This window comes from Pseudobutyrivibrio sp. UC1225 (assembly GCF_900115215.1).
Classification (GTDB): Bacteria; Bacillota; Clostridia; order Lachnospirales; family Lachnospiraceae; genus Pseudobutyrivibrio.
This window is the reverse complement of the sequence record NZ_FOVQ01000014.1, coordinates 1-57,671: the sequence shown is the minus strand read 5'-3', so window position 1 is coordinate 57,671 and position 57,671 is coordinate 1. Positions and strand designations below refer to the sequence as shown.

At 38.1% G+C, this 57,671-nt stretch carries 54 protein-coding genes and 1 riboswitch (1 of these 55 running past the window's edge); of the genes, 10 read left to right on the top strand and 44 right to left on the bottom strand.

Annotation, left to right across the window (positions count from 1 at the left end; translation table 11 throughout):
* From BMZ41_RS13605 to hflX, 4 genes are all read right to left on the bottom strand, one after another.
* Positions 1 to 256, bottom strand: partial view of a hypothetical protein gene (locus BMZ41_RS13605; protein WP_090530562.1) — the 5' end (the start) only. The gene continues 446 nt to the left of window position 1, outside the view; the window shows 256 of its 702 coding nt (coding positions 1-256); its start codon is at positions 254 to 256; its stop codon lies beyond the left edge, outside the window.
* Positions 257 to 370: 114 nt separating this feature from the next.
* The gene (locus BMZ41_RS13600; protein WP_090168536.1) at positions 371 to 589 is read right to left on the bottom strand and encodes a hypothetical protein; all 219 of its coding nucleotides are present in this window, start codon (positions 587 to 589) and stop codon (positions 371 to 373) included.
* Positions 590 to 720: 131 nt separating this feature from the next.
* Positions 721 to 2,343 carry a Na/Pi cotransporter family protein gene (locus BMZ41_RS13595; RefSeq protein WP_090168533.1) on the bottom strand — a complete coding sequence of 541 codons (1,623 nt, stop codon included), beginning with the start codon at positions 2,341 to 2,343 and terminating at the stop codon, positions 721 to 723.
* 147 nt (positions 2,344 to 2,490) lie between these two features.
* Complete coding sequence (hflX, locus tag BMZ41_RS13590; RefSeq protein WP_090530601.1) at positions 2,491 to 3,723, bottom strand: GTPase HflX; 1,233 nt, start codon at positions 3,721 to 3,723, stop codon at positions 2,491 to 2,493.
* Positions 3,724 to 3,831: 108 nt separating this feature from the next.
* A riboswitch (TPP riboswitch) is annotated at positions 3,832 to 3,927 on the top strand.
* 35 nt (positions 3,928 to 3,962) lie between these two features.
* On the opposite strand from hflX, the gene thiT reads away from it, so the two are divergent.
* Entirely contained in the window at positions 3,963 to 4,535 is a 573-nt protein-coding gene (gene thiT, locus BMZ41_RS13585) for an energy-coupled thiamine transporter ThiT (protein WP_090530559.1), read from the top strand.
* 42 nt (positions 4,536 to 4,577) lie between these two features.
* Here the strand turns inward: thiT and BMZ41_RS13580 are convergent, their stop codons facing one another.
* Genes BMZ41_RS13580 through ispE form a run of 3 tightly spaced genes read right to left on the bottom strand, consistent with a single transcriptional unit; the run spans position 4,578 to position 6,576 of the window.
* Positions 4,578 to 4,988, bottom strand: coding sequence for a YwiB family protein (locus BMZ41_RS13580; RefSeq protein ID WP_090530556.1), 411 nt, complete (start codon positions 4,986 to 4,988; stop codon positions 4,578 to 4,580).
* Between the two features lie 3 nt (positions 4,989 to 4,991).
* Entirely contained in the window at positions 4,992 to 5,666 is a 675-nt protein-coding gene (locus BMZ41_RS13575; protein WP_090168528.1) for a GntR family transcriptional regulator, read from the bottom strand.
* A gap of 37 nt (positions 5,667 to 5,703) precedes the next feature.
* A complete protein-coding gene (gene ispE, locus BMZ41_RS13570; protein ID WP_090168736.1) occupies positions 5,704 to 6,576 on the bottom strand; it encodes a 4-(cytidine 5'-diphospho)-2-C-methyl-D-erythritol kinase in 873 nt (290 codons plus the stop codon).
* Positions 6,577 to 6,807: 231 nt separating this feature from the next.
* On the opposite strand from ispE, the gene BMZ41_RS13565 reads away from it, so the two are divergent.
* Positions 6,808 to 7,482 (top strand): hypothetical protein, encoded by a 675-nt coding sequence (locus BMZ41_RS13565; RefSeq protein WP_090530553.1) that lies wholly within the window; start codon positions 6,808 to 6,810, stop codon positions 7,480 to 7,482.
* Between the two features lie 54 nt (positions 7,483 to 7,536).
* Here the strand turns inward: BMZ41_RS13565 and BMZ41_RS13560 are convergent, their stop codons facing one another.
* The 13 genes from BMZ41_RS13560 to BMZ41_RS13505 all read right to left on the bottom strand — a co-directional run bounded on the left by BMZ41_RS13560 (position 7,537) and on the right by BMZ41_RS13505 (position 22,349).
* Positions 7,537 to 7,767, bottom strand: a complete 231-nt coding sequence (locus BMZ41_RS13560; RefSeq protein ID WP_242942070.1) for an acyl carrier protein — start codon at positions 7,765 to 7,767, stop codon at positions 7,537 to 7,539.
* The gene (locus BMZ41_RS13555) at positions 7,740 to 8,894 is read right to left on the bottom strand and encodes an acyltransferase family protein (protein ID WP_090530550.1); all 1,155 of its coding nucleotides are present in this window, start codon (positions 8,892 to 8,894) and stop codon (positions 7,740 to 7,742) included. Before BMZ41_RS13555 ends, BMZ41_RS13560 begins: the two co-directional genes overlap by 28 nt.
* A 244-nt stretch (positions 8,895 to 9,138) precedes the next feature.
* On the bottom strand, positions 9,139 to 10,236 hold the full coding sequence (locus tag BMZ41_RS13550; RefSeq protein WP_090168515.1) for an HD-GYP domain-containing protein: 1,098 nt from the start codon (positions 10,234 to 10,236) through the stop codon (positions 9,139 to 9,141).
* A gap of 24 nt (positions 10,237 to 10,260) precedes the next feature.
* Entirely contained in the window at positions 10,261 to 11,205 is a 945-nt protein-coding gene (locus BMZ41_RS13545) for an ABC transporter permease (protein WP_090168512.1), read from the bottom strand.
* A gap of 3 nt (positions 11,206 to 11,208) precedes the next feature.
* Entirely contained in the window at positions 11,209 to 12,354 is a 1,146-nt protein-coding gene (locus BMZ41_RS13540; protein WP_090530547.1) for an ABC transporter permease, read from the bottom strand.
* Complete coding sequence (locus BMZ41_RS13535; RefSeq protein WP_090168505.1) at positions 12,354 to 13,892, bottom strand: ABC transporter ATP-binding protein; 1,539 nt, start codon at positions 13,890 to 13,892, stop codon at positions 12,354 to 12,356. The genes BMZ41_RS13540 and BMZ41_RS13535 overlap by 1 nt, the downstream gene beginning before the upstream one ends.
* Positions 13,893 to 14,092: 200 nt before the next feature.
* Positions 14,093 to 15,268 (bottom strand): BMP family lipoprotein, encoded by a 1,176-nt coding sequence (locus BMZ41_RS13530; protein WP_090530544.1) that lies wholly within the window; start codon positions 15,266 to 15,268, stop codon positions 14,093 to 14,095.
* A 98-nt stretch (positions 15,269 to 15,366) separates the two neighbouring features.
* Positions 15,367 to 15,819, bottom strand: coding sequence for a cytidine deaminase (locus BMZ41_RS13525; RefSeq protein ID WP_090530541.1), 453 nt, complete (start codon positions 15,817 to 15,819; stop codon positions 15,367 to 15,369).
* Position 15,820: 1 nt separating this feature from the next.
* On the bottom strand, positions 15,821 to 17,218 hold the full coding sequence (locus tag BMZ41_RS13520) for a tetratricopeptide repeat protein (RefSeq protein ID WP_090530537.1): 1,398 nt from the start codon (positions 17,216 to 17,218) through the stop codon (positions 15,821 to 15,823).
* Positions 17,219 to 17,259: 41 nt separating this feature from the next.
* Complete coding sequence (locus BMZ41_RS15715; RefSeq protein WP_176754510.1) at positions 17,260 to 17,412, bottom strand: hypothetical protein; 153 nt, start codon at positions 17,410 to 17,412, stop codon at positions 17,260 to 17,262.
* Position 17,413: 1 nt separating this feature from the next.
* A complete protein-coding gene (locus BMZ41_RS13515; protein ID WP_090530534.1) occupies positions 17,414 to 18,826 on the bottom strand; it encodes a flagellar assembly protein A in 1,413 nt (470 codons plus the stop codon).
* 184 nt (positions 18,827 to 19,010) lie between these two features.
* Complete coding sequence (gene deoC, locus BMZ41_RS13510; protein WP_090168492.1) at positions 19,011 to 19,688, bottom strand: deoxyribose-phosphate aldolase; 678 nt, start codon at positions 19,686 to 19,688, stop codon at positions 19,011 to 19,013.
* A gap of 12 nt (positions 19,689 to 19,700) precedes the next feature.
* Positions 19,701 to 22,349, bottom strand: a complete 2,649-nt coding sequence (locus BMZ41_RS13505; protein WP_090530595.1) for a valine--tRNA ligase — start codon at positions 22,347 to 22,349, stop codon at positions 19,701 to 19,703.
* Positions 22,350 to 22,854: 505 nt separating this feature from the next.
* Here BMZ41_RS13505 and BMZ41_RS13500 point away from each other — a divergent pair.
* The 3 genes from BMZ41_RS13500 to BMZ41_RS13490 all read left to right on the top strand — a co-directional run bounded on the left by BMZ41_RS13500 (position 22,855) and on the right by BMZ41_RS13490 (position 26,663).
* Positions 22,855 to 23,613 (top strand): hypothetical protein, encoded by a 759-nt coding sequence (locus BMZ41_RS13500; protein WP_090530531.1) that lies wholly within the window; start codon positions 22,855 to 22,857, stop codon positions 23,611 to 23,613.
* 12 nt (positions 23,614 to 23,625) lie between these two features.
* On the top strand, positions 23,626 to 24,240 hold the full coding sequence (locus tag BMZ41_RS13495; protein ID WP_090530528.1) for a hypothetical protein: 615 nt from the start codon (positions 23,626 to 23,628) through the stop codon (positions 24,238 to 24,240).
* Between the two features lie 215 nt (positions 24,241 to 24,455).
* Positions 24,456 to 26,663: a hypothetical protein gene (locus BMZ41_RS13490; RefSeq protein ID WP_090530525.1), complete on the top strand. Its 2,208-nt coding sequence runs from the start codon at positions 24,456 to 24,458 to the stop codon at positions 26,661 to 26,663.
* Between the two features lie 43 nt (positions 26,664 to 26,706).
* On the opposite strand, the gene BMZ41_RS13485 is transcribed toward BMZ41_RS13490, so the two are convergent.
* From BMZ41_RS13485 to BMZ41_RS13405, 17 genes are all read right to left on the bottom strand, one after another.
* Positions 26,707 to 27,501, bottom strand: a complete 795-nt coding sequence (locus tag BMZ41_RS13485; RefSeq protein WP_090530522.1) for a Cof-type HAD-IIB family hydrolase — start codon at positions 27,499 to 27,501, stop codon at positions 26,707 to 26,709.
* Position 27,502: 1 nt separating this feature from the next.
* Positions 27,503 to 28,366, bottom strand: a complete 864-nt coding sequence (locus BMZ41_RS13480; protein WP_090530519.1) for a Rossmann-fold NAD(P)-binding domain-containing protein — start codon at positions 28,364 to 28,366, stop codon at positions 27,503 to 27,505.
* A 9-nt stretch (positions 28,367 to 28,375) separates the two neighbouring features.
* On the bottom strand, positions 28,376 to 29,338 hold the full coding sequence (locus BMZ41_RS13475; RefSeq protein ID WP_090168473.1) for a glycosyltransferase family 2 protein: 963 nt from the start codon (positions 29,336 to 29,338) through the stop codon (positions 28,376 to 28,378).
* Positions 29,338 to 30,222, bottom strand: a complete 885-nt coding sequence (locus BMZ41_RS13470; RefSeq protein WP_090168470.1) for a glycosyltransferase family 2 protein — start codon at positions 30,220 to 30,222, stop codon at positions 29,338 to 29,340. The genes BMZ41_RS13475 and BMZ41_RS13470 overlap by 1 nt, the downstream gene beginning before the upstream one ends.
* 64 nt (positions 30,223 to 30,286) lie before the next feature.
* Complete coding sequence (locus tag BMZ41_RS13465; protein WP_090530516.1) at positions 30,287 to 31,708, bottom strand: sugar transferase; 1,422 nt, start codon at positions 31,706 to 31,708, stop codon at positions 30,287 to 30,289.
* Positions 31,709 to 31,720: 12 nt separating this feature from the next.
* Positions 31,721 to 32,944: a UTP--glucose-1-phosphate uridylyltransferase gene (locus BMZ41_RS13460; RefSeq protein ID WP_090530513.1), complete on the bottom strand. Its 1,224-nt coding sequence runs from the start codon at positions 32,942 to 32,944 to the stop codon at positions 31,721 to 31,723.
* A gap of 202 nt (positions 32,945 to 33,146) precedes the next feature.
* Positions 33,147 to 34,364, bottom strand: coding sequence for an ATP-grasp domain-containing protein (locus BMZ41_RS13455; protein ID WP_090530510.1), 1,218 nt, complete (start codon positions 34,362 to 34,364; stop codon positions 33,147 to 33,149).
* A 56-nt stretch (positions 34,365 to 34,420) separates the two neighbouring features.
* Positions 34,421 to 35,392: a glycosyltransferase family 2 protein gene (locus BMZ41_RS13450; RefSeq protein WP_090530507.1), complete on the bottom strand. Its 972-nt coding sequence runs from the start codon at positions 35,390 to 35,392 to the stop codon at positions 34,421 to 34,423.
* A gap of 4 nt (positions 35,393 to 35,396) precedes the next feature.
* Complete coding sequence (locus BMZ41_RS13445; protein WP_090530504.1) at positions 35,397 to 36,149, bottom strand: WbqC family protein; 753 nt, start codon at positions 36,147 to 36,149, stop codon at positions 35,397 to 35,399.
* Between the two features lies 1 nt (position 36,150).
* Entirely contained in the window at positions 36,151 to 37,101 is a 951-nt protein-coding gene (locus BMZ41_RS13440; protein ID WP_090530501.1) for an acyltransferase family protein, read from the bottom strand.
* Between the two features lie 6 nt (positions 37,102 to 37,107).
* The gene (locus tag BMZ41_RS13435) at positions 37,108 to 38,217 is read right to left on the bottom strand and encodes a DegT/DnrJ/EryC1/StrS family aminotransferase (protein WP_090530498.1); all 1,110 of its coding nucleotides are present in this window, start codon (positions 38,215 to 38,217) and stop codon (positions 37,108 to 37,110) included.
* A gap of 12 nt (positions 38,218 to 38,229) precedes the next feature.
* Complete coding sequence (locus tag BMZ41_RS13430) at positions 38,230 to 39,882, bottom strand: ABC transporter ATP-binding protein (RefSeq protein ID WP_177184238.1); 1,653 nt, start codon at positions 39,880 to 39,882, stop codon at positions 38,230 to 38,232.
* A 126-nt stretch (positions 39,883 to 40,008) separates the two neighbouring features.
* Positions 40,009 to 40,335 (bottom strand): core-2/I-branching beta-1,6-N-acetylglucosaminyltransferase family protein, encoded by a 327-nt coding sequence (locus tag BMZ41_RS15965; RefSeq protein WP_255405349.1) that lies wholly within the window; start codon positions 40,333 to 40,335, stop codon positions 40,009 to 40,011.
* Positions 40,305 to 40,931: a beta-1,6-N-acetylglucosaminyltransferase gene (locus BMZ41_RS15960; protein WP_090530490.1), complete on the bottom strand. Its 627-nt coding sequence runs from the start codon at positions 40,929 to 40,931 to the stop codon at positions 40,305 to 40,307. Before BMZ41_RS15960 ends, BMZ41_RS15965 begins: the two co-directional genes overlap by 31 nt.
* 13 nt (positions 40,932 to 40,944) lie before the next feature.
* Positions 40,945 to 42,030, bottom strand: a complete 1,086-nt coding sequence (locus BMZ41_RS13415; RefSeq protein WP_090530487.1) for a glycosyltransferase family 2 protein — start codon at positions 42,028 to 42,030, stop codon at positions 40,945 to 40,947.
* A 15-nt stretch (positions 42,031 to 42,045) separates the two neighbouring features.
* On the bottom strand, positions 42,046 to 43,017 hold the full coding sequence (locus tag BMZ41_RS13410) for a glycosyltransferase family 2 protein (protein WP_090530483.1): 972 nt from the start codon (positions 43,015 to 43,017) through the stop codon (positions 42,046 to 42,048).
* Between the two features lies 1 nt (position 43,018).
* Complete coding sequence (locus BMZ41_RS13405; RefSeq protein ID WP_090530480.1) at positions 43,019 to 43,756, bottom strand: glycosyltransferase family 32 protein; 738 nt, start codon at positions 43,754 to 43,756, stop codon at positions 43,019 to 43,021.
* Between the two features lie 53 nt (positions 43,757 to 43,809).
* Between BMZ41_RS13405 and BMZ41_RS13400 the strand changes: the two genes are divergently transcribed.
* Complete coding sequence (locus BMZ41_RS13400; protein ID WP_177184237.1) at positions 43,810 to 44,739, top strand: glycosyltransferase family 2 protein; 930 nt, start codon at positions 43,810 to 43,812, stop codon at positions 44,737 to 44,739.
* Here the strand turns inward: BMZ41_RS13400 and BMZ41_RS13395 are convergent.
* From BMZ41_RS13395 to BMZ41_RS13370, 6 genes are read right to left on the bottom strand one after another with little or no spacing between them, the layout of a single operon-like run.
* Positions 44,726 to 45,772 carry a glycosyltransferase family 2 protein gene (locus BMZ41_RS13395; RefSeq protein ID WP_090530471.1) on the bottom strand — a complete coding sequence of 349 codons (1,047 nt, stop codon included), beginning with the start codon at positions 45,770 to 45,772 and terminating at the stop codon, positions 44,726 to 44,728. The genes BMZ41_RS13400 and BMZ41_RS13395 overlap by 14 nt on opposite strands.
* A gap of 4 nt (positions 45,773 to 45,776) precedes the next feature.
* Positions 45,777 to 47,873 carry a glycosyltransferase gene (locus BMZ41_RS13390; protein WP_090530468.1) on the bottom strand — a complete coding sequence of 699 codons (2,097 nt, stop codon included), beginning with the start codon at positions 47,871 to 47,873 and terminating at the stop codon, positions 45,777 to 45,779.
* 6 nt (positions 47,874 to 47,879) lie between these two features.
* Entirely contained in the window at positions 47,880 to 49,010 is a 1,131-nt protein-coding gene (locus BMZ41_RS13385; protein ID WP_090530464.1) for a glycosyltransferase family 4 protein, read from the bottom strand.
* Positions 49,011 to 49,040: 30 nt separating this feature from the next.
* Positions 49,041 to 49,949, bottom strand: coding sequence for a COG1361 family protein (locus BMZ41_RS13380; RefSeq protein WP_090530461.1), 909 nt, complete (start codon positions 49,947 to 49,949; stop codon positions 49,041 to 49,043).
* 8 nt (positions 49,950 to 49,957) lie between these two features.
* Positions 49,958 to 50,662, bottom strand: a complete 705-nt coding sequence (locus tag BMZ41_RS13375; RefSeq protein WP_090530458.1) for a CpsD/CapB family tyrosine-protein kinase — start codon at positions 50,660 to 50,662, stop codon at positions 49,958 to 49,960.
* A gap of 11 nt (positions 50,663 to 50,673) precedes the next feature.
* The gene (locus BMZ41_RS13370; RefSeq protein WP_090530454.1) at positions 50,674 to 51,387 is read right to left on the bottom strand and encodes a Wzz/FepE/Etk N-terminal domain-containing protein; all 714 of its coding nucleotides are present in this window, start codon (positions 51,385 to 51,387) and stop codon (positions 50,674 to 50,676) included.
* Between the two features lie 240 nt (positions 51,388 to 51,627).
* Here BMZ41_RS13370 and BMZ41_RS13365 point away from each other — a divergent pair, with 240 nt between their 5' ends.
* From BMZ41_RS13365 to BMZ41_RS13350, 4 genes are all read left to right on the top strand, one after another.
* The gene (locus BMZ41_RS13365) at positions 51,628 to 52,512 is read left to right on the top strand and encodes a beta-1,6-N-acetylglucosaminyltransferase (RefSeq protein WP_090530452.1); all 885 of its coding nucleotides are present in this window, start codon (positions 51,628 to 51,630) and stop codon (positions 52,510 to 52,512) included.
* Between the two features lie 223 nt (positions 52,513 to 52,735).
* Positions 52,736 to 53,863 carry an O-antigen ligase family protein gene (locus BMZ41_RS13360; protein WP_177184236.1) on the top strand — a complete coding sequence of 376 codons (1,128 nt, stop codon included), beginning with the start codon at positions 52,736 to 52,738 and terminating at the stop codon, positions 53,861 to 53,863.
* A 190-nt stretch (positions 53,864 to 54,053) separates the two neighbouring features.
* Complete coding sequence (locus BMZ41_RS15875; RefSeq protein WP_242942069.1) at positions 54,054 to 55,424, top strand: hypothetical protein; 1,371 nt, start codon at positions 54,054 to 54,056, stop codon at positions 55,422 to 55,424.
* Positions 55,425 to 55,524: 100 nt separating this feature from the next.
* Entirely contained in the window at positions 55,525 to 57,333 is a 1,809-nt protein-coding gene (locus BMZ41_RS13350) for a hypothetical protein (protein ID WP_090530445.1), read from the top strand.
* 127 nt (positions 57,334 to 57,460) lie between these two features.
* Here BMZ41_RS13350 and BMZ41_RS13345 read toward each other — a convergent pair.
* A partial coding sequence (locus BMZ41_RS13345) for a group II intron maturase-specific domain-containing protein (protein ID WP_304442051.1) occupies positions 57,461 to 57,671 on the bottom strand: 211 nt, incomplete at its 5' end.

Sequence of the window (57,671 nt, the reverse complement as noted above, 5' to 3'; positions counted from 1 at the left end):
TCTTTTTGTTAAGCATATCTGTAAATGTACCACAGTCAGTGAAATCAATCTCTGGTGCACACTCGTTAGAAATCTGCTTAATAAAATCGATAGAGTTTTCTTCTAAGTCCTGTGCTGCTTCATTAGAAGCTGTTGGCACTGCCTCGTCCTCTACCTGTGCTGACTCTGTCTCTGTGTTAGTTGCTGCACTGCCACATGCAACCATGGACAAAGCCATAACTCCTACCACTGCTAATACCATGAATCTGTTTTTCATTGTTCCCCGTCCTCCGTTAGTAAAAAATTTAGTATTTAAATATTATAGTAGACACTTGTGTATTTTCTGTTTATTTTTGTTCTCTAAATTCGATATTTATAAGGAATTTTGCTCTTATGCAAGTCTTCTTCCAATTGCTAATTCATCTGCAAACTTCATTAATGCTTTTTCTACTCTTTCATAATCAGATTCAACGAATCTGTAAAGATAAGCATCTCCGATTTCATTCTCTACTGGTGGCTCCTCGTAGAACTCTTCATCAGTATCTCTTGTATAAAGGAATACGCCAATACCTACGATTGCAAATGCTACATATGCGATAATTAAAATCATTTCAATACCTCCTGCGCCCTTGCGCTCAACGTCTACTTTGTTCTCTGTTTCATTTTCTGAACACAGTATACGTCACGAAGTATCACAGAAGTATCACACAGAAAAATCCACCCCCTAAGGGTGGATTTTTCCTATTTATTCGTATCCTTTAACGCATATGCAATATTGATTGCATGATCAGCGCATCGCTCGATATCTGTAACCATATCGGAGAAGATTACACCTGCGATAGGCTCGCATTTGTTCTCCATGAGACGCTCTACGTGATGATTAATGAGCTGCTTTTCCTGCTTGTCAACCTTTGACTCAAGCTTTTCAATCTTAGAAAGATTGTCATAGTTTTCAGAAGTGAAGATGTCGATAGCAAGCTCAACCTCTTCCATAGAGTTCTCTGCCATTTCCTTTAATTCCTTGGCAGCCTTCTTTGAAAGCTTTGTCTTTTTGTTCTTCATGCGGGTAGCATACTCGATGATGTTTTCTGCATGATCGGAAATACGCTCCATATCTGTAACGGCAATAGTGATTGCAGAAATACGACGAAGCATTGCAGGTGTAAGGTTGAGAGTCTGAAGTCTAACCATAGCATCCTGAATAGCGTGATTGAGGATATTAACTGTCTCCTCACGCTCCTCAACATCCTCTACCTTTTCAGGTGAGTAATCGAAGAAGCAGTCGATAGCCTTCTCATAGTTCTCTGCTGCAATAGCACCCATTCTGGCAGCCTCAAGCTGTGCCTGATGAATAGCCATGTTTGGTGGTACATTGCCCATCTGAGTCATGAATACAAGCTTGCGGTCCTCTGCTGCACGAGTCTCCTCTGGAAGCTCAGGAATGAACATATATGTAAGCTTGATGATGTAATCTGTAAATGGGAATATGATACAAACTGCCAAAATAGCAAAGATTGTATGTGTGTTAGCTATCTGACGAGCTGGATCTGATGATGTAGACTGAATCCAGCTGAGCAATGGTGTCACATTAATAATAATAACGATGATTGCTGCTCTGATTACATTAAATAAAAGATTCAGGATAGCTGAACGCTTTCCGTTTCTATTAGCTGTAAGTGAAGCAAGTAAGTTAGGTGTAACAGAACCGATGGCTGCACCAATTACAAGATATACCGCAACATTGTAATCCAAAATGCCCTGTACAACGAAGGCCTGGAAGATAACTGTTGCTGAAGATGAACTCTGTAAAAGAGCTGTAAACGCAATACCAAATACTAATGCTACGAATGGATTGGTAAGACCACTAAGGAAATTCTTGAACATTTCAGAATGTGAAAGTGGTGCAATGGCTGCTTTCATGATGGTAATACCCTGGAAGAGCATACCAAAACCCATGATAACTGTACCGATGTGCTTTACCAAATCCTTCTTTATAAATAAGTACATTACCGCACCAGAGAAAAGAAACAGTGGTGTGTATGTAGCAATATTAAAGGCTGTAATCTGTGCTGTGATTGTGGTACCGATATTAGCACCAAGGATAACTCCAATAGCCTGTGCTAAAGTCATCATGCCTGAGTTAACAAAGCCGATAACCATAACATCAGTAGCTGAAGAGCTCTGTACGAGGACTGTCATTACAAGTCCGACAACGACAGCTACAAACTTATTAGTAGTAGCTTTCTCTAAAATAATCTGAAGATTATCACCACAACTGTTTTTAAGGCCAGTAGACATAATAGACATTCCAAAGAGGAAAAGACCTACTCCACCTAACAGTGATATCATTTGTGCAATTGTCATTTTATTCTCCTTCTACCCGGTTTACATTCTTAGTAACCGCACTTTTCCTTCATGAAAAGTAAAATAATTCCCTTTCGCTTTTCGTCCGAAATTATCATACCAAATCAGAAGATGAATGTCTAAGAGTTTAATCAATTTCAGCACTTCCTACATATAAGCCTTAATAAATATGCCGTCCTCTCGGTATTCTTCTGAAATCAATTCGCCATTCTCACGAATTTTTGCAATTATTCCAGCCTCTGTATAAGGAATAAGCTTTTCTACATATTCCTTTCCGTCACGAAGAAGCTCCGCTAATATCTCACGAACTCTGTCCAAACCTTTGCCAGTTTTAATAGAAGTATGAACGGTATAATCCGCTCTTAAATCATGGTAATCATGCTCATCTGCCACCTTATCCACCTTATTAAAGATGGTAACAATAGGTTTATCAGCTACACCAAGCTTATCAAGTGTCTCGTACACGATTTCCATCTGACGATCCATCTGGGGATTGCTTACATCAACCACATGAATAATGAAATCAGCATACTTTGCCTCCTCAAGGGTACTCTTGAAGGCATCTACAAGATGATGAGGCAGCTTTCTAATAAATCCTACTGTGTCTGTTAGCAGAATCTTTTGGTCATTATCAAGGAGTAACTCTCTTGTAGTAGGGTCCAAGGTGGCAAACAATGCATCCCACTCAAGGATATTTGCATCAGTAAGCTTATTCAATAATGATGATTTTCCAGCGTTTGTGTAGCCTACAATAGCCGCCACAGGTACACCATTACGCTGACGCTTTGCTCTTGTAATCTCACGGTGTGAAACCACATCTGCAAGTTCCTTTTTTAGCTGCGAGATTCGTCCAGCAATGAGACGCTTGTCCATCTCCAGCTTTTTCTCACCAGGACCACGAGTACCAATAGCTCCACCGCCACCTGCTGCAGTACCACCTACTCGTGACATGTTCTTACCAAAGCCTGTAAGTCTGGTCATCTCGTAGCGAAGCTGTGCAAGCTCAACCTGAATCTTACCCTCTGCTGTTCCAGCTCGTGCAGCAAATATATCAAGTATAATGAGAGTTCTATCCATTACCTTTGTATCAAGTGCATCTGCAAGATTTCTCATTTGCGCAGGAGTAAGCTCGTCATCGCAAACTATTCCTGTGGCCCCGGTCTCCCAGATAAGGTCTGCAATCTCATCCACCTTACCAGTACCAACATAGGTACCAGGATTTCTGCGATCCAAATTCTGCATAATCTGACCAACAACCTGCGCACCAGCTGTCTCACACAAATCCTCCAGCTCTTTAAGAGAGTCCCAGGCCTCTGCCTCGTCCCCCTCATTAACTGCAACCAATATTACTTTTTCTATAATCTTTTCTGTATTTACCATATAAATTCCCATCTATGTTTTCTTTAATTTGATTGTAACACATATAATTGGGGTAATTCTATTGACTCGTGGCAATACATGTGATATTTTTCTATTGAAATTAAATAAACGATTTGCTAGGGGCGCATTTGCTGAGAGGTGTTACACCGACCCTTATCACTTGAACTGGATAATACCAGCGTAAGGAAGCTATTTATACGATCTCCTAGCAATTATGTATGAAGGGAGATTTTTTTATTATGATTAACCACATTTCTTCAAAGGAAAACAGCAAAATTAGCTTTACAGCAAAACAGCTTGCATTCTGTGCTGTATCAATAGCTATTGCATTTGTTCTTTCAAACATTAAGCTCCTTAAGCTTCCTATGGGTGGTTCTATTACACCACTCTCAATGCTGGTTGCCTGCCTTCCTGGATTCTTCTTTGGACCAGTTATTGGCATTGTAACAGGCGTTGCTTACGGACTTTTAAATCTCATCATAGATCCATATATTTTATTCCCAGCTCAGGTAATAGTTGATTACATACTTGCATTTGGAGCTCTTGGATTATCAGGTTTCTTTGCAAAATCAAAGAATGGTCTTATCAAAGGTTATATCGTAGCCATTCTTGGACGTTACGCATTTGCGGTATTATCAGGCTGGCTCTTCTTTGGAGAATATGCTCCTGAAGGCTGGAGCCCATTACCTTATTCACTTGCTTACAATGCAATATATATTTTCACTGAGGCAGCTATTACTATCATCGTTCTCTTCCTTCCACCAGTAAGAGATTTGATGATTAGACTTAAGAACATGGCTACTGGCAATTAATAAAACAGAACGAAAGCTCTGGTCCGAAAAGACCAGAGCTTTTTAAAATTCGATTTCAATTTCCATGGAGGTTTTGATAGGGTCCCCTCCTGTAATAATGTCGTAATCCAACACAAGCTTAATCTTATTCCCCATCTCCATCATCTGATAGTTTCTGGTGAAAATAGGAAGATTCAAATCGCCCATTGGAGTACTGTAAATGTTTTCTGTCTTTTTCCCAGGAAACAGTTCAAGCTTTGAATTAAGCGCACCCTTCTGAGTCATTGAAAGGCTGCGTCTGTCAAAGGAAATAAGACAGCTGATGTCTCCATCCTCGCTGCATCTCTGATAAGAAAGATATCGGCGGTCATTTCGCTCCACAATCTCTCCTATGTATTCCTGGTTAGTTGTCTCATCATCTGCGCCCATTTTCTGTCTGGACTGTAGATGTATTTTGCAATGATTTTTTTCCATAAATTATTTCTGCTCTCTTATAACCTCGCGAACTGCATTAATCTGATTTGATAAATGTGTGTGAATAATATTCTTAAGGAAATCCACATCTCTTCTGTCGAAGCCGTTGATAATCTGCTTGTGTTCCTCTATAAGCTGTGCATAAACTGATGGATTTTTAACATATTCGTAGCGATATCTGTACATCTGCTCACGAGCTGAATTGATAATAGCCTCAAGCTTTGGATTGGCTGCTGCTGCATATATTACATCATGGAAAGCTTCATCAGCTTCTACAATGCTACGAACATCATCCTTTCTTGTAGCTGCCTCAAAGGCCTTCATAGCCTCCTTAAGCTCCACAAACTGAGCATCAGTCATACGTTCACAGGCGCATCCTACAGCAAGAGCATCAAGGGCATCTCTTACCTCCAGCACATCCTGTAAATCCTTTTCTGTCATCTTAGCTACCTGAGCACCCTTGCGTGGGATTGTAACCGCAAGACCTTCCTGCTCAAGCATTCTAATAGCCTCTCTGATAGGAGTACGACTAACTCCAAGCTTAGTTGCAAGGTGCATCTCCATTAGACGCTCGCCTGGCTTAAGCTCCCCCTTTAAAATCGCCTCTCTAAGTGTGTTGAATACCACATCTCTAAGTGGTAAATAATCATCCATCTGTAATGTAAGATTTTCAGTCATTGTAATTTAGTAACCTCCCTCAATAGCAAGTCATTACCTACTTATTGTTAAACAATGTTGTGAGATACAACTGCTTAACCATTCCCGATTCTGTAAGGGCTTCCTTTGCCGCCTTTGCAGTTTTATTGTCCTCAAAGAATCCAAATACAGTAGGTCCGCTTCCACTCATCATGGCACCAACAGCACCATGATCCATCATGTTTTGTTTTATATCTGAAATGATTGGATACATAGGTATTGTAACCTCCTCCAAAACATTTCCCATGTGAGAGCACAGCGTCTTTAGATCCTGTGCCTTTATGTCCTCTATTAGCTGATCAATATCAGGATGCTTAACTTTGTCAAATTTGGCATCCAAATCCTGATATACCTGCTTGGTGGATACTGAAATACCAGGCTTTGCAATAAGCACTGGGCACTTAATCATAGGAGGAAGTGGACTGAGGACTTCTCCAATTCCCTCAGCAAGAGCAGTGCCTCTCATAACACAATACGGTACGTCTGCTCCCAGCTTCACACCTCTATCCATTAAATCCTTTTTTGATAATCCCAAATCAAAGAGCTTGTTTACTGCAAATAATACTGCTGCACCGTCTGTAGAGCCTCCAGCCATACCTGCTGCAACTGGTATATGCTTTTCCAAGGAGATATCCACACCTTCTTTGATTCCAAATTCATCTATCAACAGCTTTGCTGCCTTTATGCATAGGTTATCATCATTTACAGGAAGGAACTTAAGATTTGTGGACATGGAAACTGTCCCATCCTTTACCTTCTTAACAGTGAGCTTATCAAAAAGATTCACCGTCTGCATAATCATGCGAACCTCATGATATCCATCATCCCTGATGCCTGTAACATCAAGACCAATGTTAATCTTGGCTAATGCCTTTACGTCAATACTATCCATTTCTAATATAGCCTCCATGCAAAATTGTATTCTCTTGTATTTTGCACTTGTATGTTTTTTGTATTCAATACTCTTAAATTTTAACAAAGGTACCACACATTTACAAGGATTTTGTATTAAAATAAATACAATCTAGCTGTAAATTTTTATCATTAAACCGCCGATAGAAAGAATAGGAAAAGGATTTCCATATGGTTTGATATTTGGCCACGGTACAAGGAGGTTTTTATTATGGATACTAATATTCTTAATAGCGTTAGTTCTAACGTTTCGACTACTTACACCAAGCCTGTAGAGGCTAAGGATTCAACTAAAGATACCCAGGAAACTGCTAAAACTGAAGAGAAGGCTGGAAAATTTTCAGAGGAAGCTGCTGTATATGAGAAGTCTGATGAGGAAGCTGTTGCTAAGACTGATAAATATTCAAAGGGCGACAGAACTGCTCTTGTTCAACAGCTAAAGGCTGACCAGGAAAAGATGATGAACAATCTTTTACAGATAGTTCAGAAGACCATAGCCGGACAGGGAAGTACCTTCGCTATCGCTTCTCAGGATGATATGTGGAAATTCCTGGCAGAAGGAAAATTTACCGCTGATCCTGATACAATCGCAAAGGCTAAAGAAGATATTTCTGAGGATGGATATTGGGGCGTTGAGAAGACCTCTGACAGAATCTTAGAATTTGCGAAAGCTCTTTCTGGAGATGATCCAGAAAAAGCTGATGAGCTTTTGGCAGCCTTCAAGAAAGGCTATGAACAGGCAACTGGCACCTGGGGCAAAGATCTTCCAGAAATTTCTTCTAAGACCTATGATGCTGTTCTCAAGAAATTCGAAGCATGGAAGAACGGTGGAAAAACTGAAAATAACACTGAGGCAGCAGAAAGCTCTGCAAAAGCCGAGGGTTAATGGAGATTCATACCACGAAAAGGGCTGTGACAAACGTCACAGCCCTTTCACATTTTATTTTGAAGCAATAAGCTCTACCATATCGCTAACAGTTTCTAACTTTAAAAGCTCATTTTCTGCTATTTTAATAGAAAACTCTTTTTCAAGCTTTGCAATGATTGACATAATCTCTAAGGACGCTAAATCAAGATCATCCATAAAAGAACTACTCTCTTCGATTTCATCCCTTGGAATATCTGCCACATCTTCAATAGTGCTTATAATTTTTTCATAAATGTTGTCCAAGTCTTATTCCTCCGTCTGAACATAATATATCTAACCTTTTCAGCTAATTCTGTATAGTTATTCTTCACCCATAAAAAGCCGTAGGTACCAGCAAATAAAGCTACTGCATTCGCACTTACAATAATCAGATTTCTAACCCAAACAGGTCCTTGCCAGGTATCAACAAGATGCATTTGGATATAGCGTCCAATAGCTGTAATCTCAATGGCATGGACACATAAAACATATAAGGAGTTACGTCCCACGCTTCTAAGTCCATTAAGAATCTTACCTTCAAATCTATTTAGACGTAAAAACCAGTAAATAACAATATATCCATTTAAGCCTGTAAGAATAATGGAAACAGGTCCAAGTGCGTATATATTATTTGCCATATCAACTTTTACGTTTACAAGCTTTAAAAGTAACACTACTGCAATAATCAGAATTGATCCGATGGTTATACCTTTTATATGTTCACCAGATGTGAACATTTTTTTCTTCTTAGCGTAATGACCAAGACCTATATAAAAAGTGGAAACCAAGGCCTGTGAAATAGTCCAAGGCAAACAGATGTTAATAGATGAAAGCCAGCCAAGTATTGCCAGAAGTCCGGTGGCAAGTAAAAGCTTTTCACCTTCTAGATAATTGGCAAGTAGGTTAAAAATAACCATACCAATAGCCATTGCCAGGAAAAACCAAACCGGTCCGCAGGATTCCAGTACTATTCCAAAAAATGTCGTCTCTTGGGCATAGCCCATTGCAGATGCAATAAATATTTTAGCGGCTTGCTTTGTGCCAGATGCCATACCACACCCAAATACCAATGGATAAAGAACCCAGTTAGCAACAACCGTTATCAATACTGTGATAGAAAAAGGAACCAATAATCTTTTATGCTGCTGTTTAATAGATTTTATAAGTGCAGTCTTTCTAAAGCCATAGCCACCAATAATCAAAAGAATTGGCATGGCTGGTTCACCAGCTATTCCTAAAATAGTGATAAAAATATACTTTGGTATGAAATTAATATTCTCAAAGTATCCGTGAGTATGACCAATTATCATAGATACCATAAGAAGTCCCTTAAGTAAGTCAAACATTCCCAGTGTATTTTTCACTGCAAATCTGTTCGTTTTGATGTCCATTATTATCTCGCCCCATTCCTGAGCAGCATAACTGTAGCTACTGTACAAATCTGCACTATCGTACCATATACAATAAATGCAATCAATGTAACGATTACATTAAATTTATTAACATTTAGTTCACTTTTTAGTAAAAAATACTATTATTTGCAGTTATTACACACTAGTTGTATATGCGTCAAATACAATAAAATATGGCTTCCGATAAACGGAAGCCATTATAAGGTAAAATATTAACAAATTATTAAATACACGCCCTGATGAACAAGTCGCTTCTTTCACGCAAATCTATGAAGCTTCCATCATCCATCTTTACTAGTGGGCACGATAAAGCCTTGCTATTAATCATGCTGATAATACCGCGGCTATCATCTGAGAGAAGTACTCCTGTGCCTATATAAGATTCTGCAATATTCTCAAGGAATACCTGTAGAATATGCTGATCATATTTAGCCTTATCCTCTCGTTGGAACTGGGCAATTACTTCGAAAGGACATATGCCTGCTCTGTAGACTCTGTCAGCTGTCATGGCATCATATACATCAGTGATACCGATTATCTTTGAGAATGGACTAATGAAATCCTTGGTAAGACCGTAAGGATAGCCGCTGCCGTCATTTCTCTCGTGATGCTGAAGTGCTGCTAACTTGATTCTTCTATCAAGCTTGGCATCCATCAAAAGATTGTAACCCAGAAGGGGATGTTCAGCCATTCTCGCATACTCTTCTTTGGTAAGCTTGTCTGGCTTAGTAAGTATGGTGTGAGGAACCAGTGACTTACCAATGTCGTGATACAAGCCACACATGGTAAGTACATCCAACTCTTTTTCATCGGTGATGCCAATCCAGCCACCACACACTCTGGATATAATCGCAACATTCACACAATGTTGGAAGGTGGATGCATCAAGTTCCTGAATATTAAGCATCATTGCCATGATGCCAAGTCCAGTGGAGTGCTTTTCAAACACTCTGTGGATTTCTTCTACTATTTCTTCACTTTCGATAGGGACTTTGTTTTCTACAAAGTCTGTAATGATTGCTTCAAGCTTATCTGTGCATTTGTTATAAGCCTGTTTGAATTCTTTAAATTCTCTACTGTTTAAAATACGCCATGACTGAGTCTCTCCAATAAATTCATCTGGAGCCTCATCGTCATATTTATCAATGGCCTCTTCCTCATCCTGAACAGCCACCTTCTCTATACCATAGTAGGTAGCATGTAGAAGCTGCTGCGCAGTGATAGATGTACCCGCTTCAGCCAGCAGCTGACCACGAGGACTGACTAATCTCTCCGCAAGAATCATTCCAGGTTTGATTTCGTTTACATTGATTACTCTCATAATAAACAGCCTTCCTATAAGCTATTAACGAGCGCCCTTGTCATATGGAACACCCTCAGCCTTAGGTGCTCTAGAATTCTGTGATGTAAATGCAAGTACTATGAGTGAAACGATGTATGGGAACATATTGTATACAGTTCCTGAAATAGGAAGTGCATGAAGGAATCCGATTCCCATGTATACGTTTGAAAGTGAGCGGAACAATGCGAAAAGCACTGCTGACCAAGCAATACGCTCTGGCTTCCACTGACCAAAAATCATAACAGCAAGAGCAAGGAAACCTGCACCTGCTACACCGTAGTCAAAATGCCATGTAGAGTTGGCTGCTGCAATATAGATAATTCCACCAAGTCCACCAAGGAAACCTGACATAAGAACACCGATGTATCTCATTGCGTATACATTGATACCAACTGAATCAGCTGCCTGTGGATGCTCACCGCAAGCACGAATTCTAAGTGCAAGCTTTGTCTTGTAGAAGAATATGATTGCTACTACAAGAAGAACTGCTGCAACAACGATAAACCAGCTAAGCTGAAGTGAACCGATGTTGAACATGAACGCATTATGTCCTCTTACATAATCAAGCTTTGCAGAAAAATCTGTACCGCCTGAACGAGCTGTGTTGAAGCCCTTAATAATAACTGTTGCTGATGCTGTAGCAAGCATGTTAAGAGCTGTACCGATAAGTGTCTGATCAGCCTTAAAGTTGATACAAGCAACTGCAATAAGCAGTGACGAAAGCATACCTGCAACTGCGGCAGCTAAAAGTGTAAGTGCAATGATTGTAAATCTTGATGCATCACTAGGGAGAAGAACCATAACCATTGCGCCTGCCATAGCACCAAATACCATGATACCTTCAAGACCAAGATTGATGATACCACTTCGCTCTGAGAACATACCTCCCAAAGCTACAAGAATAAGTACTGCTGAGAAAATAAGTGTGTACTGAATTAATAATACCATCCTTTACACCTCCTTTTCTTCAGCTTTATTAGCTGTATTGTCTGGCTCGGCATTGGCATTAACCTTTACCTTGCCTGGTCTGTTAAGTATTGTTCTGAAGAATAATACAAATCCGCAGAGATAGATAATGATTGAAATCATAAGATCTGCAACCTGTGGATTGTAATAATTTGTGTTGAGGTACTGACCACCAAGTGTGATGTACTCAACAAAAAGTCCGGCGATGATAGCTCCGATTGGATGAAGACCACCAAGGAACGCAACAGCGATTCCATTGAAGCCCATGCCTGGAACTGAAGATGCAATCTTAAAGTGCTCAACGCCTGTAAGGTAATATAAGCCTGCAGCCATACCTGCGATACCACCAGAAATAACAAGAGTGAGAATGATGTTTCTCTTTGCATTCATACCAGAGTACTTTGCAGCCTCTTTGTTATGACCTGTAGCCTTAAGCTCATAACCGAAAGTAGTCTTGTTTAATACTACAAGAATGATGATAGCAACAATAACTGTAATTGGAATAGCAATTGTCATGTACTGGTTGCCACCAAAAACATCCTGAAGGAATCCTGGAAGAAGTCCTGAAGGATTTAAGTCGCTGATTTCGTATGTCTCAGACTTACTCTGGTTCATACATTTCTCACCACCAATGATGATGTTACAAATGTAAAGACCAATCCAGTTGAGCATGATACCAGCAATAACTTCGTTTACATTAAAGAATGCCTTGAAGCATCCTGCGATGAAGCCCCAAAGCGCACCTGCTGCGATAGTAGCAAGTAAGCATAATGGCCAGCTCCAACCAAGTGCAAGTGATGTATAAAGTGCGGCAATAATACCAACTGTATACTGACCTGCAACACCGATGTTGAAAAGTCCAGCCTTATATGCAAAGAGGATAGCCTCTGCACAAAGGATAACTGGAACTGACTTTACTAAAAATGAGCCCATATACTTCATAAGAGTATTAGTGCTTGCGATACGATACTTGAAGAAGTTGGTAAGGATAGCTGCCATTCCTTCTCCAGCATGCTCTGCATTCATGAAGCAGAGAATAATATAACCTAAAACGATACCTAAAATAGCACACAGAATTGAAGCAAGTAATGTCTGTACGGCTGGTCGTTTAATAAAACTTGTTTTCTCCATTACTTAGCCTCCTTTCTGTCATCACGCTTAGCACCTGACATGTACAATCCTAATTCCTGAAGTGTAGTAGTCTTTGGATCAACCTCACCTACTATCTCACCTTCATACATAACAAGAATTCTATCAGAAAGGTTCATAACTTCGTCTAATTCAAGAGAAACAAGAAGGATGGCCTTGCCATTATCACGTTCCTTAACGATTTCCTTGTGGATGTATTCGATAGCACCAACATCGAGACCACGTGTAGGCTGAACAGCGATAAGTAGCTCATGCTGTCTATCCATCTCACGGGCAACGATAGCCTTCTGCTGATTACCACCAGACATTGAACGAACAATAGTCTTAGCACCCTGACCAGAACGAACATCGAATGCCTTTGTAAGTCTGTCAGAATACTTTCTCATGTCTGCCTTCTTGATAATACCGTGCTTTGAGAACTCTGGCTCAAAATATCTCTGAAGAATCATGTTCTCCTCGAGAGAGTAATCAAGAACAAGACCGTGCTTATGTCTGTCCTCAGGAATATGGCTCATGCCATGTGTATTCTTATAACGGATAGACTTCTTTGTGATATCCTCACCACAAAGTGTAATCTTACCGCTAGAGATGTCATCAAGACCTGTAAGAGCTCCAACGAACTCTGTCTGACCATTACCATCGATACCAGCGATACAAACGATTTCACCTGCACGAACATTGAAAGATACGTTGTGTACAGAATCATTTGAGTGAAGCTTGCTCTTAACGCAAACATTCTCAACCTTAAGAACTTCTTCCTTAGGCTGTGCCTCTACCTTATCAACAGCAAACTTAACGTTACGTCCTACCATCATAGAAGAAAGCTCTTCCTTTGTAGTGTTAGCAACGTCAACTGTACCGATATACTTACCCTTTCTAAGGATAGAGCATCTGTCGGCAACTTCCATAATCTCATTGAGCTTGTGAGTGATGAAGAGGATTGACTTTCCTTCTGCAGCCAAGTCCTTCATGATCTTCATGAGCTCATCGATTTCCTGTGGTGTAAGAACCGCTGTAGGCTCATCGAAAATGAGAATGTCATTATCTCTGTAAAGCATCTTAAGGATTTCTACACGCTGCTGCATACCAACAGTGATATCCTCGATTAATGCATCTGGATCTACTTTAAGGTTGTACTTATTAGATAAGTCCATAACCTTCTTGCGAGCCTCTGCCTTTGTAAGGAAACCAAACTTGCTAGGCTCAGAACCCAAAATAATGTTGTCTAAAACTGTGAAAATATCAACCAACATGAAATGCTGGTGTACCATACCAATACCAAGGTCAGTAGCGTCATTAGGGTTGTTAATCTTAACTTCCTTACCGTCCTTTTTAATAACTCCCTTTTCCGGTGTGTAAAGTCCAAATAATACACTCATAAGTGTGGACTTTCCGGCGCCATTCTCCCCGAGAAGCGCATGAATTTCGCCACGCTTTAATTGCAAAGTGATATCGTCATTTGCAATAATGCCTGGAAACTCTTTTGTGATATGCAACATCTCAATTACATAGTCTTCCATCGCAATACACCTTTCTAATTGCTTTAAAATATTCTGATGATGCTTTTCTCCCTAGAAATGCAAAACCATAGAAAACATCATTATACTTCCCTCATTGATAATAATGTTTTATATAGCTTTGAATAATCCATTATTCTAAAAATAAGGGAAGGCGTTTAGACCTTCCCTTATTGATAGTTTCATATAATTACTACGGGAAATTAGTGAATATTGTCGAATTCCTTAACAGTAATCTCAGTTGAAGGCATAGCGTCTGTTGAGTTGCTAACCTTGATTGTTCCATCGTTTAATGAAGCAACAAGTGCCTTGTAATCATCAACTGTGAAGTTTGTCATTGTCCATGTATCTGTTGGAAGCTGAACATAGTTGAGTGAAGGATCTGTACCTGATACGATACCAAGGTTCTCGATCTTTCCAGCGTAGTTAGACCAGTTACCAGCGAAGAGATCTGTAAGTGTAGCATCAACTGTTGCTGCAAGACCCTTCATAGCTGAAGTAATGCAAAGTCCCTCAACGCCGTAAGCGTTCTCAATTGTACCAGCCTGGTCAACGTCAACACCGATAACCTTGCCGTCAACCTTTGTAGCAGCCTCGCAAGCTGATGTGTAGATACCACCACCACAAGCGAATACTACTTCTGTACCATTTGAATACCATGTATCCATCTGAGCTGTAATAGCGTCATCACCGTAGAACTGACCACCATATACGTAGTTAACTTCTACATCTGAAGCATTGCCAAGCTCAACAGCTGCATCGTTACATCCCTGAACGAAACCGAAACCATAACGGATAACAGCTGGAACAGCCATACCACCAAGGAAGCCAAGCTTCTTATAGCCTTCCTTAACAGCTGCATAACCTGCCATGTAACCAGCAAGCTCTTCCTGATATGTGAATGAGCAAACATTTTCTGGAAGCTCTGTCATACCAGCGCCCTCGAAATCACCCTGTGAGCAGTCAAGTGCGATGATTGTAACATTTGGATAATCTGCAGCACACTGAGCGATCATACCTGCGAAAAGGTAACCAGGAACAATGATTACGTTGTAACCATCTGTAACAGCGTTCTCAAATGAAGCGATACGAGCATCATCTGAATCCTCTGTTGGCTTGTAGTACTGGAAATCAACTCCATTCTTCTCAGCAAATGCCTTTGAAGCCTCATAAGTTGTCTGGTTGAAAGACATATCTGTGATATCACCAGAGTCTGTGATCATCGCGATTTTCTTATCGCTAGCTGCAGCATCTGCTGCCCCCTCTTCTGTTGTAGCAGTTGCATCTGAAGCTGAGTCGCTAGATGATGAACCACAACCAACAAACATAGTAGCTACCATTGAAGCTACAAGAAGTACGCTTAATAACTTCTTTTTCATTCTTAATTCCTCCTATTAATTACGTTTTCATTTAATATTTGAAAACACCTAAATAAAATTATAAATTATTTAGGATATTTTGCAAGGAATTTACTCTATTAGAGCACTAAATTTTCGGGGCCAAAGCCTAACGGAAGCAGCTCTGATAGGGTCATTGTCGTTATTTTCACACTAGTTTCTTCAATTGTAGATACATTTGACACATCTTCTACTTCTGCCAACAGGACTTTGAATTTTTCAGGCGCTACAAACTCTCTTAAAACCTGTCTACATACGCCACAAGGCGCACAAAGTGGTAATGATTTTAAATTATCCATTCCACCGACAATTGCTATAGCCTCAAAATCCTTTTTTCCTTCACTGACAGCTTTAAATACAGCTGTACGCTCAGCACAATTTGTTGGAGTATACCCAGCATTTTCAATGTTGCAGCCTTTAAAAACTGTACCATCTGAACATAAAAGTGCAGCTCCAACCTTGTGATGTGAATATGGAGTATACGCCATTTCTCTGGCCTCTAACGCCAATTTGATTAACTGAAAATCTGTCAAATTAGTCACCTACCTCTGTGGCACTAAGCTCTGTATCATCAGCTGCTATATAAACCTTAGCCTGACGTCCCCACTGATTACCTGGATAGAGCTCAACCACCTTATTAAAGCATTCCAGTGCCTTGGCTGAATCTCCTGTCAGTCTGTAGCAATCTCCTAAAAGGAAAAGCGCGGCACCGTTATTATATTTTTCATCAATATCAACTACAGTTTGGAAGTTTACAATAGCACTTTCGTAGTTTTCATCACCGTAGAAGGTATTTCCATCTTCATAATATCCCTGAATAATTGTTGGAGCCAGAGTTGTGTAAAGGCTGTCATAGGCAGTCTTTCCTGCTGTTCCAAGAACTTCCTTTGATACTAACTGAATAGACTCTGCAGCTGCTGCATCATCCCCTGCTGCGTGTGCATTCTGGGCTGCAAGCAAATTCTCATAGGACGTAGGGATATCCTGTGTCTCATCATATGCTGAAAGAGATGATTTCAGCTTATCAATCTCCTCCTGAAGCTCCTGATTTTTATCTCTTTCCTCAGAAAGATTCTCATTGAGGGCAAGGATTGTGTCTGTGTTTCCTTCTGCCATATTATCCTTAACTGTTGGAACAATAAGGAAGAAGCAGATAAGCAATCCAACCACAAGACCAAGAACAATATTGATAAGACTGGTTTTTGTGGTGTCCAACATGCTTCTAAGGGCATGCTCGTTCATAATGACAGTGTCATTTCCGTCATTGAAGGTAAACACATCGTTCTTTTTTCTGCGCTTACCAGTGTTCTGCTCTTTGAGAAGCTCCTTTACCTCATGTATGTAGCGAATGGTAGTAGTATTATTACTATCAATCTTTGCCGCTGCAGAAAGAACCTTCCTTGCATCAGCATACTTCTCATCCTGTATATACAAAAGTGCCAAAAGCTGATGTGCCTTTACCAGATTAGGATTCTGGCTGATAACCTTTTTCAGTTGAATCATAGCCAGGTCTCGGCTTCCGGCCTTACAATATTCAATTGCCTGATTATATTTTTTGATAGTGGAATTAAGCTTGGTTAATAGTCCTGGGTCATTTTCGATTTCCGCAAGATATCTGTCAGCAGTCGGATTATCCTCCTCCTGAAGATTCTTGGAAAGAACCCATTCATTGATAGCTCTGACAGTATCTCCCACCTGATAGTAGCACAAACCCAGAAGATTTCTGGCTCTGGTATTGTACTTATAGTACTGGAGGGATGTCTTCAAAGCTTCAATGGCTCCCGATAAATCGCGAACCTTTGCCTTTTCCAAGCCCTGATTATAGAACACATAGGATGTGTATACGATTTGTTTGTATAACAAAATATCGGCGCCGCAATTGTAACAAACTTTTTCGTTACCAACTTCGGCACCACACATAAAACATTGCATTTATTATTCTCCGTAAATAAAAGCTATTTATTCCTGTCTCGTTATTTTGTTGTCGCGGTAGCATTCTGCTGCGATGAAATATTAACAAGTAAATCTGTTAAATCCGTTAAATCTCTGGCCTTAATATCAGCCTCGGCCTGTTCGACCTCAATTGCAGGCTCAAACTTCTTTAACTCTTCTTCGAAATCAATCATTTTATTTATCCTTTGCTCGTTCACCAGTAATTCTTGTAAGCTTTACACCCTCAGGTGTCTTGGTAATCTCGACTCTCTCGTGATTATCTGTAATAGTAACATGATGGTCGTCAATGGAAATATTGGCACCAGCATACATACGCCTAAACACCTTAATAGAAGCATCCTTGCCAGATACGATAACTTCTTTCATCTTGGCAAGACGCTTTGTCTCTTCCTGTACAATAGCTTCATCTCGAATTCTAACACGAAGAAGCTGCATACGTCGAGGGTCTTCCTTTACATTAATTCCTCGTTCCTCACCAAGCTTATCAAAATCCTCAATTCCCTTCTTAATCTTCATTACGTTAGAATTGAGATCTTCAATCTTTTTGGCAAGCATTTCAAATTCTGCAGTACGCTCAATATCAACGCCTACAGAAACATTAGTAATAGTTCCAAATGAATTTCCTATGTCATTAGCCTCAATGCCCTGTACTGCGGAAACGAATCCACCAATAATAGAAGCATTGTTACCACTAAGCTCAATTTTACCATCACAGGAAATCTTGCTTTTGAAGAAATAGTCTGCTGTTATATTTCCAGAGCAGTTAATGATAGCATACTCCACAAACTGTGCAGTAATGGAACCACCACAGGTAATCATTGTCTTTTCATTACCCTTTACACCAGAAATAAGGAACAAATCCTTACCAGCTCTGATATCACAATCTTCAATAAGACCATGGATAATTACATTGCCTGCTGCATCGATAACTGCGCCATCACGAACTCCGCCGTGAATGATTACATCACCATTGAACTTGATGTTTCCAGTTTCGATACCAACATCTCCCTGAACCTCATGAACTGGAGAGATAATAATCTTTCCCTGATTCACCTCAATCTTTCCATCAAGCTTTGCTGTGTAGGTAAGATTGTCATTAGAACGATCAAAGCCTCGTCCAATAAGAGGTGGCAGGTCACGCACTGGCTTTGGTTCAAGAATTTGTCCACGAACAGACATACCACGAGAACCCTGTACTGCTGGATGATAAATAGCTATTACATCACCCTTTTGTACAGTCTCGATGGTTTTAATGCTCATATAATCAGCCGTACCATCCGGACGGATGGTAGGCGTTCTGTTAAATTTAGTATCAAAAGTATATTCAAAATACCCTGGGGTGCCCTGCTGCTGTGCCGTTCCCTCGGCAACCTTTATAGGTTTACCGTAGATTGGGCTGTCAGACAGACGCTTTAGCATATCCTGGTCAATTCCAAAAGTAACATTGGCATTATTCAAGAAGCCAAGCAACTGGGCTGCAGAAAAGCTTGGTACCTCGTTTTTGCCGTCAGGAATCTTGAAGGTCAAAGTGGCCTCCAAACCATTAGATGAAACTTGTACTTTTGGCGCTTGTGCTGGTAATGCCATAAGTCCCCCACATGAAAAAAGTGTAAATTTAGTCCTTCACTTACTATTTCGGTTCAAAATATGCTCACAATAAGCCTATTCTGAATAGCTTAATTATATTTCAATAATTGAGCTTTGTCATAAAGTTCACTAAATTTTGCGTATTTTTCATTAAATTTTCACGTTTGAGGCATTTTAATACGGCTTAGTACTTACCGTCGTTTGGAAGACCCTTTACAGCCTTAACAACACGGCTTGTTCCAAGTCTTGAAGCACCAAGGTCGATAAACTTCTGAGCATCCTCAAGATCAGCGATACCACCAGCCGCCTTGATAAGCTTTCCGTTTGTCATATGGTCTGCCATAAGCTTGATATCCTCAAAGGTAGCTCCGCCTGTAGAGAAGCCTGTAGAAGTCTTGATGTAATCAGCATCTGACTTAGATACTACTTCGCACATCTTAATCTTCTCTTCATCTGTAAGAAGGCAGCACTCGATGATAACCTTAAGAAGCTTACCCTTGCAGGCAGCCTTGATTGCGTTAATCTCAGCAAGAACATCATCGTAACGTCCTTCCTTAACCCAACCAACATTGATAACCATATCTACTTCTGAAGCACCGTTATCTACAGCATCTGTTGCCATGAAGCACTTAGAAGCTGTTGTAGCATAGCCATTTGGGAAACCGATTACTGTACAGATTGGAAGATTTCCGCCCTGCTCCTTTACGTACTCAGCAGCCTGCTTTACAAAGCTTGCTGGGATACATACTGAAGCAGTCTCGTACTTCATACCATCATCTACGATTCCCTTAATATCGTTCCATGTAGCGTCTACACCGAGTAATGTGTGATCGCACTTGCTTAAAATATTCTTTACATCCATTTTATTTTCCTCCTATTTCATAGAGGCTAATCTAGCTTCTACCTGAGCCATCATAGCCTCATATTTTGCGAGCTTTTCACGCTCCTCGGCAACCTTTGCTTCTGGTGCCTTGCTCATAAATTTTTCATTTGAAAGCATTCCGCGTGAACGAGCAAGCTCCTTCTCGAGCTTCTCCTTCTCCTTTGTGAGACGCTCCTTCTCCTTCTCGAAGTCTACAAGATCCTCAAGTGGAACGAAAAGTGTTGCATCTGGGATTACAGCAGAAACTGCATCACTTCCGATGCCAAGCTTGTCTGCCTGAACGATTACGTCTGTTGCACCTGCAAGTGTTGCAAAGATAGGTGTAATCTCATCGAAGATAGCACGTACTTCTGCATTATCAGATACGATGTGGATAGCTGCCTTCTTTGAAGGTGGAACATCCATATCTGTACGAAGCTGTCTCATACCACGAACAACGTCCTTTGCGCGCTCAACCTTTGCTTCCTCTACTGGGAAGTTCTTTGTCTCATCATACTCAGGCCAAGCTGAAAGCATGATTGTCTCCTCTTCGCTCTGAAGTGTGCAGAAGATTTCTTCTGTGATGAATGGCATGAATGGGTGAAGCATCTTAAGGGCATTTGTAAGTGCAAACTTAGCTGTCCAAAGTGCTGCATTCTTGCTAGCTGTATACTCCTGAGAGTACATTCTTGGCTTTACAATCTCGATATACCAGTCGCAGAACTGATCCCAAATAAAATCATATACCTTCTGAACTGCGATACCAAGCTCATATTTATCCATATTTTCAGTAACATCTTTAGCTAAAGTGTTTACTGCTGAAATAATCCACTTATCCTCTGTTGCAAGGTCTGCCTCAGCTGGCTCTGTAACTGCGTTATCTGCAAGGTTCATCATGATGAAACGTGAAGCGTTCCAAACCTTGTTTGCGAAGTTACGGCTGTTCTCAACACGCTCGTTGTAGAAACGCATGTCGTTACCAGGTGCATTACCTGTAATAAGTGTAAGACGAAGTGCATCTGCACCATAATTATCAATAATCTCAAGTGGATCAATACCATTTCCAAGTGACTTAGACATCTTACGGCCCTGTGAATCACGAACGAGACCGTGGATAAGTACTGTGTGGAATGGGCTCTTTCCTGTGTGAGCATATCCTGAGAATACCATTCTGATTACCCAGAAGAAGATGATGTCGTATCCAGTAACAAGTACGTCTGTTGGATAGAAGTAATCAAGCTCCTCTGTGTTCTCTGGCCAGCCAAGTGTTGAGAATGGCCAAAGTGCTGATGAGAACCATGTATCAAGTGTATCCTCATCCTGCTTCATGTGGTCGTGTCCGCACTTAGGACAAACTGTTGGAGCATCTGCTGAACGTGCAACAACTGTCTCACCACACTTCTCGCAGTAGTATGCAGGGATTCTGTGTCCCCACCATAACTGACGTGAAATACACCAATCACGGATGTTCTCAAGCCAGTGTAAATATGTCTTATCGTAGTTCTTAGGAACGAACTGAAGCTCACCTGTCTTGATAGCCTCGATAGCTGGCTTTGCAAGCTCTTCCATAGCAACGAACCACTGTGGCTTAACCATAGGCTCTACAGTTGTGTTACATCTATCGTGTGTTCCTACGTTATGAGTGTGGTCTTCAATCTTAACAAGAAGTCCCATCTCGTCCATCTTCTTAACGATGATTTCACGAGCCTCATATCTATCCATTCCCTCAAACTCGCCACCGTTTGCATTGATAGTAGCGTCGTCATTAAGGATATTTATAACTGGAAGATTATGTCTCTTACCAACCTCGAAATCGTTAGGGTCGTGAGCTGGTGTAATCTTAACAACACCAGTACCAAATTCCATATCAACATACTCATCAGCAACAACTGGAATCTCACGATTAACAAATGGAAGCATTACAGTCTTACCGATGATATCCTGATATCTCTCATCCTTAGGGTTAACAGCAACAGCTGTATCACCAAGCATTGTCTCTGGACGTGTAGTAGCGAAAGTAACGAAACGACCTGGCTCGCCAACGATCTCGTACTTCATGTGCCAGAAGTGACCTGCCTGCTCCTCATGCTCAACCTCAGCATCAGAGATAGATGTCTGACAAACTGGACACCAGTTGATGATTCGGTTGCCCTTGTAGATGTAGCCTTCGTTGAAAAGCTTAACGAATACTTCCTCAACAGCCTTTGAGCAGCCTTCGTCCATTGTGAATCTCTCGCGCTCCCAGTCAGCAGAAGAACCCATCTTCTTAAGCTGGTTGATGATACGTGTGCCGTACTCATCCTTCCAGTCCCAGCACTTCTCAAGGAAGCCCTCACGACCAAGGCTATCCTTCTCAATACCCTGCTTCTTAAGGTGCTCGATAACCTTTACCTCTGTAGCGATAGCTGCATGGTCTGTACCTGGCTGCCAAAGAGCTGAGTAGCCCTGCATTCTTTTATATCTAATAAGAATATCCTGCATTGTGTTATCAAGGGCATGTCCCATATGGAGCTGTCCTGTGATATTTGGAGGAGGCATAACGATGGTAAATGGCTTCTTGCTGCGGTCTACCTCAGCGTGGAAATAGCCATTTTCCTCCCACTTTTTATAGAGTCTGTCTTCAAGACCCTTAGGATCATAAGTCTTAGCTAATTCTTTCATTTTCTCTTCCTTTCTAGGCATTAAAAAAGCCCCGTGCGTCGGTAAATTCGACACACAGGGCGAAGATTCGCGTTACCACCTGCATTTATATCTCATCTTATTCCTTACGGGAACGACTCGGATGGCTTGTCTGCCCCAGGGCACTTTGTTCACCACCTGCTCCGAAGCTACCTTCGTCAGCTCAGCTCCTAGGTCACCTTTCAGCCGGTGAGCGACCCTCTCTACAGGACGACACTGATTACTCCTCTTCATCATCGCATTAAAAAACTTAACTTATGATATAAGTATTTCCTTAATCTGTCAAGGTGATTTCAAAGCCCGTGTTATAGTTTTTCTATCCATTTCATTTTTTTCTCTTGCAATAATTTTTGTCCCGTGATATATTAGCGCTTGTCTTTTTTCAAAATGTTATATCAGGTTGGTTCAACAATTTTCCCACAGGAATTCAACAGAATCTAAACCACTTTCATATTCCTTTACAGATTTAATTAAAAGGAGTATTGAAATGAATAAAAAATTAAATACAAGGGGATTTTCTACCCAAATCAAAAAAATATATGTTAAAGAGGATAATACCCTTAACAGGTTTGCACTTTTCTTATCAGGGCTTGCTATTGCTTTGATTATTCTTTTGCTTATTAACTTTAAGAATATTTTAAATGCAAGTCACTCGAATGCCTCTGAGCTTTCCAGTGCTGAGGCTATTGCTGAGATTTATGACTACATCGATTCTTTGGAGGGCTTTTCTAAGGAACAGCGTCAGGCTCTGGATTCTATTATTGCGGATTACTTTAACAACTGCGATTCAGTTTCAAGGGATGACCTGTCAGTAGTTTATGACCTCATCAATGCAAAATATCAGACAAACAGCAAAGAAATTTCAGTAATCAGGGGCGACCTTGAAAGCAAGTTCAATTCTGCCTCATCTAGTGATATGGAGCACTACAGCGAACTTCTTCAGCTTGTAGATGAGCTCACTAACACTGTTTCCAAAAATCAGTCTATTGAAAAGAAGGATAAGGATGATTTATCTCAGGCGATTTCCAATGCTCAGTCCACATCCCTTGAAAATGATGAAAAGCTTCGTGGCGATATTTCAGATGCAACTACAGCCGCTGAAGAAGCTCATGCGAAAATCTGGGAAGCTATAGAAATTCTTAACGATCGTACTTCTGACCACGATGGCCAGTATGAATTTGACTTCGGCTATCAGAATGGTTGCTATGGTTACTATGTTGACGGTTCAGATTTCAAGCCATTCTAGGAGGTGCCTGTAATGAGTTTTAAAAAATTAATTACTATATCTGTAATCTTCTCCATGTTCGTCCTTAGAACACCAATCATCGCTTACGCTGAAGATTCTGAAGATGTAGTTCAGGAAGAAATTGTAGATGAAAATGTTACAGAAGAAACTCCTGAACAGGAAGAGTCTGAAGAAGAGAGCGAAACAGACTCTGAAGATGATTCTGAGACTGACCAAGAAGCAGAGAACGATGATGAAAATCTCGAGGATGAGCCTGATAAACCTGAAAGAGACTCCTCTGTTTCTATCAAAGGCTTCGTCCCAACTATTATTGTAGATGATGAGGGCTATCTTTCTGAGGAATACTGCATGTGCTATGAAGCGACTTTCAAGGCCTATGATGAGCTTTCTATTAACAAGGCAATATCTATTGTGATCGACTCTGAAAATAAATTTAACAATGCAGAAAAGTCTGCTTTTGATGCACTTGATATTTCAGGCAGCTGTCCTGAGGATTTATCCATGGAAGTCTACTATAACAAAAATGAAACTGAAGTTATCAAAATCAAAGCCTCCTATACCTTGGTGGATGAGTACGATAATGAAACAAAGAAGAATGTAACGCTTTACGAAAAGGATATTAAGTAATGTTTAAGATAAATCAATTAAATAAATTTCTGAAGCCTGCCCTGTCCTTTGTACTGGCAGCTTCACTTGTGGTGCCCGCCACAACAAATGTAGCATTGGCATCTGAACTCTCTCTCACTCATAAACCCAGCTCTGAAAAAATCTTCATCCCCTTCCGAAACGAAATCCCTCACTATTTATCACTTAACTCCAGCCAGAAAAGTGAGGTTGTTAAAATGTTATGGGAAAAACTTTTTTATGAGGAAGCAAACTGGAATGCTGATAAAGAAGGTTTTACATCCTGGATAGAAAAATACGACGATTACTATTCTAGTAATGATGGAACTATTAAGCTTTTATCGGACGGAACTCAAAATGGAAAAATTACTGGTTCCACTGGAGACTTCGAAGCCTACTTCGGAAATACGATAAAAAATAATACAGAGTTCCTGGGAGAAATTCTTGGACTGGCTGAAAAAACTACAAATGAAATTATGCAAAAAAACGTTTGCAATTATCTTTCTAACCCAGATACATATACTATTTTTGCCACTAAGATTGCAGACCTTACATCAGAGGGTTTATACATCGGTACTAAAAAAGGCTCCGACGATAATATTCTTAAGGATGGTTCCTACAATGGAATTTCATATGACCTTTATGTTCTAACTACACTGGCATCTTTGTATGAAGGTGATGGAAATGAAAGTTATCTTTCTGATAAGCAGGTAGAATGGCTTAAGTCGTATCAAGAGTATTTATATGATCAATACCTGACTATTAGCGAAAACTCTCTGGCTAAAAAGTATCCCTCAATCTACGATTTGATTGCCCGTTCCAAATATGCCGCCAATGACAAAGGTGGTAAAGGACAGGAATTTTTCAATTATGTAGTAAGCACTGGAAAAGGTATGGGAGCCTGGCTTAATATGAACGATAAAATCAATATTAAAGACCTTGAAAAATACGATGATATCTGTTCAGTTTTTGCCCTGGCTGACGGTTGGTGTTGTGGCAATGAATCAGCCTCAGTATGTGGCTCTCATGCTAAATGTATAAGCAATGCTAACGATGTTGAGCGTGTTGCTTATCTGCTTTACAAAAATAGTGCTGCCATGAAATATATCAATGGCTGCTCAGCAACTGCCAACCTAATTAATGATACCAATGGTGAATATGGCTATGGCACACGCTTCACTGCCAAGCATTCCGGTGCTGGTCAAAGTGGTAAATTCTTCCGCCCCTTCTATACAGGAGGTGGCTACTATGGCTACAGTGCCACCACAAGAGATTATGCTTCAGACGGCAATGGTGATGTTACTGCAGTCCACGTTGGAACTGCCTCATTACCGCTTGGAAAACTTGGTCTTATCAATTCCTCTTCCTTTGTATATGTAACTGGGCTTAAGGAACCTGCCACTCAGGGCTGGTTCGTTGAAAACAAGTTGGTTAGCTGGTCCGTCACAGTAAATGGCAATCCAATTGCCACCGATAAAAATCAATCTAGAGTTCAGGCTGTTTTCACATCACAGGGGCTCCGCTTCTACATCGGTGGACTTACTGATGTAGAACGTGCTGGAGCACAAATTAACATAACTGCACAATCTCATAAAAGCTATGATTTAAATTATCCAAATGGCTCTCCTTCAAGCTTCACATCAATTGCCGCTGTCAGCATTAGTGGAACTGTATATTTGGAAGGCTATTATCCTGACTGTATAGCAAATGGACACAACTATACAGTATCAGAAGATAATGACACGATAACCTGGGCAAAAGACTATGCAGAGGCTACCTTTAAGCCTTACTGTACAAAGGAGGCTTCTCATAAGGTAAAGCCAATTACAGTGTCCTCTGAAATCACTACTGAAGGTAATTACCTGGTATATACCGCATATTGCCCTTATGTAGATAGTACTGTCACAAAGCGTATATCTAAGACAAATGGAAGTACCTCAGAAACAATCAATCTTGATGCTACTAATACATCAGGCGTTCTATATAAAAGCGCATCAAGTAGTAATGCGGTTTTTTCAGGTGGTTCAAAATCAAGTGAAAGCTATAAGCTGGCTCGTACTACTATCTCAGCATCTGTATTACCGGGAGTTATTAAATCTGGAACAAAATCTATTACTGTAAATATGGATTACGGAAACGAACTTACCAATCTTGTAATTCAAGTGTTCTCAGCCACAGGTGAAGAGTTAGGACGTAATGCAGCCACCACTACCGGCATGGCAAATGAGGTGGGAGGTTATCAGTTTTCAAATACCTTTACTGTAAAACTCCGCACTGGAGTAACTGATAAGGATCTTAAAAATTGTAGAATGACAATTAACGCTGAAGTAGTTACCCAGAACTGGTCACCTTCAGGAAACCCTAATGCTTACGTAGCAGATGCCTTCACCTATGTAAGAATAAACAGCTTTACAGCTCATTACTAATCACATCACAAAAGCACCCTTTGATGGGTGCTTTTGTAGTCTGTTAAATTAATCCAAAATGCTTAAGTGCATTATAAATTCCGTCTTTATCAAAATCGGTAGTAACATAATCTGCTGCTTCCTTTGCTCTGTCGGTACCATTTCCCATGGCTATACCTACATGAGCAGCCTGAAGCATATCAAGATCATTTTCGCTATCACCGATTGCGTATGTGTTTGCCAAATCTATTCCAACAAGCTCACATGCCTTAATCATTCCTGTAGCCTTGTTATGACCTACTGGCACAAGCTCACAAATCTCATCGCTATGTTCTATTACCTGATAGTGACATGAAAGCTTATCAAAGCATTCTAATCTCTTGTCAGCCTCTACCTCGGTGGCACATGACATTTTGTTGATTACCCAGTCGCCGTAATAATCGCCTCCAACTGGAACAAGATTCTCACCTACATCTCTTCTAAGAACATTTCCAAATGGATCATCGAAACCAAATTCATCATCATCCATGTAAATATTCTTTGGTCCCTCAAGGATAGGTCTGAAGCCATAGCTTCGAATCATCTCAAGAGTATCCTTTACAACATCTGTATCGATAATCTTCTGATAGATAATCTTTCCATCTATCTCGATATGACAACCACAAGAACAAACAATACCATCAAATCCAAGAGCTAATAACGCTGGCTCGTTGATAAAGGCACGAGCCCTGCCACTGCATATAAAAGCCAGATGCCCGTTCTCTCTGAGCTTTTTAATGGCAACTTTAGTACTTTCAGGAATGAATTTATCATAATTCCAAATTGTACCATCTATATCAAAAAATACTGCTGATTTCATACTAATCCTTTTTTGTTAACTTTCTAAATAACTTTGTTTCGAGACGCTCTGCTCTAGTAACAAATGAAACCTGAGTATCGCGTATCGTAATTACGTAGTGACCACTAATCTCGTCAATTTCCTGCTCTACGTAATTCATTGTGCTCTCCTCTAGACTGCGGTGAGCGATAATATTGTGCTTAAGAAGAAGATTGATTACATGAGTCTCTACCCCTGCATCTGCAACCTCGATAAACGCTTCATCAATCTTTTTGTTTGCAATAAATTCCTCAAGCTTATCCAGACCAATCAGCGAATCAAAATGATCAATGTAATCTGTGGCGCCCTCGTTGTTCATAGCAACACCAACGATTTCATAATCGTTCTCAAAGGAACCCTTAAGTACTCTTTTGATAACCTCCTGTGAGTGATTGCTGTCACAAACGATAATCAACTTTGGACAAAGTGCGGAATGGAAGCGACTAAATCTGATAAAGCATTTCAATGCACTTCTCTCAAATAATAGGCAAATATAGCAGATAATAAAAGCTGCAGCATATACGCTTCGTGAAAAGTTCTGAGCAGTCTTGATACCATAAAGTACTACAGTGAAAAATGCCCAGCTAACAAAAACCTGCACCAGCAAGGTCTGACATTCCTTGAAAAAGCTTCGCTTAATTACACCTGATAAATTTTTGCTGAAGAGCAATATTAAAAAGTATACCGCTGTCAGAACAACACCATAATCAAAGAATAACTCTCCATGGTGAACTGGTCTTGCCAAATATCTAAACTGAACAACTACAACGTAACCAATAATAAGGGCAAGCAAATCCAAAATGATAAAATCTGCATGCTTCTTCATGTACAATAATGTTTTTTTCATTTTATTCTCCTAAACCCAAAGCCTAAACCATAGGTTGTGGTGAGCTCTGGTAAAATTATTTTTTGAATAAAAACTCATTCGCTTGAACTTCCCCTTCTCTCCAATCTTTGAGTAACGGAGAAGAACATTCTTCTTGTCCTTCGGAAGCCATTCTGCCTTTGCGATTTCACCAGCAAATACTCTGGACTCATTAACAAAAGCCTTTTTCTTTTCAAATATAGACCCCTGTTTCAAATCCTGAATATTTCTTGAGGCCTTATCTGATTCTGTCTCTGTTACAGCTCCCATGGTATTATGACCTGTCTGTCTATAATATGCCAGTGGCTCATCAATAGCAACCACCTTCCCCATAATCGCTGCAATTTCCAAAACCAGTGCATCGTGCATTGGGATATTTTTCATATCTAATTCTGGCTCAAGCTGAACTACCAAATCCCTGAGCTGACGATTAAAGCACATCGTGCATCCAGCAGCTGGATTATCTATTAAGATTTGAGTATATGCCGTATTTGATGGCAAACGACCAATATATCTTATGAAGGAATCAGATAGATTATTCAGATTATCATCGGCAACAACCATATCCGTAAATACACATACCGGCTGAACCTCATCCCCTTCATAATGAATCATCCCCTCAGCTTCTTCCAAGGCTTCCACGGACCGCTTCACCTTTTCTGGAAACCAAACATCATCCTGATCACAGAACATATAATAATCTGCTTCTGTTTTGCCCAGCATCCATAGAAAATTCTCCTTTGGACCGCCACAGGAATCACCATACAAAATCTCTATCCTGTCAGGGTATTTATCACGATATTCATTTATTATATCTACAGTTGAATCTGTAGAGCCATCATCATGAACTACCAGTCTAAATTCCTGACTAGTCTGTCCAAAAAGACTGTCTAGCTGCTGCCTAAGGTATTGTTCACCATTATAGGTAGCAAGAAGTATAGCTGTATCTCTCATTATCTGTTAAACCCGTATCCAGTACCTGTTTTCTTCTTAAATTTAACATTATCAATAAACAAACCAAGATTAGCCAACGAGCAGGTAATCTTTCCAAATGTACCACTGGCTCTAAACTGATTCTTGTAACTAATCATTTCATGAAGTGTGAAAATATCTTCCTGCTTAAAATACTCGCAGTCATGAAGCAAATCAATGAAATCAAATACTGATTTATCTGTAACTGTAGTGTCTGCAGATAGATTAGCTGAAGTGTATCTGTGAACATATAGTGGCTCATCATAATAATGGAATTTCATGCCCTTAGCCAACATCAACAGCCAAAGGAAATAATCATCTGCTCCATTTTCTGTCATAATATGTTCCTTCCAGAACTCTGGTACAGAAGACTTTTTGATAAGGCACTGACCCGGGGAGATAATCTGAATGCCGATTCGTAAATACGTATTCAAATCTCCAATCAAAGCCTTGTGTGCGCTATTACGATACCATAAAAGCCTGCTGCCGTCTGACTGCTCTAGTGAAGCATTTGCTACTTCAACATCAGACTGAGAAGTCAGCGCTGATTTAAGCAACTTTACAAGTGCGTCCTCTGTAAGGGAATCATCCTGATCCAAAAACATGATGTAATCACCAGAGGCTTCTGATAATCCTGACACTCTGCTATAGTGAATACCTTTGTTTTCTGGATTAGTAATTACCTTAATAAACTGCCCCTCAGAAGCAGGTGCCTCAAGCTTTTTCCATGGACTGTCATTTACAAGAATCACCTCAAGCTCATGCCCCATTTTTGTAAGGGATAATTCGTTGGCAATAAGTATATCCACTAAATTATCCATATATTTATCACCCTCATAAAAAGGTGTGATTACCGAAATTTTCATTTTTTGTCTCCAATATAAAATTAACCTAGTAAAGGATATTATACCCTTTACTAGGTCTATTTGTCTATTTAGAACCTGAGCCCTTTACTACAACTGCGATTGTCTTAAGGATAATCTGCAAATCAAGTCCAAGTGACCAATTCTTAATATATTCTGTATCAAGTGCCACGACTTCTTCGAAGTCTGTGATATCACTTCTACCGCTTACCTGCCACATTCCTGTAAGACCTGGACGGCTGGCAAGACGAGCTTTGTGATGCAACTCATACTGTACAAACTCATTCTCTGTAGGTGGTCTTGTACCAACCAGAGACATATCTCCGATTAAAACATTCCAGAACTGTGGAAGCTCATCGATAGAATACTTTCTAATGAAATGACCTGCTGGGAAGATACGAGGATCGTTCTCCATCTTGAACATAAGTCCATTCATTTCATTCTGATCCATAAGCTCTTTTTTACGCTCCTCAGCATCAGTGTACATGCTTCGGAACTTGTAGAACTTAAAGCGACGACCGTTCTTTCCTATACGTGTCTGTGAGAAGAATACAGGGCCTGGGGCCTGAATCTTGATTACAGGTGCTATGAAAATAAATGCGACTGCACAGATAATTAATCCCACAAGACTGCCTATGATATCTATTGTACGCTTGCAGAATGCTTCGCGGTTTGTAGCCATGTGCATACTTGTAGTCATGGTGATGTAATCACCGTAATACTCAATAGCACGGTTCTTCATTAAGTGCTCTGTATGGATAAGTGAAATGTGAACTGTACATCCCAAATCTGTAAGGCGCTCAGCAAGAAGCTCCTCACTGTATCTGTTCCTTCCATCGATGAATACCTCATCGACTACATGTGTACGAATATATTCGAATACAGAATCACAATCACCAACAACAGGAACACCCTGAATTTTCTTACCAACCCAATCCTTATCAATGATAGCACAGCCTACAACCTTATACTCAACATAATCTGATGCTGCTAACTGGCTGAGACAGTGATTGATAGTGCTGGAATCGGCAATAACAAGCATTGTTGATTTTAAGCTGTCATCATGCTTGCGCATACGTACGATACGCTTAAAAACAATACGCGATGCAAACATGATTAAAATCATAAGTGCGAACCATGTCAAAATGACGGCTCTGGAAATACGATTTGAATATCTGAATGCATAAAGGAATATTAATATTCCACATAAGTTCACAAAAGAGTGAATTACAACTGCCTTTAACTCCTGCCACTTATTTCTATGAACTATACCTGTGTATGGATCTCTAAGTGCTGCATTTAAAACGCTGGCAAAAATAATCATAATCAGGATATTTTCATAGATATACTCATGAGGGATTACATCCCAGAAAAGTATTTTATCGAAGCGGAAAAACAGGGCAATTATCATAGCTATCAAAGCTGATATTGTGTCTAATACAATTACATCCCAGTGCTTTGCCCAAAACTTTTTCTTTTTCTTATACATTAAACCTACCCTTTACAATACTACACCATTTTTCTGAAGTAACTCTCTTGCACTATCTACTGAATCTACCCCATGAAGATTCTTGATTGGTGCGAACTCATAATTTCTATCAACCTCAAATGCAAGATTGTTATCCATCATATGAATCATATCAAGAACTAAAAGTTCGAACTTATATCCATTTGGCTCTGTAGGCGAAACCTTCTCACCTGCCTCATTAACAAATGGAATCTTCTTTTCTACTACGTGAACAACAAGGTTGTTGTTAACAATCTCACCAAGCTTCTCAACTGAGAATAAGTAGTTAAGAATAACACCATATTTGTAAAGAAGACTTCCGTCCTCAGCCTTTGCCTCAGACATCTCCTTTGACATCTCATAGTACTCTACGATGCTTGGCTTGCCATCCTCTAAGCAAAGAAGTCCCATCTTCTCAGCTGGCTCTACCTTACGAACAACCTTTGAACCTGATACATAGTTTCCAAGGATTGTAGCGCCAACAAATAAAGGATCTGCAATTCTCTGAAGAACATTATCTACAGCAAATACGTTGATCCACTTAAGACCACGTGCCTGAATATCACTCTTAAGACCTGCCTTCATCATAGAAGCATACCAACCACCGTTTCCGTTTGGTGATGTAGCAAGACGACCTTCCTCCTCAAGAAGAAGCTTTCCGTCATAATCTACTGCGCAAGCCATATCCTGAATGAAGAACTTAACGTAATCTGGATTGTAACCGAAGTAATTGTGCTCCTTAAAGAAGTTCTGAGTAGCTTCATCGTTCTTCTCACTAGTCATGATGTAAAGAGGAACAAATGCACCTGCCTTATTAACTACTTCCATAAGGTTATTGATGAGGCACTCGAAAATAAATAACTCGTGTGTCTGACCAACATTGTAGCAACCCTTTGGTAAATCAAAACCAAGACGTGTACCCATACCGCCTGCGAGAAGAACGGCTCCTACCTCGCCTTTTTTGATGGCCTCAAGACCTGCTGCTTCGAACTCAGCCTTTCTCTCAGCGATTTCTGAAAGCTCAATAGCTGGAGGAACTGTAAACTCTCCTCTAGCATCATTTGAATCATTTCCGATGAGCTTGAAATCAGACCAGTTGATATTTTCTATCTGAGCAAGAAATGCTTCCTGCTTTTCAGCGGAAAGATTATCAAACCCTTTCATTACATGACCCTGTCCAGCTTTTTCAAGGATCTCAATAGCTTTTTCCTTTGTCATATATCTCTATCTCCCTACTATATTTTGTCCCTGTGAAACATTTTGGGGTGATATTTTTCACCACAACTTTCTCCGAGTTCACAGTTTCTTCACAAGTGTATATATAATACTATCTTTTTGGCAAAAAATGTGCATAAAAATGCATGCTTTTTATGTTGCATAATAGTGATTTGACACACTTTTAAATATTGTGTGTAGATTACTACACAGCATAGCCTTTCTCGAATCTATAGTGATATACCAAATCTTTTCCTGTTTCAGAAATAACCTTAACAGTGTTATTGATTAATTCTATATATTCCTCGTGGTGTTCAACGTCTGTAAAGAACATAATGTATCCAAGCACCTGCTTCATTCCTGTGTTTTCCTGAACTATGTCGCCCACCTGTCTAAACTGCTGAATATTAAATTCCTGTGGACGAGCTCTTAAAACATCAAGTCCCCTTATTTCAGCAATTTCACCTGGCTTTAACCAGATAGCATAACTAAATAATTGTCCCTGCTGTGGTACTGTCTTTGGATTTGTATTTTCTCCCAAAGCATTATCAAGCATTACGTCGCAAAGGAACTTTTCACCTGGAAATTTGCCTCCTGGCAAACGATAATTCATTTCAAGAACAGCAACCTTTTCACCATCAGTGATAACCTGAATACCTGCAACACCAGCTTTGATTTCGAGCTTCTCAAAAAGCTCAACAATTGGCTTTTCTAGTATTTTCTCAAACATTTTCTTGTGCTTGGTTGGACATGCTCCAAATACACGTCTGTGAGCGTCATATTTGCAGGCACAATCATCACCCGCTGCGTTCATATAAGGCACTCCGTCTATGACTCCGTAAATAAGTCCTACCTGCTCACCAGGCACAAATTCTTCTACAATAACTCTCTTGATTGTAGACTTTTCATAAGCATCCAAATATCCCTCTGTTAGCTCGGCTTCATTATTGCAGATATGAAGCCCAATGCTAGAACAACCATCCGCTGGCTTAACAACAGCTGGATATTTTATCTTTGCCAAATCGTCCGCTCTCAATTCTATATCAAGATCGTATTCATATGGAACTGGGATACCACATTCCTGACAAATCTCTTTGAAAGCCAGTTTGTCATTTGTAATATCCCATGCCTTCTGATTGGCATAAAATGGTAAATTTAATCTTTCGCAAAGTTCTTTATTAGCTTTAATACAAACTTCGCTGGCGCCGCAAAGAATGGCGTCGATTTTTTCCTGTTTACATCTCTCCTCTATAGTATCGATATCAAGAACACTTAAATTCCATGCCTCATCTGCCATGGATTTCACTGGAGACTGTTCCAGCAAAAGATTGTCAGTAACAATTGTGTACACTCCCCTTTCTTTCGCATGTTTAATAAGTTCATCCACATGACAATTGTTGCCCAACAATAATAATTTTTTCATAACACATAACCTCAATTTCTAATAACTCAAAAAATACTACTACCCTTATTCAGTTTTTATATTCTTCCCTTTAACTTAAGGATTAATCCCCTGAGGTGTCTTGTCGAATGTATGCGCTTTAATCCTTTCTTATCATAAGAATCCTCAATTAGCTGATTGAGAATCACCTTATAATCTTCTTTTGAAAATTTATCTGCACAAGCTTCAAGCTTATACAATTCATATTTTCTTCTGTCATCAAAGTTAAGATCCAATCCAAGGACCTTGGCTGTTTTTTCCATGTCCTTCATTCCAGCCATGTACTTTAAAACATTGTCCTTGCTGTAGAAGTCATTCTGTGATGACCATGAACCACTACCTTCTGTAAGAACATAACGATATGCTGCAAGATATTCTCCAAGGTTGTACATCTTACCAACTGCAAGCATGCAAAGCACCTGAGAACGGTCGATCATCTGGCTAATATCAATATTAGCAGCCATAAGCTTCTGCTGAAGTGCTCCATATGCTACTCTTCTATACATTGATGTGGCTGTCTGTCCTGGAAGAAGGTAATCCTGGAACATCTTAAGAGTATACTCTCCACCTTCCTTCATGAAGCCACTCCACTGCTCAAGCTTTTCCTGTCTGTTTCCTTCTGCATCAACAATATGACAAAGACCAAAACAAGCAACATAATCTGGATGTGAATCCAAGAAATCAACCTGCTTCTGAAGCTTCTTTTCATCAAGCCAGTAATCATCACCCTCGATGAATGCAATATACTCTCCCTGAGCACGCATCATAATATCAAGAGTGTTTCCTGTCATTCCTAAATTCTTTTCACGGAAAACTGGAACGATAATATCAGGATACTTTTCTGCAAACTCCCTGATAATTTCTGCATTGCCATCTGTTGAACAATCATCTCCAACAATAGCTTCAAACTCAAAATCAGCCTTCTGTGAAACAATACTTTCGAGTGTTTTACGAATGTATTTTTCCTGGTTGTATGTAGCGACTACAATACTTACTTTCTTATTTCCCATAAGATTATTCCTCCACAATGTCGGCAGGACTTTCATAGCCATCTACCAACTCATAATCATTTAGCATTTCTGCTATCTGCTCCTTAGAACAGAACATCATAATATCTATAATGGACAGACTTGGTACAAACTCGTTACCAAACTGTTCATATTTAATGTCAGGATTCGCTTTTACGAATTTAAGTCCAACACCGTTTGCTCTAAAGAAATCCTGGAAATAAAGCTTTGTTCCTCCGATAGGATTGTAGTACTCAGTACCTCCCAGCTTCTTGCATGTAGCGATAACATAATTTTCTCTCTTATAATCTCTATCAAGAATTACATCTGTAGAAGCCGATTTAATTGGGGTAGTGATACCAAGCTCTCTTGCTGTGAGCTTAATGGCATTCTCAAGGAATGCTGCCAGATTCTTTCCCTCTTCAGTAAGACCAAATTCAAGAACCTGTTTTACATGCTCATATACACGTTCAAAATTAGGGGCATGTCTGTACTCGCACTGAAGAGTATGAAGCATCTTCTCTATTTCTTCCTCAGTTAGAGCTGTCTCATGCTCATTAATAAGTCTATTCTGTGATGGCTTATGAACAGGAAGTCTAAAGTACTGTGGCTCTTTATTTATTAGCACTTTGTTTCTGTTTATATATCCCTGTTTAATAAAGTTTAGATTGTCTGCAAGAACAAACTCATCCACCGCATTAATAAGCTGCCAATATCCTATATAAGGAAAAAAATATGGCTGATTAATTCCTAACTTCAATTTAAATTTCCCTCTTTTCTATAATAGTTTTAAGCTTTAACACGCTTCTATTAACAATTACCGCTGATATGATTGTTAACACTATTGAGAAAATCAATACTAGTATATTTTTGCTAAATACCCTTTGCATCAACATAATTATAAGCTGATGTGTTAAAAAGATTTCCCATGTGTACTCCCCTATAAAGTAAAACAATCTGGATTTCAGATTTAACCTCTGAAGGAACAACACGATGATAACGGCCATTGTAGTGGAACGTATCATTGTTGCATAGTCAAACGGCAGCCTAACGGTTGTCAGATAAATACTGACTACAGTGAAGACTGTAGCAGCTGGCATTATAAGCCAATAGATTTTACCTCTAAAAAAATTGGTGATTTGATCCTTGTACATAAACAAGGCAACACCCATGAAGAAGGTCAATATGTCGTCATACCACCAATCACCAAATCCTAATATCTTAAGACTTAAAGGGTAAATCATATTACCTATAAAAATGAAAGCTAATCTTTTTTTGTTTGAATCAAATAATGAATATGCAATATCCGATAAAACAAAGAAAAAGAGAATTGCTGCCAAAAAATTATTGGTTGGAAGTGTGAAAATAACTATTGGTAAATATAATCTCCAGCTTCGTTTAATCCACATCTTTTTCAAATCAGGCTTTCCCTGTAATCGGGAATATCCCAATGCCGTTGTATAGCCTGATATCAGGAAAAAGAGTGCTATAGTAAACTGTGCGAAAAAATAAACTCCAAAAACTGGACCTTCGCAGTTGTTTAGCTCAACAAAATGATGAAAAAATACAAATATAATTAGTATTCCTTTTAGGGTCTGCGTCTGTCGTTTTGAAAAGAATTCCTTTTCAAATTCCCCTGTGATGTAACGATGTGAAAATGCATATAGCACCATTAATGGGAAAACGACTAATCCTATAATATTAGTTCCCATTAATAATTAATTTTTCCTTTCGATAATGCTACAGATTCTTTCAACCTGTGAAAGCTCAAGATCTGTATATAAAGGAAGTGTAATAACCTGTCGCGAAATGCGGTGTGCAACTGGAACATCTCCCTTATATCCTGCATCCTTAAAACATGCAAATTCATTTGTGATAGGATAGAAATATTTTCTGGCATGAATTCCCTGAATTCCAAGGAGCTGATACAATGCATTTCTGTCCATGCCATATTCTTCCTCGTCCACGATAATTGGACAATATGTGTAATTAAGCTCTACCGCATCCTCATCATATTGAAGGAGCTTAATTCCCTTCACCTGTGAAAGACGCTTCCTGTATGTATCAAAAAGAATCTTTCTTTTTTGTCTGTTTTCCTCAAAATGAGATAGGTTACAAAGACCCATAATAGCCTCGAACTCGTTCATCTTTGCGTTCGCGCCAACAAACTCTACATTCTCCTCATCCATGATTCCGAAATTGTGAAGCTGATATACTCTTCTCATAACTTCAAAATCTTTTGTCACTGCACATCCACCTTCGATTGTGTTGAAGGCCTTTGTAGCATGGAAACTGAACATTGAAGCGTCTCCCGCCTTTGCAATGTTAACTCCGTTTACCTTTTCGCCAAAAGCATGTGCTGCATCGTAGATAACCTTTAGATTGTGCTTCTTTGCTATCTCTTCGATTCTGTCGATATCGCAAGGCATTCCATATACATGAACTGGAACAATCGCTGTTGTTTTATCTGTGATAAGTGACTCAATTTTATCTACATCTATTGTGCAGTCGCTTTCTCTAATATCGCAAAAAACTGGTGTTAAACCATTACGCACAATAGCATGTGTTGTAGATGCAAATGTAAATGGAGTAGTAATAACCTCCCCCGATAAATCCATGGCCTGCAAAAGCATCTCAAGTGCCATATGACCATTGCTAAGTGTGAGGCAATAGTCCACATCCATAAATTCCTTTAGTTCAATAACAAAATCCTTTGTAAATTTACCTAAATTTGTAAGATTATGTGTCTGCCAAATTTCCTTTAAGTATTCTACGTACTCCTCTAATGGTGGAAGTACTGGTCTCGTAACATAAATCTCCTGACTCATAACTATTTCCCTTTAAAAATCATTCATTAGCTGTTGAATTTCAGCTTCGTTTATTACAGTAACCTTAGTATCGCATATACGATATACTCTATCGCATGCTGATAACACACTTGGACGGTGTGTTGTAAGGATACATGTACGCTTTGTGTCCTTCTTCATGAGGTTGCTAAGAACTTTTCTTTCTGTAGCAACATCAAGAGCTGAAGTAGCCTCATCCATAAGAAGTATAGGTGTTTTTCTAAGAATTGCTCTTGCAATGGCAAGTCTCTGATTCTGTCCCTCTGAGAATCCAACACCACTCTCACCTATATTGTGATATATACCATCTGGAAGCTTCTGAACGAAATCGTATGCACATGACTGCTTCAATGCATCAATTATTTCCTCATCTGTTGCCTCCGGAGCGATGAGCTGCATATTTTCTTTGATTGTTCCCGATAGCATCGTATTTCCCTGTGGAACATATGCTATAAGTGAACGTGTCTCTGTTGAAAATGCATATTTTTCTCCGGAATCTGGAAGCTGAGCATATACATCTCCAGCACCAGCCTTAAGGATTCCAAGAAGAATTCTCAGCATTGTAGTCTTACCTTCACCTGAAGGGCCTACAAGAGCAATAATCTCTCCTGGATTAGCCTCCAATCTTACATTATTGAAGATTTGGCGACCTGTCTTATATGCAAAGCTCATGTCATCAACATGAACAGAAACACCATTTTTATCTGTTTCAACAGCAAACTTTTCATAAGCAGCTGTTTCAACAAGCTTCTCATCATGAATATTAATTACTTCACGAACTCGTTCAATAGCAACTGTAAGCTGTAATGAAATTGGAATCTGCTGTAATAAAGCTTTTCCAGCGACGGCAATTCTGTATGCCATCATAATTACAATTGTAAGAGCGCCGAATGTCATAGCTCCTGACTCTACACGGAAGAACGCCCAGCCAATACAAATAATCGCTGAAATAATTCCTGAAAGATAAGTAACTACCCAGGACATAAGTGAATAGAAGTTTGACTTCATGTCTGCAGCATATCTTTCCTCTTCCAGTAGCTTGATTCTTCCATAGAATTCGTCTGCAAGGCCAAATGCCTTAACCGCCTGAATATTGTGGAAAGATTCCTTATTGTAAGCAGTCTCTCTACTTTCAATTCTTCGAATCTCAGCCTGAGAATCATAAATTTTTCTCATAAAGATTCTAGATGATAGGGCAATGATTGGAGCCACAATAACAACTACCAAAATCATGCTGGCATCATTTATAAGAATGACTGCAAGCGAAACTAAAATCATCATTGACTGAGTGATAATTGTAGTAAGGAACGTTGTAACATTCATTGAGATTGTCTTCGAATCGTTAGACATTCTTGTAATTAAATCTCCCGAGTGGAAGGCTGTAAGCTCTTCCCAGTCTGACTTAACTACCTTGTTAAACAATTTCTTAACCATGTCCGCCTGCATAGTGTTGTAATTCCATGCAGAGATTCTGTTTGAAGAAATACTAAGTACGGCGTTTACCACAAATAGTCCGATGTAGAACAATCCCATTGATACAACTTTGTCTGTATTTTTTTCAATGGCGAAATCAACAACATTTCCAACCTTATATGTGATTAAGAAATCTACCGCTAATCTACACACTTCAACCAAGGTATATAACAAGATTCTTCCCATATACATTTTGTAAAAGGAGAAGACCCATTTTAAATTGTGATATAGTCTTAGAATTATGCCGTCTTTGTAATTTAATACCTTTGATTTATATTTGTTCAAAACTAACTCCTTTTGTTAATTATTATTTACTGAAATATGTTTAAAAAGATTTTCTATAAGCTTAGGAGCATTTTTATATGACACCTTTCTAACAAAAAGCTTATCTGATGCTTTAAGTTCTTCAATATCTTTATTCCTAAACTCGTATGGTTTACCTCGACTCCAATCTATCAGTCTTAGATTATCAGGTTTTCCATTTTCACCCTTAAAGATTCTTTTTCCAAAATCCGAATTCATAGCCATAGTGGAAATAAACATTTCATCTGGGCCATTTGTCATCTTAAAAATCTTAAATATTTTGTTTCTATTTGCTACAAGATATCTGGCAAAAGCGTCGGTGATAGAAAACCATTGATCGCCCTTATAGAAGAAATCATTTCCATATTTTTTGTACGATCTATTCCTAGTCTTTTCTGTAGCTTCATACTTTTCCATTCCTTGTTTCCAAGCCATGCAACAAAGTAATTTAACCAACGAAACCGAGTATTAACTCCTTTACTTGTCCATCTAAAAAATGGAAAATAATACTTTACTTTGTAGATAAAAGTATTTTCAGCATCATTTTCATTGAAGCAATCTATATGCTCCGAATTATCATTTTCAAGAATCCTGTGGATTTCATCCTGAGATTTTAATGGAAAATCATTTCCTGAAATAAGATGATAATAATGATAATGCTCATTTGAAATTGCAGCCTTCAAAAGCCTTAGCTCACAATCGACAATGCTAACGTGCCCCCAATAAACTTTTATTCTGGGAACGATATGTAATTGCGATTTTTTAACACAGGCAGCAAGCTCCTGAAAAGGAACATTTTTTGTTTTTTTGTCTATATGCAAATAAATATCATTTCTCTCATCATCTATTGCTCTAAGCAAATACCTTAATGATTCAAAATCATTGTGAGCCATGACGAGATATGCATGTCTCTTTTTCAAAACAAACTCTCCTTTAGGTCAACCTCCACTCTACTATGGTTTCCCTTTTGCGCAATCTACGATATATATCGTATATCTTCAAATTTACTTTTCCTACAAAATCACCTTTTGTATATGAGTTAACATATTGACCAAATCTGTAGTAAAGTCTCGCCCTATCACTACGGCAAAATGTGCTAAACTCCCCTTTGTGAGTCAATGCTTCTTCAAGGTACTTCATGTAATAATCATCCTCAAGAGTTCTTACAACCTTCATTGTCTCCTCTGCGGTGTGTCCCTGACTACCATGAAGTATAAGCTTGAAAAATATCTGGTAAAATTTATCTTGTATATCTCCGGAGAAAACAGTATTAAACCTATCTTCAATTCCCTTTGCTAACGCCAAATGTTCATCTATTATTCTATTTAAAGCTGTTATACAGGCCATGGCTGAACCTGAACGGGTAACATAATAATATATTCTATCTTCTATGCAATTAATGGAATCTGCATAAAATCCATAACATATATTAAATGCTAAGTCCTCACCCATGTGGCAATTCTCATTAAACCTTATGTTGTGCTCTCGAATTATGGATGAAATATATATTTTACTCCATACCTCGTAACCAATCTTATACTCTAAAATGTTATCTCTTATAAATTCGAAGCGAACCCTCTGACTACTTATGTCAAATACTCCTTTTAAAAAGTCATATTCACCATGAAAATCACCGTTTTCATCAACACAATGATGCTGACAACTCACCCAAGTTGCACCAGATGATTCCAAAGCATCTACCAAAGTTTCAGTGGCATCCACCTTTAAATAATCATCTGCATCAACAAACTGTAAATATGTCCCATTTGCATGATCCAGTGCATAGTTTCTAGTTGCAGAAACCCCTGAGTTCTCTTTATGTAATCCTTTGACTCTTGAATCTTTTTTCATAAGTGTCTCAATATGAGCCCATGTATCATCCGTAGAGCCATCATCAACTACCAAAACTTCTATTTCTCTGTAAGTCTGTGCCAAAATAGATTCTATACATTTTTCTATATATTTTTCCACATTGTAGGCTGGAACAATTATAGAAACCAGCTTCTTTGAATCACTCATAACTCTCCCCCTAAATTAATAGTTTACAAATTTCTTACAAAACAATCCCGGTGTAACGGTAAACATTTTGTATTTTATGCGCTGCTTATCTGTTAGAAGCTTTTGATATTCATTAAATATATCATCATACTTCTTTTTAGAAGCATACTGCATTGACTTGTTTCCTTCTTTATAGAAGCTTGCTGTCTTGAGCAATGCCCATTTTAAGGTAACAGCAGCGAACTGTAGGTCATCCTCACCACCGGCTTCAACAGCAAGTTTTACTCTTTCTATATAGGCATCTATAACATGTAGATGACGAATATCATTGTTATTTTTTGAACCTGTTATACTCTCATCGTTGTTTCGATACACGTAACTCTTAATAGGAACAAAAGTAACCTTATTTATTTTCTGAAGAAGCTTATTAATCATAAACTCATCTTCATGGAACTTTCCTTTATCAAATCTCAAATCATTGAATATTTCACGCTTATACATTTTGTTCCAGGAAACAACCATCAGCACATATTCTCTGGAAAGTGGATTCACCAGCCATTCTCTACATTCCTTGGAAGAATTTAGGATTATTACTTCATCCAATGGTTTTTCAGTCTCTGCCAGTCTTGAAGAAACAATATCGCATATAGCTATATCCGCATCTGTCTTTTTCATGGCAATCATAAAAGCTTCTAAATAGTTTTCTTTTAAGAAATCATCAGAATCCACAAAACAAATATATTCACCCTTTGCCTGATTCAAGCCAGCATTTCTTGCAGCGGAAAGTCCACCATTTGACTGATGAATAACCTTTATTCTTGAATCCTTTTTGTACCATTCATCACAGATAGTTCCACTAGAATCCTTCGAACCATCATCCACAAGAATAAGTTCAAAATTTGTGTAAGTTTGCTTGATGATTGAAGTAATACAACAATCCAAAAAACTTTCCACATTATATACGGGAACGATAACTGATATTAATTTATCTTGTGCATTATTCTCCAAATCAGTTTTCTCCTTTTAGCTTATCCTTAATAGTAATAATATCTTTAAACAGCTTCTGTCCTTTTTTCTCTCCAAAGACTCTGTTAAGAACTCTCATTAATACTGTATATTTACGAGATCCTTTTCCCTTCCAGCTTTCATCAAAATGATGAATGGAGAAGGTATTTGCTGTAATTTTTATCTTTCCTGTCGACCAACTCTTTGGGCAGAAATACTCCACAGGATATATTTCCATTCCATCCAGCTTCTGACGACTTCCATCTAGCCTTAACCCATGGTTAAGTAGGACCTTTGTTCTAAGCTTTGGGCTCTCGATATATTCTTCTAAGCCATCATATTCTGAAAGCATCTCTTTAAATATTGGATAATTGACAACTCCTCCGAAGCCCTGTCCATCTCCTATAAGATCGTCTCTTTCAAAACCAATGAAAGCCTCGCTCTCACACAATGGAGATAAGTCTTTTAAAACCTCAACATCGGTATCCAAATAAATACCGCCGTACTGTACCAGTACATCTAATCGGGCATAGTCAGAAACAAACGCCCATTTTTTATCATTAAAAGCTTTTTCCATAAAAGGATGCTTGTGAATATCGTAATTATTTTCATTCCATTCTATGATTTCAAAATCTGGACAGCTCTTTTTCCAGGAGTCAATACAACGCAAAACGCTGGCAGATTTCTCCGCCCCGCCGAACCAAAAATAATGAATTTTTTTAGGTATCAGTAATTCACTCATATAACTCCTCAAGCTTCATTGCAGTGATGATTAAATTCACATATAATCAAGATATGAATAAAACAATCACAACAATAATTCCATTTTTTAATTGTGGCACAGACCTTTGCCAGATGCTTGATAGTATTCTGGCCGGCACTGTTATGCCCGAAGAAATACTTTTAATCGATGATGGTTCCACCGATAACTCAGCTGCAGTAGCAATGGAATACTCTGAAAAGTATCCCTTCATAAAATACATACATCAAGAGCACGCTGGTGTATCCACCGCAAGGAACCTTGGAGCCAAATATGCCACATCACATTGGATTAGCTTCCTAGACGCAGACGACTATTTAGAAAAAAATTTTTATGAAAGCATGAAGTCTGGTCTTAATGATGAAAACCAGGCCGGCTGTGTCTGTGGATATTTTACCGAAGTAGATGGTGTTACCACCGCCTATACTGGCTCGTATGAAGAAGTAATTGACTCATTCACCCTTTTAAAAGCCATGTTTACTGACGATAACGTCAGAGGCTTTTTATTTACTCGTCTCTTTAGAGCCGAGCTATTAAAGGAAGCTTCCTTTAATACCGCTATAAGTATGTGTGAAGATTTATTATTTCAAACCACATTGTTATCTAGGAATCCTAATTTGAAATTTACTTATATAAATCTTCCTTTATATCACTATATGCAAAGTAGCACATCTGCGACCAATAACATTAATCTGTTCAAAGGAACAGTATTTAAATATAAACCTGCCTTCGATGAAATCAGAAATTTGATTTCTGAAGACTTTGTAGAGGACAGCTATAATTCAATTCTTGAATACAGCATGTACCGTCTTCTAAAAGAATATAAGAATGGGAATAAAGAGGTGCTACCTCAAATTAGAGGAGTTCAAACTGAACTAAAAAATGTTCATCCTTCCCATTCCTCAAAAAGGCGCCTGGCCTACATAATCGCTCCGATTATGTATAGCCATCTTAGCCCTTCATAAGCTGGTATATACCACGGAAGAAATAGAATATCTGGAATATTCCAGTTCTTAAGCACACATATCTAAGTGTGCTTATTTTTTTTGCAGCGTATATCTCTTTAAGCGTATTTTGAAATTCTTTTGACTTTAGCTCTTTACATAACACCTTTTTAGCATTATGCACCTTGCCATATCGATGGGCCTCATACATACTTGTAAGCCTGCTAACCCAGTCATTTACATAAATACCTTTTACTACCATTACATTTTCATCTGTAACTCCTGGTTGTGACATTTCCCAGTTTACAAAACGTTTATATATGCATTTCGTATCCTCCAAATCACTGGCGTGATATGAAATTGAAAGGCTTTCTCCTGTTCGTTTGACGTAATGATAAAGGCACTTATTCACTACACCAATATTGCCTGTACAGTGATCTAAATAGTCAAGATTAAATTTTAAATCTTCCCCGATATTTATATCATTATCAAAAACAATATTGTTTTCCCTGATTATTTCAAGGTTATAGCATTTATTAGTAACAAAATTAAATAATTTAAGCCATGCAAGAGTGGCTGATGAAGCACGCGAAAGAAGATAATTTTCCCCTTCCACAAAGCCATGTGCTGCCTCTAACAGATGTTTTTTATTTTTAACATTTTTGTTATAAAGATTATCAAAAAACATACCACAGCATATAAAACTTACATCTGAGTTCTTCCATTCATTTATTGCCTGAACATAGCACTCTGCCATATCAGGCTCTGGATAATCATCAGCGTCGCAAAAAATTATATATTCTCCTGTAGCTTTGCTCATGCCTTCATTTCTAGTAGCCGAAACACCCGCATTAGCATGTGTGTACACTTTTATTCTAAAATCTCTATTGGCATATTCTTTAAGAATTGCATATGAACTATCTGTAGATCCATCATCAATCGCTATTATTTCAATCTCTTGATATGTCTGATTTAATAACGCGTCAAGGCAATTTCCTATGCAATTTTCAGCATTGAATACCGGTATTACTACCGACAAAACTTTTCTTTCCATTACATTAAACCTTTATAAATTTCCATAGATATAAAGCAAGTTTTTTCTTTACGTTTATATTCTGTGGAATTTTGTACTCCCTGATAAGATGATTGTATTGTTTTTTTAGGATGTTCTTGTCATCTTCTGTCATCCTATAAACATACTTAATATATTCTAAAAGTACCAGGATTGAGTAATCAGCCAAAACAGCCTCATTTTTGCTTTTAAAAAAATGTATACGCTCCTTAAGCGCAATAACATAATCTCCATATCTATTTTCTAGACCTGAAGACATGATGCTCTTTTGATTCTGATAATACTTATAAAAACAATCTGGTACATAAGCAACTAACGTTGACTTATACAATATTTTATATGTGGTAGCCTCATCCTCGTGCAAACGTTCCTCCGGAAATCTTATTTCATCCCAAAGAGATGATTTATAAAGCTTGTTCCAGGCTGTAGTGCAAATGTTATTATTGCTCATCATTTCCATGACTGCTTCTCTTCCACTCCACATTCCTGATTTACTATTAGTAAATGGAGCTTCTGGCTTAGTGTCAAACACCTTACTAATCCCACATGCAACCACATCCGCTCTGTACCTAATAGCCGATGCAAGCAATTTATCACATGTATCTGTATCTATATAGTCATCGCTATCCACAAAGAATATATATCTACCACTTGATACATCTAAACCAGAATTTCTTGCTCCCGATAATCCGTGGTTATTTTGGTGGATAACCTTTATTCTGGAATCTACCTCTGCAAGCTCATCACAAAGCTTACCACTGTTATCTGTTGATCCATCATCTACAAGTATTATTTCTAAATCAGTGTAGGTTTGATTTATCAACGATTTAACGCATCGTTCCAAATACCTTTCAACATTATAAACAGGAACAATAATGGAAATCTTATTTTGTGAACATTCTGTGTCTAGAATATCCACTAGTTTATAATAATAGGTATTTATGTCAAACTCCACAACTCTTCTTGCCTCAGAAAAGGCTTTTTTGCCAAGTTTTTTTCTATATTCAGAATCAAGAATTAGTTTTTCCATTTGAACAGACAGAGTGTGTGTAAAATCTGAATTCTTATCTACTATAACAGCTCCTTCACCTACCACCTCTGGAATAGCTCCAGAATTGGTTGTTATAAGAGCCATCCCCTTTGCAATAGTTTCTAATGCAACTAGCCCAAATGGTTCTTCATCAATAGTAGGCATAACCACTATGTCAAAATCATTATATTTCTCGGCCATCGCATTAGTTGTGAGACGTTTATGACAAAATATCTGTTCTGGATATTCCTTGGCCATTTTATATATCTTTTTTTCATAAGCTGTAGGATTATCCGAAAAACCATATATATCAAGCGTAACTATATTTTTGTATTCATCAGAAATATGGCTAATCATAAGCTTAAAGGCTTCAACAGCTTCTTTAACACCTTTAGTAGGAATAACTCTTCCTGCATATAGAAGTCTAACCATCCCATCAGCTACTCTGGTAGTCATAGAATACCTATCAAGCTTCACACCGTTATACAGCATATGTACAACAGCATCTTTTGAATACTTTTGAATCTGAGATTTAATATACTCACTTATAGCAATAAACTGCACGCCATTTCTTGTCAATGTTGAAATATATTCTGGGGAACGGTAGATATCTACATCATTATGCATATGAAAATATATAGGATAATCTCTAGAATAATCGATTCTTTTTAACAACTCTATAGCCAAGGACATTTGATTTTCAATAATTACAGCAAAATAAGAACCATCCATTTTTGATGATTCTTCTATAAATGTGGATATAATTTGCTTATCAAAAAATCGCTTAGCACTTTTATTCTTGATACTTCTATAGTACTTATCGCAAACTCTATCCTTTTTTGAAGTAATAGTATCTAGTGAAATTGGAATAATATTAGTATACGAATATTTCTTTAGATTATAAGAACTGTCTGCAATTGTATATAAATCAATTACAAATTTTTTCGATATTTCGTTTTGATCAACAATGCATGTAATTAATTCTTCAACGGCCCCGCCCATAGAGGCAGGAACCGGAAGAACGCAAGGTGCAATAATTGCTATCTTTTTCATAACACTTTACAAAGCTTTCAATCCACACTTATAGAGTTCAATTGTTCTAGTCACCACGTCGTCCCAATTATACTTTCCAAGGACATAATCCGCCGCTTGTTCCTTGTAAGCACATACCTCTGTTTTATTATCTAAAAGCTGGATAAGCTTCTCCTTCAAGTCATCTACATCACCTTTTTTAAAGGTAATACCCTTGTCAGCAACAACCCCGGCTGTCTCATTTATATCACTTACAAGACAGCAGTTTCCGTAGCTCATTGCTTCAAGAAGAGAAATCGGCATTCCTTCAACATCACTTGGGAGTACATATAAATACGCGTTTGAGTAAAGCTCCTCAAGTACTTTTCCCTGTTGAAAGCCTAACAGCATGATTCTGTCATCTTCTCTCGCAGCTCGCTTTATTTTAGAAACATAATCGTTACTATGGCTTGTACCACCAACAATAACAAGTTTTTTGTCAGTATGAATTTGCTTATAAGCCTTAATCAAATAATGAAGCCCCTTTTCTGGTACTATACGTGCCAAAAACAGGATATATTCATCTTTCTTTAATCCAAACTGCTCTGTAATTTCCTGAGCTTCAAGAATCTCAGGTTTTCCTATTCCATTAGGAATAAGTGTAGCTTCACGTCCATATTTATCCTTAAAGAACTTCTTATTTCCTTCAGATAAAACAATAAGCTCGTCAGCATACTTTGCTGCACATTTCTCACCAAATTCTAAATATCTGGTAGCAAATCCACCCCATTTCGCCCTCTGACTATCGATGCCATGAATTGTGGCAACTGTATGTATTCCAAGCAAATGTGGCAGCCATAACATAGCGCAAGAACCAGATGCATGATAATGAATAACATCATAGTGATGGAAAACTGCATGTAATGTAGCCAGCACTGAATAAATAGTAGCATTTAAGCTTTTCTTTTGAGATGTAGGAACTGTAATGAGGTGGATACCTTTATACATCTTACCAACTTGTATATCATTTTCCGCTCCTGAAACATGATGTCCTGCTCTGTTATAAGCATAGACCTCATGTCCCTCAGCCACCATCTTAGAAGCAAGCTCTTCTACAACTATTTCGATTCCACCTTCGCGTGATGGAATTCTTTTGTGACCTATCATAGCTATTTTCATTACCAAATCTCCCTAAATAATGCGATAAAATTATCTTTTTTTCACGTAAATTGCTATTACAATTAATGTTAAAACTGCAAAGACTAGGGCTCCAACCTTTCCAACAAGCTCAACAATATGAGCAATATTGGACTCATCTTCAGAATTAACACTTTCTTTGCTAACTGTAATATCAAAACTTCCCAAATCATTAACAACTATTTCCCCATCAGCATCTGTATACTGAAGTGAAACATTAATCGTTTGATTGCCTGCCTCATCAAAAATCACATAATAATCATTTGTATAACTTTTTCCAGCATATACAGTGTCTAATTTGATTTCTTTACTCGCTGAAGAAACATTACCATCAAGAACAAGCTTTGCATCTGTAATATTTGCAGAGCTCTGATTTACATAACTGAACGCCAGTAACGATTTACCATTTACAATAGCATGTGAACTAACATCAATTGATTTTACTCCAATTGTACTTCCACCAGATGTTGGAATAACAATTGTTGACGTATTGGTCATTCTTGAGTTCTGTGATATATACTCAAATTGACATGTTAAATCCACTGCTGTACCTGAAAATGTATCGCCAATTACCAAAGGAACTGATACTTCTTTTGTTCCTCCAGCCAAAATATTACCTACATATACCTGATTAGATTTACCATAAGATGGATATATGATGCCCGTTGAATTATTAAGTGTCATTATTACACTGCTGGCATTTAAATAGTTGGATGCATTATGAAGTGTGAAATTAACTGTAATCTCCTTTCCTGCCTCAATCATGCCACCTTCTACTGAATAATTTTGTATTTCAACGATTGCTACAACTGAACCTTCACCCTCAGTTGCATTTGCCACCATTGTTATATTTGTTCCTAAACAAATAATAGCAAAGAGGCAAACAATAATTGTCTTTAAAATCTTGTTAAGCTTTCTCATCTCTGCCCCTAGCCTTTCTTATTATTTTTCTTAGCATATCGCTCATTTTGGAAGTAGTCGTAATCAGCATTTATTCTTACATACTGTTCCATATCAAGCTTATTAACTATAGTTCCAATAACGTTTGCTTTAACATCTGAAAGTGCATTTAGGGCATCAATAAGACCTTGTTTTGTGGTCTCTCCAATAGCAGACACCAAAATAGTGGCATCAACATTAACAGAAATTACCTTTGCATCCATAGCAGCATCTATAGCTGGCATATCATATATGATAAAATCATATGTACTAGCAAGTTCTTCTCTAGCTATATCCATTTTATTTGAACAAAGAAGTCGCACTGGATTATCAATCAATTCCCCACAAGGTATGTAAGAAAGATTCTCTGTTGTAGTCTCACATATTATTTTGTCAAGAGTTACTCTATCCATGAGGTAATCCGATAAGCCTTCTGAGACGTTTTCATTTAACCTCTTGTAGCGATTCTTCTTTCGCATATCACCATCGATAAGAACAGTTTTCCATCCTGAAGTTGCAAGAGCAGCCGCAAGATTAATTGCAACAGTAGTAGTACCATCGCCTGCTTCGCATCCACATATGGCAAAACTTTTGTACCCATTTTGTTTTTTTAGGATATGAAGATTCATAACTGCCTGATCAAAGGCATCATTTAACACATAATTATCATTTCTGTATATATCTAGCTTTTTCAATTTGGCACCTCCTATCCCTTATAATCTGGAATGATTCCGATTACAGGAATACTTTCTCTAAGTGAAGCCTCACGAATCGTACGGACTTTTCTATCAAAAATCTCGCAAGCAACCACAATAAGACATGCTAACAAAAAACCACCCATTAAAAACATTGCTCTCTTTTTCCATGCGCTCTTCTGGGCATCATGTGATTTGTGGTATGTATATGCATTATCTAATGTTTTTACCGAATCTGTATTAAGAATCTCAGCCATCTCAATGGCATATGACTGAGCCATTGCATCTGCCATCTCCATTGAAAGAGCAGGATCTACTGTTGTAGCATTAAAACTAATAATGGTAGCAGAACTATTCATAAAACTTGAAATAGTAGCAGTTGAGCTCTTTGTAGAAGATGAGCTTACAGATACAGCTCCCTGAACATCTGTCGCTGCAACATCACTACGGCCGATTATAAATGCTGCTCTTTGGCACACTTTATAAGAATTAGCTACATTTAAGTAAGCATTCATGGCTGTAACAGCATTTGTAGCATCTGCATAATTACCATCAGCTGCAGCGTAAACTGTCGATGTTGCTGTATACATATCCTCACCAACATTTAAAGTCAGACCCATCCCAATAATAAAAAACAGTATTGTAATAACAATAATAAATTTTTTCTTAAGAAGAAGTGCGTTAAAACATCTTCCCACATCAATTTCTAACTCATTTTTAATCATATCCAAATATCCTTCCTTGCTTTATAAAATGATACTATTCGCAATGTAAATGATTATATCATCATAACCCAAACCATGTATAGTGATAAAATAATTTATATTAACAAGCAATAATTTTTATTTTTTGTATATTTTCACAAAAAATACACACTTTATCTATTTCAACATTATTTATACATTAATTGATACTTTATTTTCTATAAGATATAATTATTTTGAAGTAATTTTACGGAGAATAATATGAGTAAACACGCTTATCTTATAATATGTCACAACAATTGGAAACAGTTGAATTTCCTTATAGATTGCTTGAACGATCCACGTAATGATTTTTATATCATGGTAGATTCTAAGGCTACAGATTTCGATTGTGAATACCTTACAAAATCAGTTCCTACAGATAATCTATATTTTGTGAATCAGATTGACGTACGCTGGGGAGATTATTCCCTGTTCGAAGCCTCACTTTCTTTATTGAAAGCAGCCTCTGCTCATCAAAAATATAGTTATTATCATCTGCTATCCGGAGTTGATATGCCATTGAAGTCTCAAACATATATCCATAATTTTTTTGATTCAAATCAAGGTTATGAATTTGTTGATTTCGACAATGAAGACTCTTCGTCCCTAGCATTTCGGCGTACGCGATATTATTATCTACTTCAAAAATATGTCGGTCGAAAACGAATTTCTTTTTTTAAGATATTACGCGATGTAATTTTGATTTTTGAAAAGATACTTCATGTTAACAGGGTGAAAGATATTCAGAGTTATCTGGCAAAGGGTTCAAACTGGTTTAGCATCACAGATGATTTTGCCCACTATATCATAGGTAAAGAATCCTTTATCAAAAAGTATTTTTATAACACATACATTTGCGATGAAATAGTTGTCCAGACATTGTTAAACATGTCTCCTTATAAAGATAATTGGTACGGAAATAAAAACCATTCTTTGGAATATCAAAATATGAGGTATTTGGACTGGGGACGCGGCAAACCATATACCTTCAGTAAAGATGACTTCTTTGAACTACATGAAGGAGAGTATCTGTTTGCCAGAAAATTTTCCACCGACATTGTGTCTAATGATATTAGGGACATTTTATTAAATAAAGAAAACTAAAAGGATTATTCTCATGTTTGTTTTTATATTCACATTACTACTGATTATTATTAATATATATTGCTTTGTTAAGAAGAAATATCTTTACCTCTTTATTCCATGTATGCTTTTTCTTCCGAAATATTATGGATTGGAGGTTTCCAGTTCTTTACCAATTTTAACAGCATCAAGAATTATGTTTATCGTTTTTTATTTCTATGCTTTTTTCAATAGGAAAAAATCTTTGAATTTGAAAGAGTTTAGTTTTAAAAAGCTATCATTAGAATATAAATTATTGATTGGCTATTTTGTTTTTAGACTAGTCTCAAATATTTACTACCTTCCTAAATATACGCAGCCTGCGAAAGCTATTATGGAGATAATATTTGAACAGCTGCTACTTGTTATAGCGTTTTATTTACTTGCTCCTACAAAGGAAGAAATAAACACAACCATGAAAATACTTGTTTATACAGCGACCATTTTCTTTATTTTAGGCATCCTAGAAAGTCTTAGCGGAGTTCGTTTATTTAATGCGCTTTATACTGTTTCCCGAGGAATGGTAAATGAATACTATTATAGACTAGGTCTTCTCCGTGCGACTACATCTTTGCTTATGCCTGGCACATATGGCAATATGTGTATCCTTATGCTTCCGCTTATCCTATATATGTACCAACAAACAAGTTTTAAAAGATATTTGGTCTCAGTCGGATTATGCAGTTTGGCTATTGTCCACTCTGGTTCTAGAGCTGTAATGATGTATTTAGCAGTACTACTTTTTATCTACTTTATATATGTCATTCGAACAAAAGAAGCAAGAATTAGATTTTCCAAAAATTGTATTACTATTGTAGCCTGCATTTTTGTCTTTGTTGCTGTAGCAAGTTTGCAAAATCCACTTTACAAATATTATTATGTTACCTCAGGAAAATCAGTCTTAAACGAAGTGGGTTTTGATTTTGATTTGAGTGAAGGTGCGCCTGCCAATACTAGTTTTGGTACAAATTCACATGGCTCACGTTCCAGAATAAGACAATTATCTGGCATTTTATATACTTCACGAATCAATCCTATTTTGGGCTTGGGTGCCGGAGCACAGCAACGAGCCGACGTTCATTACTATTGGGATAACCATTGGCACCCTGTGGGTAGCTACGATTTAGGAATCGTTGAAATATTCTGCAACGAAGGTCTCGTCGGAACCATCGGAATGTTATTTTGTATATTAGCATTATTACTTCTTTGTAAACACAATCGTATTTACATATTGATGTTTATCGCATATATTTTATCAACATTAAATACAGCAAATATGTATCCGTTTCTTATGTTATATGTTGTATTACTTTTAGAATACAGACAAGAGTAATCTTCGTTCCCTCTTATTTTACATATGGGTCATTTGCCACATGTTATACAAAAGGGAGTATATTTTCAGAAAACATATTTTTTATAATTTTTTTAATCTCTTTTTTCAAATATTACACAGTTTATTCATAGTAATTACCTACACTTTATTTACAGTGACAAATTTACCATGAAAGGAGCTGTTGTAATATATGAAAAGGTCTTTCGCAATTCTATTAGTAGCAGTTCTTGCACTGACACCAATCACTGTTTTGGCTACTGAAAACTCGCCAGAGGAAACTCCCGTGGTCGAGGAAAGCAGCTCTACAGAAACCAGTGAAGCTCCTGCTACGTCCGAACCAGTCACCGAACCAAATGCTCCAACTGAAGAACCCGAAGGTGATACACTAACACTGCCTGTCGATGCATCTTCTTCAACGTTGCTCGATTTGGATATTACTCCTTATGATGAGGATACTGCCGGAATTGAACCAAAGGATCCCGCCGCAGTGGAAAAATCAACATCAGATGAGCCATCTGATAAAGAGGAGGAAGAACATGAGCATGAGTTTGTGTACATCAGTAATGGTGATGGCACACATACAGTAAAATGCAAAGGTAAAATCCATCCTACATCTGGTGAAGATGAAGAAGTTGACTGCGAATACGAGCAGGTCGAAGAATGTACTTTCGATGAAGATGAAAAATGTATTTATTGTGGCTATATTAAAGAAGACGAAATTGAAGAATTCGATCCAGAAATCACTATTAGTGTTTCAAGCAACAATGTAATTGGTCAAAGTAATCCTTTAATTACAATGAATGTATCTCAAGAGGATTATGAGATAGCGTATGCTCAGGTTTGTTTTCAAGATTTTGCTGAAAATCAATACATAAATGTAGGTTTATCTAGAGGCCGATATTTTAATCCTAAACTAGATGAGTTTGTGAATACTTCTGATGACTTGTGGTATGCAAATCCTGATGTCTCTACTGGATTTGAAGCTGGAAAAATGTCAATTAGATCAATCTATGTACGTTGTACCACAGGTGAATCCGTTCACTATTCACTTGAATCTGGCACTTTACCAGACACAATGAGTAATATTTCATTTAGATTATCTGGCGAAGCTCCAGAACCAGAGCCTGTTCTTGACGATTTAGATTTAGGAACAGATTTTTATGATGGTGAAGATGCTCCAATTCCAGAACCTATTACTGATGAACCTGTTCCTGGAATTGATGCACCAGAGCCTGTAATCTCAGTGGGAGACAAAGAAGGACCTCCTGAAGAGTCTATAACAGTGCCTAAGGCACCTGCACCAACTCCTACTCCTACTCCTACTCCTACTCCTACTCCTACTCCTACACCAAAGCCTACTCCTACTCCTACTCCTACACCGAAGCCTACTCCTACTCCTACTCCTACTCCTACACCGAAGCCTACTCCTACTCCTACACCGAAGCCTACTCCTACTCCTACTCCTACACCAAAGCCGACTCCTACTCCTACACCAACACCGGCTCCAAGTAATAGTGGTGGTAGTTGGATGGACTTTATTAGACGAATATTTGGGTGGTAGTTTGATTAATTATATGATATAATGCTAGACGATGTTTGTAATTTTTTCTTAACATTATTAATTTTTTTTACATATTTATATAATTATTAGGAGGTATTATATGGGCTTGTATAATAGACTAACTAGAGAAAAAATACTTTCCATAATAATCATTATGTTGGTTGCAACAATATTTTTTATTGTGGGCAGTAATCACTCTATTAATATTCCTGAGGATGATACTCCACTAGTTGGTGTTTTTGAAGCAATGTTCTATGTAGAGAATTCAGAATCAGGTTCTAAAACCTGTATTGGCGATGGTCTCGTTAATACATCAGGTGATAAATATGGCGATGAAGCAGTTTCTTCAGCAATTATAAGTGCACCTGATTATTCCAACTATCTTTCAAAAGATCTAGGTATTGGTTGGAATAAAATAGTAAAGGTTGGAGATGTCCTTGAAGTAATTGGATATATTACTAGTAAACCTGAAATTGGCAAATCAAATATTGTTAGGTTTGCTACATTATCTGATTTAATGGCAGCAAATGTGCAGCCAGGTTTAACTGTCAAAACTAATGGCTATCTTACTCAATTTGACGGTGGAGCAGCTCAGTACACTATTTTGGCTAAAGCACCAAAAAAAGTAGATAATGTATTTAATATCAAACTAAATAATGGAAATATTGCATCATTGGTTTATGATTCCAATCAACCTGTAAATGTTGCCCTTTTTAACATTTTCCCTGGTGATGCCATTTCAGACAAGCTTAATAAGGCTATGACTTTGGCAGCTGGAAATGTTAGTGGACTTATTTTTAACAAGGGTACTTATTACATTGATAAGCCATTATCAATGACTGCTCTTAAGTATTATGGAAATAATACTACATTAGAGGTTGCGTCAAATTACTACACAAAATACACAGGCGTCATCACCACTAACAGTCCTACAGCAGATGTCCCATTTGAGCTACATGATTTAAATTTTAACTTCCCATTAACAAGTGGTCAGAAATTCCAAGGTGTTAGTGATTATAGCCATGCAATATTCTTGACATTACGTAATACTTCTCGCTGTTTAATTGATAATTGTAATTTTACTACTAACAATCCATCTGGAATCAAAAAGACTGTTATATTGGTTTGGTTTAAGCAAGGTACATACTATAAAAATGTAGAAATAACCAACTCTACATTTTATAATAATTCCGGTTCAAATCTTTCAACGAGTAAAAAATTATTAGGCGGATGTCTTTGGTTTAGCGGTGCCTCCGATTCCAGCCCAAGCAAAATTGAAAACATAAATATTTCCAATTGCAATTTCCATACCACATTAAACGATGAATCAATTGGTTTCTGGTATTGTAATGCTAAAGATATTCATATTAAGGGTGGAACTATTACAAACGCATATTGTAACAATGATAATGTCTTATCTTTTGTTGATGGTACATTCACTAATTGTGATGTGAACGGAGCTACATTCAATATTAATAGTCCTTCTATGTATTTAACAAAGATGGGAAATTTATGGGGTAAATCGGAAGTTAAATATAACAATTGTGTTTTCAATATAAGTAGTAAAAATCTACAACCTTATCAAAATGCTGTTTCTCTGTTCTTTATTTACCATGACAAAGATGGTAAGAACTTTTCAGATATCTCCACACTTACTGTGGATGGATGTACATTTAATTCAAGTGGATCTACAGGTTCTTACCGATGCATATTTATGACATTTGGTACTAAAAATAAAAAGATTTGCTTCAATAACGGAAAATTTAATAACTTAACATTGAAAGAATCTTACTCTACACTGGATAAATGTGATAATTGCCATTTCTATTCTACAAACACATTACATGATAAAGGCAAAAACGCATGTATTGTTGTGAGATCAACCAATGTTCAAGTATATGCTAAATAATTAAAATCGAGTAGGAGGGAGATTTAATTAATCTCCCGACCTCTCAGTCGAGTAAGTAGGAGGATTTTCACCTCAAACTTCTCACAGAACCGTACGTGAAGGTCTCCCTTCATACGGCTCTTATCATCTAACAATACGAATACATTTTGCTCCAGTGTGCAAACAATCTCGGCTCTCGTTTTCTTACAGACGTGAGCCATTTTTCTGCCCGTCTTCTATGACCACGAAGGTTCTTATATTTACACATTGCCCATTTTACTAGCCTACGTTCTATACATTGAAGTGTATATTTCATGGCTGATGGATTGAATTTCCCAAAATAATTAATCCAGCCTCTT

Bases quoted from the DNA above. Each gene is read 5' to 3' on its own strand.
- BMZ41_RS13400 (WP_177184237.1), top strand. From the start codon at position 43,810: ATGAATAAAACAATCACAACAATAATTCCATTTTTTAATTGTGGCACA.
- deoC (WP_090168492.1), bottom strand. From the start codon at position 19,688: ATGGATGTAAAGAATATTTTAAGCAAGTGCGATCACACATTACTCGGT.
- BMZ41_RS15715 (WP_176754510.1), bottom strand. From the start codon at position 17,412: ATGATTGATTTCGAAGAAGAGTTAAAGAAGTTTGAGCCTGCAATTGAG.
- BMZ41_RS13390 (WP_090530468.1), bottom strand. From the start codon at position 47,873: ATGAAAAAGATAGCAATTATTGCACCTTGCGTTCTTCCGGTTCCTGCC.
- BMZ41_RS15875 (WP_242942069.1), top strand. From the start codon at position 54,054: ATGAAAAGGTCTTTCGCAATTCTATTAGTAGCAGTTCTTGCACTGACA.
- BMZ41_RS13600 (WP_090168536.1), bottom strand. From the start codon at position 589: ATGATTTTAATTATCGCATATGTAGCATTTGCAATCGTAGGTATTGGC.
- BMZ41_RS13470 (WP_090168470.1), bottom strand. From the start codon at position 30,222: ATGAAAATTTCGGTAATCACACCTTTTTATGAGGGTGATAAATATATG.
- BMZ41_RS13395 (WP_090530471.1), bottom strand. From the start codon at position 45,772: ATGGAAAGAAAAGTTTTGTCGGTAGTAATACCGGTATTCAATGCTGAA.
- BMZ41_RS13460 (WP_090530513.1), bottom strand. From the start codon at position 32,944: ATGACAAAGGAAAAAGCTATTGAGATCCTTGAAAAAGCTGGACAGGGT.
- BMZ41_RS13485 (WP_090530522.1), bottom strand. From the start codon at position 27,501: ATGAAATCAGCAGTATTTTTTGATATAGATGGTACAATTTGGAATTAT.
- BMZ41_RS13545 (WP_090168512.1), bottom strand. From the start codon at position 11,205: ATGGTATTATTAATTCAGTACACACTTATTTTCTCAGCAGTACTTATT.
- BMZ41_RS13415 (WP_090530487.1), bottom strand. From the start codon at position 42,030: ATGAGTGATTCAAAGAAGCTGGTTTCTATAATTGTTCCAGCCTACAAT.
- BMZ41_RS13475 (WP_090168473.1), bottom strand. From the start codon at position 29,338: ATGAGAGATACAGCTATACTTCTTGCTACCTATAATGGTGAACAATAC.
- BMZ41_RS13500 (WP_090530531.1), top strand. From the start codon at position 22,855: ATGAATAAAAAATTAAATACAAGGGGATTTTCTACCCAAATCAAAAAA.
- BMZ41_RS13440 (WP_090530501.1), bottom strand. From the start codon at position 37,101: ATGGGAACTAATATTATAGGATTAGTCGTTTTCCCATTAATGGTGCTA.
- BMZ41_RS13465 (WP_090530516.1), bottom strand. From the start codon at position 31,708: ATGTATAAGAAAAAGAAAAAGTTTTGGGCAAAGCACTGGGATGTAATT.
- ispE (WP_090168736.1), bottom strand. From the start codon at position 6,576: ATGGATAGTATTGACGTAAAGGCATTAGCCAAGATTAACATTGGTCTT.
- BMZ41_RS13480 (WP_090530519.1), bottom strand. From the start codon at position 28,366: ATGAAAAAAACATTATTGTACATGAAGAAGCATGCAGATTTTATCATT.
- BMZ41_RS13350 (WP_090530445.1), top strand. From the start codon at position 55,525: ATGGGCTTGTATAATAGACTAACTAGAGAAAAAATACTTTCCATAATA.
- thiT (WP_090530559.1), top strand. From the start codon at position 3,963: ATGATTAACCACATTTCTTCAAAGGAAAACAGCAAAATTAGCTTTACA.
- BMZ41_RS13580 (WP_090530556.1), bottom strand. From the start codon at position 4,988: ATGGAAAAAAATCATTGCAAAATACATCTACAGTCCAGACAGAAAATG.
- BMZ41_RS13490 (WP_090530525.1), top strand. From the start codon at position 24,456: ATGTTATGGGAAAAACTTTTTTATGAGGAAGCAAACTGGAATGCTGAT.
- BMZ41_RS13380 (WP_090530461.1), bottom strand. From the start codon at position 49,949: ATGAGAAAGCTTAACAAGATTTTAAAGACAATTATTGTTTGCCTCTTT.
- BMZ41_RS13550 (WP_090168515.1), bottom strand. From the start codon at position 10,236: ATGAGAGTAATCAATGTAAACGAAATCAAACCTGGAATGATTCTTGCG.
- BMZ41_RS13575 (WP_090168528.1), bottom strand. From the start codon at position 5,666: ATGACTGAAAATCTTACATTACAGATGGATGATTATTTACCACTTAGA.
- BMZ41_RS13565 (WP_090530553.1), top strand. From the start codon at position 6,808: ATGGATACTAATATTCTTAATAGCGTTAGTTCTAACGTTTCGACTACT.
- BMZ41_RS13495 (WP_090530528.1), top strand. From the start codon at position 23,626: ATGAGTTTTAAAAAATTAATTACTATATCTGTAATCTTCTCCATGTTC.
- BMZ41_RS13540 (WP_090530547.1), bottom strand. From the start codon at position 12,354: ATGGAGAAAACAAGTTTTATTAAACGACCAGCCGTACAGACATTACTT.
- BMZ41_RS13520 (WP_090530537.1), bottom strand. From the start codon at position 17,218: ATGCAATGTTTTATGTGTGGTGCCGAAGTTGGTAACGAAAAAGTTTGT.
- BMZ41_RS13365 (WP_090530452.1), top strand. From the start codon at position 51,628: ATGAGTAAACACGCTTATCTTATAATATGTCACAACAATTGGAAACAG.
- hflX (WP_090530601.1), bottom strand. From the start codon at position 3,723: ATGGTAAATACAGAAAAGATTATAGAAAAAGTAATATTGGTTGCAGTT.
- BMZ41_RS13515 (WP_090530534.1), bottom strand. From the start codon at position 18,826: ATGGCATTACCAGCACAAGCGCCAAAAGTACAAGTTTCATCTAATGGT.
- BMZ41_RS13530 (WP_090530544.1), bottom strand. From the start codon at position 15,268: ATGAAAAAGAAGTTATTAAGCGTACTTCTTGTAGCTTCAATGGTAGCT.
- BMZ41_RS13405 (WP_090530480.1), bottom strand. From the start codon at position 43,756: ATGAGTGAATTACTGATACCTAAAAAAATTCATTATTTTTGGTTCGGC.
- BMZ41_RS13385 (WP_090530464.1), bottom strand. From the start codon at position 49,010: ATGAAAATAGCTATGATAGGTCACAAAAGAATTCCATCACGCGAAGGT.
- BMZ41_RS13555 (WP_090530550.1), bottom strand. From the start codon at position 8,894: ATGGACATCAAAACGAACAGATTTGCAGTGAAAAATACACTGGGAATG.
- BMZ41_RS13595 (WP_090168533.1), bottom strand. From the start codon at position 2,343: ATGACAATTGCACAAATGATATCACTGTTAGGTGGAGTAGGTCTTTTC.
- BMZ41_RS13455 (WP_090530510.1), bottom strand. From the start codon at position 34,364: ATGAAAAAATTATTATTGTTGGGCAACAATTGTCATGTGGATGAACTT.
- BMZ41_RS13435 (WP_090530498.1), bottom strand. From the start codon at position 38,217: ATGAGTCAGGAGATTTATGTTACGAGACCAGTACTTCCACCATTAGAG.
- BMZ41_RS13535 (WP_090168505.1), bottom strand. From the start codon at position 13,892: ATGGAAGACTATGTAATTGAGATGTTGCATATCACAAAAGAGTTTCCA.
- BMZ41_RS13370 (WP_090530454.1), bottom strand. From the start codon at position 51,387: ATGATTAAAAATGAGTTAGAAATTGATGTGGGAAGATGTTTTAACGCA.
- BMZ41_RS13505 (WP_090530595.1), bottom strand. From the start codon at position 22,349: ATGAAAGAATTAGCTAAGACTTATGATCCTAAGGGTCTTGAAGACAGA.
- BMZ41_RS13450 (WP_090530507.1), bottom strand. From the start codon at position 35,392: ATGGGAAATAAGAAAGTAAGTATTGTAGTCGCTACATACAACCAGGAA.